The organism is Variovorax sp. Root434, from assembly GCF_001426595.1.
GTDB lineage: Bacteria > Pseudomonadota > Gammaproteobacteria > Burkholderiales > Burkholderiaceae_C > Variovorax.
In genome coordinates this window covers 1-56,212 of sequence record NZ_LMEK01000010.1, presented here as the reverse complement: position 1 = coordinate 56,212, position 56,212 = coordinate 1, and the positions used below count along the sequence as shown (strand labels likewise).

The 56,212-nt window shown below is 68.7% G+C and carries 50 protein-coding genes (1 of these 50 cut by a window edge); 33 read left to right on the top strand and 17 right to left on the bottom strand.

Annotation, left to right across the window (positions count from 1 at the left end; genetic code table 11):
• Window positions 1-753, bottom strand: the 5' portion of a protein-coding gene (locus ASD05_RS10180; RefSeq protein WP_007833310.1) for a type IV pilus twitching motility protein PilT. It extends 291 nt beyond the left edge of the window; only the first 753 of its 1,044 coding nucleotides appear in the window; the start codon lies at window positions 751-753; the stop codon falls past the left edge of the window.
• 51 nt (window positions 754-804) lie between these two features.
• Here ASD05_RS10180 and ASD05_RS10175 point away from each other — a divergent pair, with 51 nt between their 5' ends.
• A complete protein-coding gene (locus tag ASD05_RS10175) occupies window positions 805-1,509 on the top strand; it encodes a YggS family pyridoxal phosphate-dependent enzyme (protein WP_056591281.1) in 705 nt (234 codons plus the stop codon).
• Window positions 1,510-1,521: 12 nt separating this feature from the next.
• Here ASD05_RS10175 and ASD05_RS10170 read toward each other — a convergent pair whose 3' ends face one another.
• Both ASD05_RS10170 and ASD05_RS10165 read right to left on the bottom strand, forming a co-directional pair.
• The gene (locus tag ASD05_RS10170; protein ID WP_056514219.1) at window positions 1,522-1,989 is read right to left on the bottom strand and encodes an Lrp/AsnC ligand binding domain-containing protein; all 468 of its coding nucleotides are present in this window, start codon (window positions 1,987-1,989) and stop codon (window positions 1,522-1,524) included.
• 147 nt (window positions 1,990-2,136) lie between these two features.
• Window positions 2,137-2,469, bottom strand: a complete 333-nt coding sequence (locus tag ASD05_RS10165) for a hypothetical protein (protein WP_056591314.1) — start codon at window positions 2,467-2,469, stop codon at window positions 2,137-2,139.
• 243 nt (window positions 2,470-2,712) lie between these two features.
• On the opposite strand from ASD05_RS10165, the gene ASD05_RS10160 reads away from it, so the two are divergent.
• The 14 genes from ASD05_RS10160 (at window position 2,713) to ASD05_RS10095 (ending at window position 15,136) form a co-directional block, all read left to right on the top strand.
• Entirely contained in the window at window positions 2,713-3,987 is a 1,275-nt protein-coding gene (locus ASD05_RS10160; protein WP_056591278.1) for a Glu/Leu/Phe/Val family dehydrogenase, read from the top strand.
• A gap of 33 nt (window positions 3,988-4,020) precedes the next feature.
• Window positions 4,021-4,674 (top strand): nucleoside/nucleotide kinase family protein, encoded by a 654-nt coding sequence (locus ASD05_RS10155; RefSeq protein ID WP_056591273.1) that lies wholly within the window; start codon window positions 4,021-4,023, stop codon window positions 4,672-4,674.
• 82 nt (window positions 4,675-4,756) lie between these two features.
• The gene (locus ASD05_RS10150; RefSeq protein ID WP_056591270.1) at window positions 4,757-5,455 is read left to right on the top strand and encodes a DUF2242 domain-containing protein; all 699 of its coding nucleotides are present in this window, start codon (window positions 4,757-4,759) and stop codon (window positions 5,453-5,455) included.
• A gap of 43 nt (window positions 5,456-5,498) precedes the next feature.
• Entirely contained in the window at window positions 5,499-5,969 is a 471-nt protein-coding gene (locus ASD05_RS10145) for a MarR family winged helix-turn-helix transcriptional regulator (protein WP_056591267.1), read from the top strand.
• Window positions 5,966-6,985, top strand: coding sequence for an FUSC family protein (locus ASD05_RS10140; RefSeq protein WP_056591265.1), 1,020 nt, complete (start codon window positions 5,966-5,968; stop codon window positions 6,983-6,985). The genes ASD05_RS10145 and ASD05_RS10140 overlap by 4 nt, the downstream gene beginning before the upstream one ends.
• A gap of 54 nt (window positions 6,986-7,039) precedes the next feature.
• Entirely contained in the window at window positions 7,040-7,558 is a 519-nt protein-coding gene (locus ASD05_RS10135) for an RDD family protein (protein WP_056591262.1), read from the top strand.
• Window positions 7,559-7,574: 16 nt separating this feature from the next.
• Window positions 7,575-8,306, top strand: coding sequence for an RDD family protein (locus ASD05_RS10130; protein WP_056591259.1), 732 nt, complete (start codon window positions 7,575-7,577; stop codon window positions 8,304-8,306).
• On the top strand, window positions 8,303-9,298 hold the full coding sequence (locus ASD05_RS10125; protein WP_056591256.1) for a stage II sporulation protein M: 996 nt from the start codon (window positions 8,303-8,305) through the stop codon (window positions 9,296-9,298). Before ASD05_RS10130 ends, ASD05_RS10125 begins: the two co-directional genes overlap by 4 nt.
• Window positions 9,282-10,019, top strand: a complete 738-nt coding sequence (locus ASD05_RS10120; protein ID WP_235507923.1) for a hypothetical protein — start codon at window positions 9,282-9,284, stop codon at window positions 10,017-10,019. Before ASD05_RS10125 ends, ASD05_RS10120 begins: the two co-directional genes overlap by 17 nt.
• Window positions 10,006-10,800 carry a DUF4129 domain-containing protein gene (locus ASD05_RS10115; protein WP_235507922.1) on the top strand — a complete coding sequence of 265 codons (795 nt, stop codon included), beginning with the start codon at window positions 10,006-10,008 and terminating at the stop codon, window positions 10,798-10,800. The genes ASD05_RS10120 and ASD05_RS10115 overlap by 14 nt, the downstream gene beginning before the upstream one ends.
• Window positions 10,797-12,044 carry a DUF4350 domain-containing protein gene (locus ASD05_RS10110; protein WP_056591250.1) on the top strand — a complete coding sequence of 416 codons (1,248 nt, stop codon included), beginning with the start codon at window positions 10,797-10,799 and terminating at the stop codon, window positions 12,042-12,044. The genes ASD05_RS10115 and ASD05_RS10110 overlap by 4 nt, the downstream gene beginning before the upstream one ends.
• Before the next feature lie 14 nt (window positions 12,045-12,058).
• Window positions 12,059-13,054: an AAA family ATPase gene (locus tag ASD05_RS10105; RefSeq protein ID WP_056591247.1), complete on the top strand. Its 996-nt coding sequence runs from the start codon at window positions 12,059-12,061 to the stop codon at window positions 13,052-13,054.
• A gap of 118 nt (window positions 13,055-13,172) precedes the next feature.
• On the top strand, window positions 13,173-14,534 hold the full coding sequence (locus tag ASD05_RS10100; RefSeq protein WP_056591244.1) for a DUF58 domain-containing protein: 1,362 nt from the start codon (window positions 13,173-13,175) through the stop codon (window positions 14,532-14,534).
• 50 nt (window positions 14,535-14,584) lie between these two features.
• On the top strand, window positions 14,585-15,136 hold the full coding sequence (locus ASD05_RS10095; protein ID WP_056591241.1) for a DUF805 domain-containing protein: 552 nt from the start codon (window positions 14,585-14,587) through the stop codon (window positions 15,134-15,136).
• Here the strand turns inward: ASD05_RS10095 and rocF are convergent.
• Both rocF and ASD05_RS10085 read right to left on the bottom strand, forming a co-directional pair.
• On the bottom strand, window positions 15,133-16,053 hold the full coding sequence (gene rocF / locus ASD05_RS10090; RefSeq protein ID WP_056591238.1) for an arginase: 921 nt from the start codon (window positions 16,051-16,053) through the stop codon (window positions 15,133-15,135). The genes ASD05_RS10095 and rocF overlap by 4 nt on opposite strands.
• Before the next feature lies 1 nt (window position 16,054).
• Window positions 16,055-18,112: a prolyl oligopeptidase family serine peptidase gene (locus tag ASD05_RS10085; RefSeq protein ID WP_056591235.1), complete on the bottom strand. Its 2,058-nt coding sequence runs from the start codon at window positions 18,110-18,112 to the stop codon at window positions 16,055-16,057.
• 210 nt (window positions 18,113-18,322) lie between these two features.
• Between ASD05_RS10085 and ASD05_RS10080 the strand changes: the two genes are divergently transcribed.
• The 5 genes from ASD05_RS10080 (at window position 18,323) to ASD05_RS10060 (ending at window position 22,731) form a co-directional block, all read left to right on the top strand.
• On the top strand, window positions 18,323-20,002 hold the full coding sequence (locus ASD05_RS10080; RefSeq protein ID WP_056591232.1) for a WS/DGAT/MGAT family O-acyltransferase: 1,680 nt from the start codon (window positions 18,323-18,325) through the stop codon (window positions 20,000-20,002).
• 163 nt (window positions 20,003-20,165) lie between these two features.
• The gene (locus ASD05_RS10075) at window positions 20,166-20,720 is read left to right on the top strand and encodes a hypothetical protein (protein ID WP_007835996.1); all 555 of its coding nucleotides are present in this window, start codon (window positions 20,166-20,168) and stop codon (window positions 20,718-20,720) included.
• Window positions 20,721-20,775: 55 nt separating this feature from the next.
• Window positions 20,776-21,204 carry a phasin family protein gene (locus ASD05_RS10070; protein WP_056591229.1) on the top strand — a complete coding sequence of 143 codons (429 nt, stop codon included), beginning with the start codon at window positions 20,776-20,778 and terminating at the stop codon, window positions 21,202-21,204.
• A 22-nt stretch (window positions 21,205-21,226) separates the two neighbouring features.
• Window positions 21,227-21,862, top strand: coding sequence for a TetR/AcrR family transcriptional regulator (locus ASD05_RS10065; RefSeq protein WP_056591226.1), 636 nt, complete (start codon window positions 21,227-21,229; stop codon window positions 21,860-21,862).
• Window positions 21,863-21,951: 89 nt separating this feature from the next.
• Window positions 21,952-22,731, top strand: coding sequence for an esterase/lipase family protein (locus ASD05_RS10060; protein WP_056591222.1), 780 nt, complete (start codon window positions 21,952-21,954; stop codon window positions 22,729-22,731).
• 15 nt (window positions 22,732-22,746) lie between these two features.
• Here the strand turns inward: ASD05_RS10060 and ASD05_RS10055 are convergent, their stop codons facing one another.
• The 3 genes from ASD05_RS10055 to ASD05_RS10045 all read right to left on the bottom strand — a co-directional run bounded on the left by ASD05_RS10055 (window position 22,747) and on the right by ASD05_RS10045 (window position 28,316).
• Window positions 22,747-25,965, bottom strand: a complete 3,219-nt coding sequence (locus ASD05_RS10055) for a bifunctional cytochrome P450/NADPH--P450 reductase (RefSeq protein ID WP_056591220.1) — start codon at window positions 25,963-25,965, stop codon at window positions 22,747-22,749.
• Window positions 25,966-26,346: 381 nt separating this feature from the next.
• The gene (locus tag ASD05_RS10050) at window positions 26,347-27,600 is read right to left on the bottom strand and encodes a branched-chain amino acid ABC transporter substrate-binding protein (protein WP_056591218.1); all 1,254 of its coding nucleotides are present in this window, start codon (window positions 27,598-27,600) and stop codon (window positions 26,347-26,349) included.
• A 26-nt stretch (window positions 27,601-27,626) separates the two neighbouring features.
• Window positions 27,627-28,316: a TetR/AcrR family transcriptional regulator gene (locus ASD05_RS10045; protein WP_056591215.1), complete on the bottom strand. Its 690-nt coding sequence runs from the start codon at window positions 28,314-28,316 to the stop codon at window positions 27,627-27,629.
• Window positions 28,317-28,401: 85 nt separating this feature from the next.
• Between ASD05_RS10045 and ASD05_RS10040 the strand changes: the two genes are divergently transcribed.
• The 4 genes from ASD05_RS10040 (at window position 28,402) to ASD05_RS10025 (ending at window position 35,216) form a co-directional block, all read left to right on the top strand.
• Window positions 28,402-30,027, top strand: coding sequence for an AMP-binding protein (locus tag ASD05_RS10040; protein ID WP_056591212.1), 1,626 nt, complete (start codon window positions 28,402-28,404; stop codon window positions 30,025-30,027).
• Between the two features lie 10 nt (window positions 30,028-30,037).
• Window positions 30,038-33,331, top strand: a complete 3,294-nt coding sequence (locus ASD05_RS10035) for a carboxyl transferase domain-containing protein (protein ID WP_056591209.1) — start codon at window positions 30,038-30,040, stop codon at window positions 33,329-33,331.
• A gap of 64 nt (window positions 33,332-33,395) precedes the next feature.
• Complete coding sequence (locus tag ASD05_RS10030; RefSeq protein WP_200955414.1) at window positions 33,396-34,715, top strand: SGNH/GDSL hydrolase family protein; 1,320 nt, start codon at window positions 33,396-33,398, stop codon at window positions 34,713-34,715.
• Between the two features lie 129 nt (window positions 34,716-34,844).
• Entirely contained in the window at window positions 34,845-35,216 is a 372-nt protein-coding gene (locus tag ASD05_RS10025) for a YXWGXW repeat-containing protein (RefSeq protein WP_056591201.1), read from the top strand.
• Window positions 35,217-35,225: 9 nt separating this feature from the next.
• Here ASD05_RS10025 and purU read toward each other — a convergent pair whose 3' ends face one another.
• The gene (purU, locus tag ASD05_RS10020) at window positions 35,226-36,092 is read right to left on the bottom strand and encodes a formyltetrahydrofolate deformylase (RefSeq protein ID WP_056591194.1); all 867 of its coding nucleotides are present in this window, start codon (window positions 36,090-36,092) and stop codon (window positions 35,226-35,228) included.
• A gap of 70 nt (window positions 36,093-36,162) precedes the next feature.
• Between purU and ASD05_RS10015 the strand changes: the two genes are divergently transcribed.
• On the top strand, window positions 36,163-37,497 hold the full coding sequence (locus ASD05_RS10015) for an aminotransferase class III-fold pyridoxal phosphate-dependent enzyme (RefSeq protein ID WP_056591191.1): 1,335 nt from the start codon (window positions 36,163-36,165) through the stop codon (window positions 37,495-37,497).
• Between the two features lie 307 nt (window positions 37,498-37,804).
• Here ASD05_RS10015 and ASD05_RS10010 read toward each other — a convergent pair whose 3' ends face one another.
• The 3 genes from ASD05_RS10010 to ASD05_RS10000 form a co-directional block, all read right to left on the bottom strand.
• Complete coding sequence (locus tag ASD05_RS10010) at window positions 37,805-38,656, bottom strand: ChaN family lipoprotein (RefSeq protein ID WP_056591188.1); 852 nt, start codon at window positions 38,654-38,656, stop codon at window positions 37,805-37,807.
• Between the two features lie 169 nt (window positions 38,657-38,825).
• Complete coding sequence (locus ASD05_RS10005) at window positions 38,826-39,137, bottom strand: DUF3567 domain-containing protein (RefSeq protein WP_007835970.1); 312 nt, start codon at window positions 39,135-39,137, stop codon at window positions 38,826-38,828.
• A 103-nt stretch (window positions 39,138-39,240) separates the two neighbouring features.
• The gene (locus ASD05_RS10000) at window positions 39,241-40,437 is read right to left on the bottom strand and encodes a DUF3108 domain-containing protein (protein WP_056591183.1); all 1,197 of its coding nucleotides are present in this window, start codon (window positions 40,435-40,437) and stop codon (window positions 39,241-39,243) included.
• A 140-nt stretch (window positions 40,438-40,577) separates the two neighbouring features.
• Between ASD05_RS10000 and ASD05_RS09995 the strand changes: the two genes are divergently transcribed.
• Window positions 40,578-41,681 (top strand): fumarylacetoacetate hydrolase family protein, encoded by a 1,104-nt coding sequence (locus tag ASD05_RS09995; protein WP_056591180.1) that lies wholly within the window; start codon window positions 40,578-40,580, stop codon window positions 41,679-41,681.
• A 9-nt stretch (window positions 41,682-41,690) separates the two neighbouring features.
• On the opposite strand, the gene ASD05_RS09990 is transcribed toward ASD05_RS09995, so the two are convergent.
• On the bottom strand, window positions 41,691-42,473 hold the full coding sequence (locus ASD05_RS09990; RefSeq protein ID WP_056591174.1) for a helix-turn-helix transcriptional regulator: 783 nt from the start codon (window positions 42,471-42,473) through the stop codon (window positions 41,691-41,693).
• Window positions 42,474-42,571: 98 nt separating this feature from the next.
• Between ASD05_RS09990 and ASD05_RS09985 the strand changes: the two genes are divergently transcribed.
• From ASD05_RS09985 to ASD05_RS09975, 3 genes are read left to right on the top strand one after another with little or no spacing between them, the layout of a single operon-like run.
• Window positions 42,572-44,326, top strand: coding sequence for an FAD-dependent monooxygenase (locus ASD05_RS09985; protein WP_056591171.1), 1,755 nt, complete (start codon window positions 42,572-42,574; stop codon window positions 44,324-44,326).
• Window positions 44,323-44,559: a hypothetical protein gene (locus ASD05_RS09980; protein WP_007835963.1), complete on the top strand. Its 237-nt coding sequence runs from the start codon at window positions 44,323-44,325 to the stop codon at window positions 44,557-44,559. Before ASD05_RS09985 ends, ASD05_RS09980 begins: the two co-directional genes overlap by 4 nt.
• Before the next feature lie 3 nt (window positions 44,560-44,562).
• Entirely contained in the window at window positions 44,563-45,537 is a 975-nt protein-coding gene (locus ASD05_RS09975; protein WP_056591169.1) for a Bug family tripartite tricarboxylate transporter substrate binding protein, read from the top strand.
• 87 nt (window positions 45,538-45,624) lie between these two features.
• On the opposite strand, the gene ASD05_RS09970 is transcribed toward ASD05_RS09975, so the two are convergent.
• Window positions 45,625-46,788 (bottom strand): toxin-antitoxin system YwqK family antitoxin, encoded by a 1,164-nt coding sequence (locus ASD05_RS09970; RefSeq protein ID WP_056591166.1) that lies wholly within the window; start codon window positions 46,786-46,788, stop codon window positions 45,625-45,627.
• Between the two features lies 1 nt (window position 46,789).
• On the bottom strand, window positions 46,790-47,203 hold the full coding sequence (locus ASD05_RS09965) for a VOC family protein (protein WP_056591163.1): 414 nt from the start codon (window positions 47,201-47,203) through the stop codon (window positions 46,790-46,792).
• A 64-nt stretch (window positions 47,204-47,267) separates the two neighbouring features.
• On the opposite strand from ASD05_RS09965, the gene ASD05_RS09960 reads away from it, so the two are divergent.
• The 4 genes from ASD05_RS09960 to ASD05_RS09945 all read left to right on the top strand — a co-directional run bounded on the left by ASD05_RS09960 (window position 47,268) and on the right by ASD05_RS09945 (window position 52,143).
• The gene (locus tag ASD05_RS09960; protein WP_056591161.1) at window positions 47,268-48,419 is read left to right on the top strand and encodes a TraB/GumN family protein; all 1,152 of its coding nucleotides are present in this window, start codon (window positions 47,268-47,270) and stop codon (window positions 48,417-48,419) included.
• An 11-nt stretch (window positions 48,420-48,430) separates the two neighbouring features.
• The gene (locus tag ASD05_RS09955; RefSeq protein ID WP_056591155.1) at window positions 48,431-48,802 is read left to right on the top strand and encodes a DUF2946 family protein; all 372 of its coding nucleotides are present in this window, start codon (window positions 48,431-48,433) and stop codon (window positions 48,800-48,802) included.
• A 115-nt stretch (window positions 48,803-48,917) separates the two neighbouring features.
• Window positions 48,918-51,203 carry a TonB-dependent receptor gene (locus tag ASD05_RS09950; protein WP_056591311.1) on the top strand — a complete coding sequence of 762 codons (2,286 nt, stop codon included), beginning with the start codon at window positions 48,918-48,920 and terminating at the stop codon, window positions 51,201-51,203.
• Window positions 51,204-51,231: 28 nt separating this feature from the next.
• Window positions 51,232-52,143, top strand: a complete 912-nt coding sequence (locus tag ASD05_RS09945) for a copper chaperone PCu(A)C (protein WP_056591152.1) — start codon at window positions 51,232-51,234, stop codon at window positions 52,141-52,143.
• A gap of 6 nt (window positions 52,144-52,149) precedes the next feature.
• Here ASD05_RS09945 and ASD05_RS09940 read toward each other — a convergent pair whose 3' ends face one another.
• Both ASD05_RS09940 and ASD05_RS09935 read right to left on the bottom strand, forming a co-directional pair.
• A complete protein-coding gene (locus ASD05_RS09940; RefSeq protein WP_056591148.1) occupies window positions 52,150-53,916 on the bottom strand; it encodes a phospholipase D family protein in 1,767 nt (588 codons plus the stop codon).
• An 88-nt stretch (window positions 53,917-54,004) separates the two neighbouring features.
• Complete coding sequence (locus ASD05_RS09935; protein ID WP_007835946.1) at window positions 54,005-55,903, bottom strand: ATP-binding cassette domain-containing protein; 1,899 nt, start codon at window positions 55,901-55,903, stop codon at window positions 54,005-54,007.
• Window positions 55,904-56,212: the final 309 nt, after the last annotated feature.

Here is a 56,212-nt window from a genome sequence, read left to right as displayed (position 1 = left end):
CATTTCCTTTTCCTCGCCCGGGAACACGTCGATGATCCGGTCGATGGTCTTGGCGGCGGAAGAGGTGTGCAGCGTGCCGAACACCAGGTGGCCCGTCTCGGCCGCCGTCATCGCGAGGCGGATGGTCTCCAGGTCGCGCAGCTCGCCCACCAGGATGGCGTCGGGGTCTTCGCGCAGTGCGGAGCGCAGCGCGTTCGAGAACGACAGCGTCATCGGCCCCACTTCGCGCTGGTTGATCAGGCACTTCTTCGATTCGTGCACGAATTCGATCGGGTCTTCCACCGTGAGGATGTGGCCGTACTCGTTTTCGTTGAGGTAGTTGACCATGGCGGCGAGCGTGGTCGATTTGCCAGAGCCCGTGGGGCCCGTCACCAGCACCAGCCCGCGCGGCTTGAGTGCGAGTTCGCCGAAAATCTTCGGGGCGTTGAGCTGCTCGAGCGTCAGGATCTTCGAGGGAATGGTCCGGAACACCGCGGCCGCGCCGCGCGCCTGGTTGAATGCATTCACGCGGAAGCGCGCGAGGCCGTCGATCTCGAACGAGAAGTCGACTTCCAGGAACTCTTCGTAGTGCTTGCGGTGCGTGTCGCTCATGATGTCGTACACCATGGCGTGAACGCCCTTGTGATCGAGCGCATCGACGTTGATGCGGCGCACGTCGCCGTTGACGCGGATCATGGGCGGCAGTCCTGCGGAAAGGTGCAGGTCGGAGGCTTTGTTCTTGACGCTGAACGCCAGCAATTGGGTGATGTCCACGGGGCTCCTCGGCTCGGTTTTGGTGACGTTTTGATACGATTTTGGACGATTATGACGATGATTGGCGACGACCTCCAGCAAGTAAACAACCGGATCGCAAAGGCATGTGTAACGGCCGGCCGCGCGCCCGGCGAGGTGAGGCTGCTGGCGGTGTCCAAGACCTTCGGGCCGCAGGCCGTGCGCGAGGCGCATGCGGCGGGCCAGTCGGCCTTCGGCGAGAACTACGTGCAGGAAGGCCTCGACAAGATCGAAGCCCTCGCCGACCTGCGCGCTTCCCTCGAGTGGCACTGCATCGGCCCCCTGCAAAGCAACAAGACGCGGCCCGTGGCCGAGCACTTCGACTGGGTCCACAGCATCGACCGGCTGAAGATCGCCGAGCGACTTTCTGCCCAGCGGCCGGCGCACCTGCCGCCGCTCGATGTATGCCTTCAGGTTAATGTGGACGGCGGCGCGAACAAGTCCGGCGTGCCGCCCGAAGAGGCGCTCGCGCTCGCGCGCGCTGTGGCGGCCTTGCCACATCTGCGGCTGCGCGGGCTCATGGCGATCCCCGAACCGGCGGCCGATTTCGAATCGCAGCGCGCGTTGTGCCTGCGCGCGCATGCGGTGTACCAGTCGATCCGCGAGGCGGGCATCGCGCTCGACACGCTGTCGCTTGGCATGAGCGCCGATCTTGAGGCAGCGATCAGCGCTGGCAGCACGATGGTGCGCGTGGGCACCGCCATCTTCGGTGGCCGCGCATACGGCAAGCCGGCCTGACCGGCCCGTGCTTCAGATCCCCAGCGGCAGGCGCGCGCTGCTTTTCACTTCTTCCATCACCGCATAGGTCCGCGTCTCGCGCACGCCGGGCAGCTGCCACAGCACGGTGCCGGCGAACTCGCGGTAGGCGGCCATGTCGGCCATGCGGGTCTTGAGCAGGTAGTCGAAGCCGCCCGCGACCATGTGGCATTCCATGATCTCGTCGCGCACCTGCACGGCCGCCTTGAACTGGTCGAACACGTTGGGCGTGGTGCGGTCGAGGAGCACCTCGACGAAGACGGTGAAGCCGCGGCCCAGCTTGTGCGGATCGAGCCGCGCCTCGTAGCCCTGGATGAAGCCGTCGCGCGTGAGCCGCTGCACCCGCGCCAGCACCGCGGTGGGCGAGAGCGCCACCGCCTCGGCCAACTTGAGGTTGGTGATGCGGCCATCCTCCTGAAGGATCTTCAGCAGCCGGAGATCGATGCGGTCCAGGTCGAGCATTGGAGGATTATCCGGCTCGAATGTCGATTTCTTGCAGAAGATGCGGCCTATGGCCGCTGGCCATAGGAAATAGAACCAGGAAGTTGCCGGCGGCCTACCCTTGCCTACCCAACGCGCCGCATCTGCGGGGTCGATGAGCCGCGGTGCCTACCGCTCGCCCGACGGAATCGTTCCCTCCCGCATGGCCTTGATGGCCTCGGCCTCAACGGCTTCGCGCGTGGCGGGCTGGCCAGTGCGCGCCGCGGGCCAGGGTGCGCCGCGGCTCACGGCGCTCCACGCGGGCTGGTTGCGCGCCGTCTCCAGTTCGGCGACGACGCGATCACGCGACGGATCCAGCCTGGCGTGGTCGGGGTGGCGCGTCACGCCGGCCTCGGTCGGCGCGAAGTGGTATTCGCTCGCGGCCGAAGCGGCCAGGGGCGCCAGCGCGGCAGCCGAAGCGGCCACGGCGAGAAGAGGGGAAAGAAGTGTGCGGTGCAGCATGGTGATGGATGTCCCTTGGTTGTTCGCCTCGCCGACATGGCGCCAGCCATGCCGGGCCTGGGCCGGCATGCCGGTCGAATCTAGGGAGGCTGGCCGTCAGGCGCCGCACGCCGCGATTACATCGGCGCAATGCGTGGTCCAAACGTCTCTTGCATAACCGTCAGCGCGGCGCGCATAAGCCATGGCGCGACGCGCGGTAGAGGTCTATCGTTGCGCCCACCCGAACAAACCAAGGGATATCCCATGAGCGAAAAACTCTCCTTCGTCAGCCCGACCGCGAACAGCCCGTGGGGCACGTATCTTTCGCAGGTCGACCGCGTCGTGCCGTACCTCGGCCCGCTGGCCCGCTGGGTCGAGACACTCAAGCGCCCCAAGCGCGCGCTGATCGTCGACGTGCCGATCGAGATGGACGACGGCACCATCGCCCACTTCGAGGGCTACCGCGTTCAGCACAACATGAGCCGCGGCCCGGGCAAGGGCGGCGTGCGCTTCCACCCCGACGTCACGCTGGAAGAGGTGATGGCGCTGTCGGCCTGGATGACCATCAAGACCGCGGCCGTCAACCTGCCGTACGGCGGTGCCAAGGGCGGCATCCGCGTCGACCCGAAGAAGCTCTCGCTGCAGGAACTGGAGAAGGTCACGCGCCGCTACACCAGCGAGATCGGCATCATCATCGGCCCGCACACCGACATTCCCGCGCCCGACGTGAACACCAACGCGCAGATCATGGCGTGGATGATGGACACCTACTCGATGAACGTCGGCGGCACCGCCACCGGCGTGGTCACCGGCAAGCCGCTGCACCTGGGCGGTTCGCTGGGCCGCGTGAAGGCCACCGGCCGCGGCGTGTTCGTCACCGGCCGTGAAGCCGCTCGCCGACTGGGCATGGACCTGCGCGGCGCGCGCATCGCGGTGCAGGGCTTCGGCAACGTGGGCTCGGTCGCGGCGGAACTCTTCGCCGAAGCGGGCGCCAAGATCGTCGCGGTGCAGGACCACACCGGCACCATCGTCAACAGCAACGGCCTCGACCTGGCCAAGCTGGTGCCCATCTCGCGCACCGACGGCGTGGTCGGCTTCAAGGCCGGCGGCGACATCGTGCCGAACGAGGACTTCTGGGACACGCCCTGCGACATCCTCATTCCGGCCGCGCTCGAAGGCCAGCTGACAGCCGAACGCGCACAGAAGACCACCGCCAAGCTGGTGCTCGAAGGCGCCAACGGCCCCACGGTGCCGATCGCCGACGACATCCTCGCCGAGCGCGGCGTGCTGGTGGTGCCCGACGTGATCTGCAATGCCGGCGGCGTGACGGTGAGCTACTTCGAATGGGTGCAGGACTTCTCGTCCTTCTTCTGGGACGAGGACGAGATCAACGTGCGCCTCGACCGCATCATGATGAACGCGCTCAACCACATCTGGGACACGGCGGACAAGCACAAGATCACGCTGCGCACGGCGACCTACGCGGTGGCCTGCGAACGGATCTTGATGGCTCGCCAGGAGCGCGGCCTGTATCCGTGATTTCCTGACGCGCGAGGACGCTACGCTCGGGGGATGACCACCATCCCCGCGCAGCAAATCCCCTCTCTCCCAGCGGAGAGCCTCGCCCGCCTGCAGGCCCTGATGGCCGGCGGGCAGCGCAGGCTGCTGGGGCTGGTTGGCGCACCCGGCGCGGGCAAGTCCACGCTCGCGGCAGCGCTGCTCCGCTCGGTGGGTGCCGACCGCGCCCAGGTCGTTCCGATGGACGGCTTCCACCTGGCCAACGTCGAGCTGCAGCGGCTCGGCCGCGCTGCCCGCAAGGGCGCCCCCGACACTTTCGACAGCGCCGGCTATGTCGCGCTGCTGCAGCGCCTGCGCGAGCAGCGGCCCGACGGCGGCATCGTCTACGCGCCCGAGTTCCGCCGCGAGATCGAGGAGCCGATCGCCGGCGCCATCGCCGTGCTGCCGTCGACGCAGCTGGTCATCACCGAAGGCAACTACCTGCTGTACGACGACGGCCCCTGGGCCGGCGCGGCGGCGATGCTCGACGAGGTCTGGTACGTGGACATCGACGATGCCGTGCGCGAAGAGCGCCTGGTGCGGCGCCACCGGCAGTTCGGCCGCAGCGCCGAGGAAGCGCGCGCCTGGGTGGCGAGCACCGACGCACCGAATGCGCGCCTGATCGCGGCGACGCGGATGCGCGCGCACCACGTGCTGCCCTGGTCCTGAAAATCCTGCGCGGCAGGGAACGCCGGCGCGGCGGCGCGCTCGAAGCCATGCCGGCGAGCCGCCGGTTAGCATTCGCCGCTCCATGCTGTCCACGCACCCCACCTGCTTCTCTCTTGCCCGCGCCCCGGTTCTCGTGCTGGGCCTGCTGTCCGCCTTCGTGCTCGCCGGCTGCGGCAGCGCTTCGCACCGCGTGTCGTACGAACCCGAAGCGTTCGGCTCGACCACCACCCACACCCGCGACTACGAGGCCACCGAGGCACAGACCTGCGAAGCCGCGCGCCGCGCGCTGCTGAGCCAGGGCTACATGATCACGGCCGCCAACACCGACCTCGTGACCGGGCGCAAGAGCTTTCAGCCTGCGGCCGAGGTGCACGTGGAGGTCGAGTTCCGCGTGGTCTGCGCGCGCGAGAACACGAGGGGCGGCAAGGCCAGCAAGAGCACCGTGGCCTTCGCGACCGCGCTGCAGGACCGCTACGGCATCAAGAAGGTGAACAACTCCGCCAGCCTCGGCGTGGGCGCGATCGGCTCGCTCTCGCTGCCGTTCTCGAGCAGTGACGACGCGATGGTGAAGGTCGCGAGCGAGACGCTGACCGACGAGCGCTTCTACGACCGCTTCTTCGCGCTGCTCGACCGTTTCCTCGACGGCCCGGTGGGAGAGGACGAAGCCGCGGCACCCGCGGAAACGCCGGTCGCTTCACCGCCTGCCGCAGCGCCCACCGTCACGCCTGCCGCCGCGCCTGCCGTCACGTATCCCGTGAGCTCGTCACCCAACCGGGGCTGACGCCCGGACGCCAAAGTACCAAGATGAGTCTTACAATCTGGGCATGGCTTCCCCCATCCCGGATCCGGCGCAATGCGCCTCGCGCCTGCGCACCTCGGTGTCACTGCTGTCGCGCCAGCTGCGCAGCGGCAGCGCCGCGCCCGATGGCCCGAGCGTGGCCAAGCTCAGCGTGCTCGGCCAGCTGCATCGGCATGGGCCGTGCACGCCCACCGCGCTGGCGGGGCTCGAACGCGTCAAGCTCCAATCGCTGACCCGGCTGCTGGCCGAGCTGGAGGCCGAAGGCTGGATCGGCCGCACATCCCACCCGAGCGACGGGCGCCAATGGCTGCTGTCGCTCACGGCCGAGGGCGTGCGCCGTCTCAAGGCGCTCATGCGCAGGCGCGAGGCGGCGCTGGCCGAGGCGATCGGCGCCACGCTGGATGCCGGCCAGCGCACGTTGCTGCTGCAGGCTTGCGGGCTCATCGATGGCATCGCCGCCGCGCTGGACAGCGATTTACTGGCTGCCAGGTCATGATCGGCGCCCCGGCTCTCCAGCGCCTGACGGATCCCTGGCGCCACGGCCGCTGGCGTCCCGGCGTGCAACTGGCGGCGGCAGTGGCCATCGCCTGGGGCGTGGCGACTGTCTTGCACCTGCCCGAAAGTTTCTGGGCGGTGATGAGCGTGCTGATCGTCATGCGCCCGAGCGCCGGGTCCACGCTCGATGCCGGATGGAACCGGGTGCGCGGCACGGCAGCCGGCGCGCTGTGCGGCCTGGCCGGCGTCTGGATGCAGCACCACGGCACACCGGCGCTCGCGAGCACGCTGGCCGTCGTCATGCTGCTGTCCTTTGCCAGCGCGGCCGCGCCGGGCCTGCGGAGCGCGCCGGTGGCTGCGTTGATCATCCTGTCGGCCGGCGGCATCCCCGGCCATTCGGCGCTGCAGGTGGCGCTGCTGCGCATGGCGCAGATCGGCATCGGGGTGGGGGTGGCGTTGGCGGTCTCCACGGTCGTGTCCGAATACCACGCGGGTGCGCGTTTCGACGAGAGCTGCGCCGCGCTGCTGCACGGCATCGCGCAGCGCATGGCGGCCGCGCGGCAGCCCGCCGACGCCGAGGCCGAGCGCATCCACGCAGGCACGCGCGCCGCGCTGGGCCGGCTGGCCGTGCTGGCCGACGGCGCGGACCTGGAGGCGCGGTGGTGGCGCCGCGGTGGCGCCACCGCGCGCGGCCCCTACCGCGACAAGGCCCGGCTGGCGGCGCGCATCCTCCAGGACGCCGTGGTGCTCGACCGCGTGTTCCGGCAAGCGCAGGACACGGCGGCCGACGCCACGTGGCGAGAAGCCGCTCGGGCTGCCGGCGCCGCCATCGCCGGCATGGCCGATGCGCTCGCGGGCCGCGGTGCGCCGCCCGACCTCGACGGGCTCGACCGCTGTGCGCAGGCGTCGCGCGGCGTGCCGTCGAATGCGCTCCTGGCCGCGCCGCTGAGCCTGCTCTTCGACGACTTGCGCCGCCTGCAGCACGTGCTCGGAGCCCGCTCGCCGTCATCCGCCTGACGGACCCAAGCCCTAGAATCTTCCGAAAATCAATCGTTTCGGAGAGGGACGGGCATGGAAGACCAGTCGCAGGACACGCGCTACGCGCCTCCGCAAGCCCATGTGGAAGACGTGGTGCAGCCGGGCGGGGCGCAGTCGGGGGAACTCGCATCGCGCGGCAGGCGCTTCCTGGCCGCGATGCTCGATGGCGGCATCTCCATCGCCGCGATATGGCTGCTCGCGAAGTTCACGCCGATCAATCTCTGGGAAGACGACGGCCTCGGCCTCTGGGTGCCCCGGCCCGCCGACGCGGCCGCCGGCATCGTTCTCTACCTCGTGCTGCACGGCTACCTGCTGGTCACCCGCGGCCAGACCATCGGCAAGGCGCTGTTCAGGATCCGCATTGCCCGGCCCGACGGAACGCAGGCGCAGATCGGCCGCATCCTCGGCCTGCGCGACAGCCCGATGTTCGTGATGAGCATCTGGCCGCTGCTCGGGCCGATCTACATGCTCGTCGACTGCCTCTTCATCTTCCGTGCATCGCGCCGCTGCCTGCACGACCAGATCGCCGACACAGTCGTGCTGCAGGCCTGAGCCGGGCGCCACGCCAGTGCGCCTCGACACGCTCTACACCGCCGAGACCCCGGAAGGCATCGCGCTCTCGCTGCGCCCGGCCGGCCTCGTCGCGCGCGGGCTGGCGTACCTCATCGACTTCGCGATCCGGCTCGGCATCTTCTTCGCGATCTCGATCACCGCCGGCATGCTGGGCAAGATGGGTGTCGGCATCCTGCTGATCAGCTACTTCTGCCTCGAGTGGCTCTACCCGGTGGTCTTCGAGCTCACGCGCGCCGCGGCCACGCCGGGCAAGCGCGCGATGGGGCTGCGCGTGGTGATGGACTCGGGCCTGCCGGTGACGCCCGCCGCCGCGCTGACCCGCAACCTGCTGCGCGCGGCCGACTTCGTGCCGTCCTTCTATGGCGCGGGCATCGTGTCGATGCTGTGGCGGCGCGACAGCAAGCGGCTGGGCGATCTCGCCGCCGGCACGCTGGTGGTGTTCAGCGACCAGGTGAGCCTGCATGGCAGCGTGCCCGCGGCCGAACCGCAGGCGCCCGCGCGGCCGTTGACGGCGCGCGAGCAGGTGGCCATCGTGTCGTGGGCCGGGCGCGCAACGCGCCTGACCCCGGAGCGTTTCGACGAACTCGCACGCGTCGCCGAACCGGTGCTGGGCCCCGACACCTCCGGCGCTTCCGCGTCGCAGCGCCTGCTCGGCGTGGCGCAGTGGGTGCTGGGCCGCCGCGCCGGCGCCGATGCGCGAGGAGCAGCAGAGGGAAGACGGCCATGACGCCGATCGATTTCGAAGCCGCCTATGCGCCGCTGTGGGCCGAACTCGAAGCCGTTGTCCACGTCGCCGAGACCCGACGCAAATTCGACGGCGCGCGGCTCGCCACGCTGTACCGCCGCGTGTGCGAACACCTGGCGCTGGCGCAGGCGCGCGCCTACCCGATCCACCTCACGCAGCGGCTCGAGGGCTTGACGCAGAGCGCGCACCGGCTGATCTACCGGCAGCACGACTACGGCCTGGCACGCTTCGCCCGGCTGGCGCTGGTCGACTTTCCCGAGGCGGTGCGGGCGCATCGCGGCTACCTGCTGGTGTCGGCGCTGATGTTCGTGCTGCCCCTGCTGGCCGCCGGATGGGCGGCCTACCGCGACCCCGGCTTCATCCTGCACCTGCTCGACGCCAGCGCCGTGCGGCAGTTCGATTCCATGTACGGCGATGGCGCCGAGTCGCTGGGCCGCACGCGCAATGCAAGCGACGACTGGCAGATGTTCGGCTTCTACGTGATGCACAACATCGGCATCGGCTTTCGCTGCTTCGCGGCCGGCATCTTCGCCGGCGTGGGTAGCGCCGCGGTGGTGGTGTTCAACGGCGTCCAGATCGGAGCGGTCGGCGGCTACCTGATCGCCTCGGGGCATGCCGGCAACTTCTGCTCCTTCGTGGTCACGCACTCGGCCTTCGAGCTCACGGCGATCGTGCTGGCCGGCGCGGCCGGCCTGCGGCTCGGCTATTCGTGGGTTGCGCCCGGAAGGCACACGCGGCTCGAGGCCCTGCGGCTGGCCGCGCGCCACGCCGTGGTGATCGTCTACGGCGTCATCGGGCTGCTGCTGGTCGCTGCCGCGGTCGAGGCTTTCTGGTCGTCGGCGCGCTGGATCGCGCCGGCCGTGAAGTACGGCGTGGGCGGCGCCTGCTGGGCGCTGGTGCTGGCGTACCTGGGCTGGCAGGGCCGGCCGCGCGCCGCTGCTGCTGTCGCAAAGGCCGATGAACATGCAGGTTGACGGCCTCGCCATTGCGCTGCGGCCGCGCCCCATGGCCGAGGCCGCCGACCTGGGCGTCCAGCTGGTGCGCAACCATGCGCGTTCGGTATGGCGCACCTTCCTGCCGGTGTATGTGGTGACCGTGCTGCTGGTCTTGTGCACGTTCGAGATCGCCGGCTGGCTGCCCAGCCTGCTGATCTTCTGGCTCAAGCCCTGGTTCGACCGCAGCCTGCTGTTCGTTCATTCGCGCGCCGTGTTCGGGCAGGAGACGCGCTGGGCCGACCTGTGGCACAACCGCCGCGCCGTGTGGGGCGGGCAGCTGCTGCGCACGCTGGTGTGGCGGCGCTTCTCGCCCTGGCGCTCGTTCACCCAGGCGATCGAGCAGCTCGAAGGCCAGCGCGGCAGCGCCCGGCGCAAGCGGCGCACGCAGCTGCTGCGCGGTCGGCGCGGCGCGGCCACGGGAATGCAGCTGGTGTTCGCGAACGTGGAAATGTCGCTCGACATCTGCCTGCTGTCGCTGCTGTTCTGGTTTGCGCCGGAAGGCAGCGTGAGGGACCTGTTCGGCTGGCTCACGCAATCGGACAGTTCGCTGCAGAGCCTGCTGACCGCGGGGGCCTATGCGCTGGTCGTCGGCGTGCTGGAGCCGTTCTACGTGGCGGCGGGTTTCGCGATGTACCTCAACCGCCGGGTGGAACTCGAAGCCTGGGACATAGAACAGGAGTTCCGCCGTGGGTTCCTGTGACTCCCGGAGCCGGCCCCCCGGCGTTGCACCGTGGATGCGCGCGGCGCTGCTGGCTGCGTGGTGCGTGCTCGGCGCAGTCGTGCCGATGGCGGCCGCCGCCGAGGCGCCGACGCGCGAGCAGGTGAAGGCTGCGGTCGACAAGGTGCGCGCCGACCCGAACATGCCCGGCACCAAAACCGAGAAGAAGCTCCGCTTCAAGGAACGGGATGACGAGGAAGACGAACCCGAGAAGAAGTCCGGCAGCCTCGACTGGCTGCGCGATTTCGTGAAGGCGGTGGCCGAAGGGGCGCGCTGGCTCGTCTGGGGGCTGGGCGCGCTGGCGCTGGCCTGGCTGGCGATTCGCCTGCACCGCTGGATGCAGGTGCGTGCCGGCGGCGCGCGGCCGGGCAGGGCGTTGCTGCCCAGTCATGTCGGCAGCCTCGACATCCGGCCCGAAAGCCTGCCCGACGACATCGGCAATGCCGCGGCCGCGCTCTGGCAGCGTGGCCAGCACAGGCCGGCGCTGTCGCTGCTGTACCGCGGTGCGCTGTCGCGCCTCGTGCACGCGCACGAAGTGCCGGTGCGGGCCGCGAGCACCGAGGGCGAATGCATGCAGCTCTCCGCGACCCGGCTGCCGCCGGACTCGCAGGCCTTCTTCGTGCGGCTGGTCGGGGCCTGGCAACTCGGGGCGTACGGCGGGCGGCTGCCTTCCACCGCGCAGGTGCTGGCGGTCTGCGGCGAGTTCGACCTGCACCTGCCCGCGGCCACGCCGGCCGGCAGTCCGAAAGGCGTGGCCGCATGAGCGCCTGGCTGGTCCGCATCGGCTCGGTGCTCGTGCTGGCGCTGATCGGCTTCTGGCTGGTCAGCGCCACCGAATGGGCCGACACCGAGGTGCCGACACCCGCGAGCGGCGAGGCCAAGACGAATTCCTTCTATGCGGCGCAGGCGATGCTGCGAGAACTCGGCATGCAGGTGGTGAAGCGCGACGACCTGGATGCCATGCCTCCCGCGCAGGCACGGCTGGTGCTCGCCTCCGGCCACTGGGACATGTTCCCCGAGCGCCAGCGGCGCCTGCGCGAGTGGGTGGAGCGGGGCGGGCACCTGGTGATGCCCAGCCATCTCGTCGACAGCGACCTGCTGGAAAGCTGGATTCCGCTGGTCAAGGAAAAGCCGGCAGCGACGGACGAGAAGAAAGAGAAAGAGTCACCCGTACCGAGGAAGAGACTGCCCAGGTCGCAATTCGCCGAACCCGCCAGGGACGCGGATTGTCGCGCGGTGACCGAACCCGAGACCGTGCCCGCGAGCTTCGCCGGCGGCCGCGGCTTCCGGATCTGCACCTGGGCGTCCGCGGCGCGCTACCGGCCCGCCGACAAGCAGCCGCCGCCGCTGTGGGCGGTGGCGGGCAAGCGCGGCACCGAGGCGATCCGCGTTCAGGTCGGACGCGGCACGGTCACCGTGATGCCCCTGGGCCTGTGGCACAACGAGGGCCTGACACGCGCCGACAACGCGCTGTTCATGGTCGCCGCGGTGCAGGCGCGCAGCGGCGCCGAAGTCTGGTTCGTCGCAGAGGAAACGCGCGAACCCTTCCTGCGCTGGCTCTGGCACAAGGGCTGGGCGGCACTGATCGTGGGTCTGCTTGCGCTGGCCGCCGCGCTCTGGCGCGCGGCCGTGCGCTTCGGGCCGCTGATGCCCTCGGCCGGCACGCACCGGCGCTCCATGGCCGAACAGGTGCGCGGCACGGCCGGCTTCCTGCACATGCATGGCGCGGACGCGCTGCATGCGGCGCAGCTGCGCGCGCTGCACGAGTCCGCCAGCCGCCAGTTGCGCGGCTACGCGCGCCGAGATGCGTCGGCACGCGCCGCGGCCGTCGCCCAGGCCACCGGCCTGGAGCCCGCGATGCTCGTGCGGGCGATGGCCGCGCGGGCGCGCCATGCGGGCGCCATGTCGGTCGACCTGGAGGTGCTGGAAACCGCGCGCCGCCGGCTCGATGCCCGCGGGCCGTTCATGCCTTCATCCGATTCTTCCTCTTCTTCCTCCACATCCTGAACCGAGAGACGTCCATGCAAGCCATCCAACCCGAAGAACTCACGCGCGCGGCCCAGTGGCTGCAGACGCTGCGCGCCGAGGTCGGCCAGGCCGTGGTCGGCCAGATCGAGGCGGTCGACCAGACGCTGGTGGCGCTGGTCGCCTCGGGCCACGTGCTGATCGAAGGCGTGCCGGGGCTCGGCAAGACCCTGCTCGCGCGGGCGCTGGCGCAGGCCATGACGCTGCGCTATGCGCGCGTGCAGTTCACGCCCGACCTGATGCCCTCGGACATCACGGGCCACGCGGTGCTCGACCTTGCCGCGCGCGGTGACGGCAGCCTCGGCACGCTGCGCGTGCACCAGGGGCCGGTGTTCACCAACCTCCTGCTGGCCGACGAAATCAACCGCGCCCCGGCCAAGACGCAGAGCGCGCTGCTCGAAGTCATGCAGGAGTACCAGGTCACGCTCGAAGGCACGGCCATGCCGCTGCCGAAGCCCTTCATGGTGATGGCCACGCAGAACCCGATCGACACCGAGGGCACCTACCCGCTGCCCGAGGCGCAGCTCGACCGTTTCCTGCTGAAGATCGACATCGGATTTCCGAGCCACAGCGAAGAGAACGCCATCGTGCAGCTGACCACGCGGCACCGCGCCGGCAACCAGTTTCCGCTCGAGGCCGTGCGCCCCTGCCTCGACGAGGCGCAGGTGCTCGAGCTGCAGCGGCTGGCCTGCCTGGTGCAAGCCGACGAGCGTGTGATCGACTACGCAGTGCGCATCGCACGCGCCACGCGCGACTGGCCGGGCCTTTCTTCCGGCGCCGGGCCGCGCGGCGCCATGGCCCTGGTGCGCGCCGCCCGCGCCGCCGCGCTGATGGCCGGGCGCGACTTCATCACCCCCGACGACGTGGCGCGCCAGGCGCTGCCGGCGCTGCGGCACCGCGTGATGATCTCGCCCGACGCGCAGCTCGAAGGCCTGGGCGTCGACACCCTGCTGCGCGCCGCGCGCGACAGCGTCGAGGCTCCAAGGTTATGACACTCGCCCCCAGGCTTCGCGCACTTCGTGTCGCTTCGCCAACCCCTTGCCGGGGGCAACACCTGCGGCCCGGCGAAGCCGGTTCCGCGGTGTTTCCCGAAGGGGCGGTGCTCCGTTGATGCGCCTGCTGCCAATCCCCGCGCGCGCGGCCGTGCTGGCGCTGGCCGGCCTCGCCGCGGCCGCCTCCGCGGCGCTGCTGCTGGGCGCGCCGGTGGGGTACGTCGCCGCCGTGGCGGGCGCGCTGCTGGCGGCGGGGCTCGTGCTTGCGGGCGTCGACCTCTGGCACAGCCTGCGCCTTTGGCGCGCCGCGCCGCTGCGCATCGAGCGCAAGCTGCCCGGCGCCTTCGCGCTCGGCGTGCCCACGGTGCTCACGCTCACGCTGGTGAACGAAGGCGCACGGGCCTGGCAGGTGTCGGTGTTCGACGAGCTCGACACGCACTTCGCCTTCGAGGGCCTGCCCCAGACGGTCACCGTGCCGGCGCTCTCGCACGTCGCACTGCGCTACACCGCCACCGCGACGCAGCGCGGCGTTGCACAGTTCGGCGCCACCCAGCTGTGCTGGCGCACGCGCTTCGGCTGCTTCGACATGCGCCAGACGCTGGGCGAGCCGCGCCGGCTGCGCGTGTACCCCAACTTCGCCGCACTGGCGCGCTACGCCTGGCTGTCGGGCGACCGGCGGCTGGCGCAGATCGGCATCAAGACCTACGCGCAGCGCGGGCTCGGCACCGACTTCCGCCAGCTCGCCGACTACAAGACCGGCGACTCGCTGCGCCACATCGACTGGAAGGCCACGCAGCGCCAGCGCCGCCCGATCGTGCGCGAGTTCCAGGACGACCGCGACCAGTGCGTGCTGTTCCTGCTCGACTGCGGCCGCCGCATGCGTGCCGACGAGGGCGCGCTGGCGCAGCAGGCCGGCAGCCATTTCGACGAGGCGCTCAATGCGCTGATGCTGCTGAGCTACGTGGCGCTGAAGGAGGGCGACGAGGTCGGCGCCATGACCTTCGGCTGCCCTGCCGAGGAGCGGCGCGACTTCGCCCCGCGCAAGGGCACCGCCACCCTCAACGCGCTGATGAACCGGCTGCACGACATCCAGCCCGGTGCCACCCATTCGGACTACCTGCTGGCCGCGCAGGAACTGCTGCGCGTGCAGAGAAGGCGCGCGCTGGTCATCGTGCTGACCAATTTCCGCGACGAAGATTCCGCCGAGCTGCGCCCTGCGATCAAGCTGCTGCGCCGCAAGCACCTCGTGCTGGTCGCGAGCCTGCGCGAGCGGGTGCTGGGGCGCATCGCCAATCAGCCGCTGGTGCATGCGCGCGACGCGGTCGACGTGGCGGCGGCGCATCTGTTCGAGCAGTCCAGGCGCGACGCCTTCGCGCGCGTGGTCGGCAACGATCCGCTCTCGGTCGACGTGGAGCCGGCCGACCTTGCGGTGGCGTTGGTGAATCGCTATCACGCAGTCAAAAGGGCTGGCCTTTTGTAAAGGTCCTTGCCCACAATGTGCGCTTCACAAATCAGAGGAGAGAGAAGCGCATGACCGAGATGACCAATCCCTATGCCGCGCCCCGCGCCGCGGTGGCCGATGTGTACGACGGCGGTTCGGACTTCCAGCCCGTGAAGCTTTGGTCCGCCAAGGGCCGCATCGGCCGCGCACGCTTCATGGCATACACGATCTTTTCGTACTTCGTTTTCTTCATCGCAGCCTCGGTGTTGGGCCTGATCGCCGGCATCACCGGCCTTGCGCGCTCCGAGGGCGCGATCATGGCGGTCACCTTGGTGCTCGCGATCCCGTACCTGGTCTTCTACGTGCTCACGGGCATCCAGCGCTCGCACGACATGGACTGGTCGGGCTGGATGCTGTTCCTCGCGCTGATCCCGCTGGTCGCGCTGATCTGGGTCTTCAAGTCGGGCACCAAGGGCCGCAACCGCTTCGGCGCGCCGCCGCCGCCCAACGGCCTCGGCGTGCTGATCGGCGCCTGGCTGCTGCCCGTCATCGGGGCGCTCGGCATCCTCGCGGCCGTCGCGCTGCCGGCCTACCAGCAGTACACGGTCAAGGCCAAGGCCGCACAGGCCGTCAAGCCCTAACGCACCAGCGTCGACTTGCCGAACAGGCTCTCGATCAGTTCGACCGCCACCTCGGCCGTCTGGTTGCGCACGTCGAGCGCGGGGTTCAGCTCCACCACATCGAGCGAGCCCAGCCGTCCGGTGTCGGCGATCATTTCCATGCACAGCTGCATCTCGCGGTAGGTCGGCCCGCCGCGCACGCCGGTGCCCACGCCGGGCGCGTCGGCCGGATCGAGGCAGTCGAGGTCGAAGCTCACGTGCAGGTGCGTGTCGTCGTCCACGTCCTGCAGCGCCTCGGTCATGGTCGTGCGCATGCCGTGCTCGTCGATGTGGCGCATGTCGAACACGCTCAGGCCCAGCGTGCGGATGGCCTCCTTCTCGTCGCTGTCGACGCTGCGGATGCCGATGAAGCGGATGGCGTCGTGGTGCAGTGCCGCGCGCTCGCCGCTCCAGCCCGTGAGCACCGAAGGCCCGTGGCCCAGCAGGCACGACACCGGCATGCCGTGCAGGTTGCCGCTGGGGCTCGTGGTCTCGGTGTTGACGTCGGAGTGCGCGTCGAGCCACAGCACGCGCAGCTTCTTGCCGCGCCTGCGCGCATGCCACGCCACTGCGCTGATGGAGCCGATGGCCAGGCAGTGGTCGCCGCCCATCATCAGCGGCACATGGCTGGCACCCAGCGCGGTGTCGATGGCCGCGTACACCGAGCGGTTCCAGGCGATCACCTCGTCGAGATGGCGCAGCCCGTTGGCCGGCGGCGCCCACGGCGTGGCCGGGCCCGCGAGGTTGCCGCGGTCGACGACGACGTAGCCCTGCCGCGCCAGCGCTTCCGGCAGGCCCGCCACGCGCAGGGCGTCGGGTCCCATGCCGGCGCCGCGCACGCTGGCGCCGACGTCGGTCGGCGCGCCGATCAGTTCGAGGGTGACGTTGGCGTTGCTCATTTCAACTCCTCAGGTGGTGCCACAGGTACGCATAGCCCAGCGCGTCCATGAAGGCGGACTCCTTGTTGTCCGCGGCCGCGCTATGGCCGCCTTCCATGTTCTCGTAGAAGCTGCTGGCGTACCCCAGCGCGGACAGCTTCGCGTGCATCTTGCGCGCATGCACCGGGCCCACGCGGTCGTCGCGCGTGGAGGTGGTGAACAGCGCGGGCGGATAGGCCTGGCCCGGCTTCGCGTTCTCGTAGGGCGAGAAGGTCTTGATCCATTCCCATTCCTCGGGCTGGTCGGGGTCGCCGTATTCCGCGATCCACGAGGCGCCCGCCGACAGGTGCGTGTAGCGCCGCATGTCGAGCAGCGCCACCTCGCTCACGATGGCGCCGTAGAGCTGCGGGTACAGCGTGAGCATGTTGCCCATCAGCAGGCCGCCGTTGCTGCCGCCCATCGCGCCCAGGTGCGCGGGCGAGGTGATCCCGCGCGCGAACAGGTCTTGCGACACGGCCGCGAAGTCTTCGCAGGTGCGCAGCCGGTTTTCCTGGAGCGCGGCCTGGTGCCAGCGCGGGCCGTACTCGCCGCCGCCGCGGACGTTGGCGATGACGTACACGCCGCCCTTGTCGAGCCACGCGCGGCCGATGCTGCCGCTGTAGCTCGGCTGCAATGAAATCTCGAAGCCACCGTAGGCGTACTGCAGCGTGGGGTTGCGGCCGTTGGCCTGCAGGTCTTTCGCGGCGATCTCGAAGTAGGGCACGCGCGTGCCGTCCTTCGAGGTCGCGAAATGCTGGCTCACGCGATGGCGCGAGGCGTCGAAGAAGGCCGGGCTGTCCTTCAGCACCTGGGGCTCGCCCTGGCCGACGGTGCCGATGTAGAGCGTGGTCGGCTGCAGGAAGCCGCTCACGGTGAGGAAGTAGTCGTCGTTCTCGTCCTCGTCGATGCCGCCCGCCGCGATGGTGGAGAGCGCGGGCGCGCCGCCGAGGCTCTCGCGCTTCCAGGCGCCGGTGCCGTTCGAAGGGGGCGTGAGCACCTCGAGGCGGTTCACCACGTCGTGCATCACGTTGACGATCAGGTGATGGCGCGTCCACGAGTGGCTGTCGAGCGCGGTGGTGTCGTCGGGCTCGAACAGCACCGTGAGTTCGCGGCGGCCGGCCATGTAGTCGTCGAACTTCGCAGCCAGCAGCGACCCCGACTTGTAGGTGGTGCCGCCCACGGTCCAGTCGGTGCGCGGCTCGATCAGCATCCACTCGCGCGTGATTTCGGCCAGCGAGTCGTCGGGCACGTCGATCTTGGCGAGGGTGCCGTCGGCGCCGCGCAGCCAGGTCTCGCTCTCGTAGAAGTCGATCTGGCGCGAGACGAAGTCGCGCTCGAAACCCGGCGTGTTGTCGCGGTAGGCGCTGATGGACATGTCCTCGTGCAGGCCTTCGTACACCGTGGCTGCGCTCGCGAGCGGCGTGCCGCGCCGCCACTCCTTCACGATGCGCGGATAGCTGGAGCTGGTCATCGAGCCGGGGCCGAAGTCGGTGGCCACGTAGAGCTGGTCGATGCCTTTCCAGCCCACGTGGTTCTTGGCCTCGGGCAGCGAGAAGCCGCCTTCGACGAACTGCTTCGATTCGAGGTCGAACTCGCGCACCACGTCGGCATCGGCGCCGCCGCGCGACAGCGAGACCAGGCAGCGCTTGTAGTCGGGCTCCAGGCAGTCGGCGCCGTGCCAGACCCAGTTCTCCTTGTCGGCCGCGGCCAGCGCGTCGAGGTCGAGCACGCTCTCCCACGCAGGCTGCGGCTTGCGGTACTCGTCCAGCGTGGTGCGGCGCCACAGGCCCTTGGGGTGCTCCTTGTCGCGCCAGAAGTTGTAGAAGAAGGGACCGATCTTGCGCACCATCGGAATGCGGTCGTCCGAGTCAAGCACCTCGAGGATGCCCTGCTGGAGCGCCTCGAACGCGGGCGACTGCGCATAGGCCTGCACGGTGAGCGCGTTCTGCTCGCGGGCCCAGGCGAGCTGCTTCTCGCCGTCGATGTCTTCGAGCCAGAGCTGCTCGTCTTGCGGATGCTGCGGGGGGAGGCTGGATGTCATGGCCTCAGTGTACGGAGCCCGTGTGAAAGAGGGCCTTGAGCAGTTGCCGCATGCCCGCCGGACGTCCGACACTTTTTCGCTACTCCGGGCAAACCCCTGTCGCGCCGGTGCCTTCCCCCCGGTGGAAACACTGAAGAAGCCGGGGCCCACGAATGCAATGCCCGCGCTATCCTGCCGGATGGCGCATGCCCCACCAAGGAGAGACAACACATGAAACACCTGAGCGGTCTTGATGCCACCTTCCTGCACATGGAAACGCCGGAAATGCCGATGCACGTGGGCTCCCTGAACGTGCTCGACCTGCCCAAGGGCTACAAAGGCGACTTCTACGAAGACGCCAAGAGCTTCATGGCCAGCCGCATCCACCTGGCCGACGTGTTCACGCGCAAGCTCGCGCTGATGCCCTTCGACATGAGCAACCCGGTGTGGGTCGAGGACGACGACATCGACCTCGACTACCACGTGCGCCACATCACGCTGCCCAAGCCCGGCACCAACCGCCAGCTGCAGCAGTACGTGGCGCGGCTGCATTCCTCGCTCATCGACCGCAGCCGGCCGATGTGGGAGTTCTACATCATCGACGGCCTCAAGAGCGGGCAGGTGGCGCTCTACACCAAGGTGCACCATGCAGGCATCGACGGGCAGGCCGGCGTGGAAGTGGGCAAGGCCATCTTCGACCTCGAGGCCACCGGCCGCGTGGTGAAGCCGCCGCGTTCGCGCCCGCGCGGCAGCGGCTACCAGCTGGGCATGGCGGAGCTTGCGACCGCGGCGCTGCGCAACACCGCGCAGCAGTACGTGAAGCTCTTCAAGATGGCGCCGGCCATCGCTCGCGCCATCGGCGGGCTGGCCAAGCCCGACGAGAAGGCGGCCGAGAAGGACACGGCCGCCGCGCCGAAGAAGTTCAACCTCTTCGCGCCGCGCACCTCGCTCAACGTGTCGATCACCAACCAGCGCACCTTCGCCGGGCGCACCATCTCGCTGGCCGAGACCAAGTACATCGCCAAGCACTTCGGCGTGTCGCTCAACGACGTGGTCATGGCCACCGTGTCCGGCGCCCTGCGCCACTACCTGGCCGACAACAACGAACTGCCGGCCAAGCCACTGGTGGCCGGCGTGCCGGTCAGCCTGCGCGAGGCCGGCGACCAGACGGCCAACAACCAGGCCAGCATGATCCTCGTGAGCCTGGCCACCGACATCACCGACCCGGTGCAGCGGCTGAAGGCGATCAACGCGTCGTCGACCTCGTCGAAGTCGACCATGAACCGCTTCAAGGCGGTGATCCTCGACGATTTCCCGACCTTCGCCGCGCCCTGGCTGATGTCGGGCATCGCCTCGATGGTGGGGCGCTCCGGCATCGTCAACCTGCTGCCGCCGGCGGCCAACGTGGCCATCTCGAACGTGGCCGGCGCGCCGTTCCCGATGTACTTCGCGGGCGCGCTGGTCACCTGCTACTACCCGGTGTCGATCGCCAGCCACGGCACGGCGCTCAACGTGACGGTGCAGAGCTACAACGGCCGCATGGACTACGGCCTGATCGCCTGCCGCCGCGCCGTGCCCGACATCACCGAGATCGGCGACTACATGCTGGCCGAGCACAAGCTGCTGATGGAGCTGACGCAGAAGCACCCGGCGGCCGCCGGTGCGGCGCCCGCGCCGGTACCGGCGAAGATGGCTGAAGACCCGTCGGACGAGGCCGAGCCCGCGCCCGCGCCCGTTGCCGCGAAGAAGAAGCCTGCCGCGCGCAAGAAGGCGCCGGTCAAGGCCGTGGCGAGGAAGGCTCCCGTGAAGGCTGCCGTGAAGAAGGCGCCCATCAAGGTCGCGCCCAAGCCACCGGCCCGCAAGGCCGCTCCGGCCAAACGTTCCGGCACCCCCCGGGCCGCTGCGGCATGATCGGCGCACGGGCCCCGGCGGCCTGCTGAAAATTGGGGCAGTTGGACTAGTTTTCCGACCGTTCTAGTTTTTCAGGCCTAGGCCCCGCGGAAGAAGATAGGCCCATCGCGACAGACACACCCGTTTCCTTCGCGAGCCCATCAACTTCAAGGAAATCACTCTCATGTCCACGCAAACCACCATCGCTTCCGCAGCCGTTCACGTCGTCGGCCAGTACAACGACGCCGGCAAGACCCTGGTCGGCGCCTACCGCACCGGCGTGCATCGCCTCCTGGGCGGTGCCGCTTCGCGCTACAGCGAGTTCCTCGGCAGCCGCCAGATTCCGCTGGTGAGCGAGCAGGTCAAGGCCAACCTGATCGGCGCGCAGGAAAAGATCAATGGTTTCCTGGCCAACCGCCTGGACATCGACACCAGCCGCATCGTGTCCGTGATGGACCGCGTTGCAGCCGGCACCACCAGCGGCATCGAAGCCGTTGCTGGCCGCGTGGCCCGCGTCGAGTCGCCGGTCGCCACCTCGGTGATCAATGCACTGGGCGCGCTGAACCAGCCGATCGCCGCCGTCTCGGTGCAGATCGCCGACAAGATCGCCGCCGGCACGAAGCAGATCGAAGCCCGCGTGAGCGGCGCCGAAGAAGCCAGGCCGGTTCGCACGGTGAAGGCCAAGGCCGCCGCCGCCAAGAAGCCGGTTCGCCGCGCTGCTGCCCGCAAGGCGGCCTGACCCCGGGGCGCGTGAAAGCGCCCTTTTTCCTTTTTTCCGGCATCTGGAGCACTGCATGGCGACCCGTCCTGACGAAACTGCAAAGTTGAAGAAGAGGGCGGCGCCTGCGAAGAAGATGCCGGCTGCCAGGAAGGCGCCCGCGGCAACCAGGAAGCCCGCGGAGCCCGGCAAGGCTGAAGTCTTGCTGCGCGCCGGCCTGAAGGCGCTGGACAATGTGCGCAACGACGTCGCCAAGCGCCAGGCCAACGTGATCGAAGGCCTGCTCGGCATCGGGCAGGGCAAGGTCCCCGGGCTCGACAGCTTCGGCATCCGCAAGTTCGAGGACGTGTTCGACCAGCGCGTCGCCACCGCCATGCAGCGCCTGGGCATGCCCGGCGCAGAAGAAGTGCAGGCCCTGCGCGACGAGGTCGCGCAACTGCGCGCACGCGTCGCGCAACTCGAAGGCACCGGCGCCGCCGCCCCCCGTGGCCGCGCCAAACGCTGAGCGACAACCCGACAAGCCGGTTGTGGCCAGTTCCAACACCACACGCGACCGCATCCTGCAGGCCAGCCTCGCGCTGTTCAACGCGCAAGGCCTCGCGGCCGTGTCGACCCACAAGATCGCGGCCGAGCTCGGCATCAGCCCGGGCAACCTGCACTACCACTTCAAGGCCAAGCAGCTGATCGTCGAATGGCTGTTCCGGCGCTTCGAGCAGCGGCTCGAGGCCCTGAACGGTTCGTCGGCATCGATCGCCGCCATCGACGACCTCTGGCTCGCGCTGCACCTGCGCTTCGAGGCCATCGACGAATACCGCTTCATCTACCGAGACATGGCCTTCCTGGCCAGCGAGTACCCCGCGCTCGGCCAGCGCGCGCAGGCCATGACAGCGCAGAACCTGCTGGCCGCGCAAACGCTGTGCGAAGGGCTGGTGGCCTCCGGCGTGATCGAGACCAGTGCCGAGCAGGCCCGCATCCTGGCGTTGCAGATGGTCTTCACCACCACCTGCTGGCTGTCGTTCGAGCGGCTCGTGCCGGGGCGCGACGCGCTGGCGCAGGCCGACCCCGGTTTAGCGGCTTTCTACACGCTCACGCTGGTTTCTCCGTATGTTTCCAGCGAATCGAGGGCTTACCTTGATTACCTGAGGCGCAAATACCTCGGTTAAATGTCGCTGTCGTCCGACGGGGCATTGGTTCCGTCGGCCTCATGTTCGTCTTGAAGCAGATAAAAACCACAAAGGAGCCATCCATCATCATGACCACTGCCACCTACGCCAAGGAACCTGTCGCGCCGCCGTCGCGCCTGCTGCTGCTGGCCGAAGCCCGCGCGCTCTGGGAAACCGGCGCAGGCATCGCCATGTGGCCGCTGCTGCAGCTCACGCCGCGCGGCGATGGCCACCCGGTGCTCGTGCTGCCGGGCCTGGTGGCGGGCGACGGTTCCACGCTGCTGCTGCGCCGCTATCTGTGCAGCCGCGGCTATGACGCGCACGGCTGGGGCCAGGGGCGCAACTTCGGTCCGCGCGAAGGCGTGGAAGACGCCATGGTCGAGCTGCTGAAGACCTTGCACGACAACAGCGGCCAGAAGGTCAGCGTGATCGGCTGGAGTCTGGGCGGCGTGTATGCGCGGCTGCTGGCGTCTTCCTATGCGCCCATGATCCGCAACGTCATCACGCTGGGCAGCCCCTTCTCAGGCAGCCCGCGCGCCACCAACGCATGGCGCGTGTACGAAGGCGTGAGCGGCCAGAGTTCGCACGACCCGCGCCGCATGAAGTTCGTGCAGCCCACGCCGCCGGTGCCGACCACCTCGATCTTCAGTCGCACCGACGGTGTCGTTGCCTGGCGCTGCAGCATCGAGAAGACCGGGCCGCAGTCCGAGAACATCGAAGTCGTCGCCAGCCACCTGGGACTGGGCGCGCACCCTGCGGTGCTCTATGCGGTAGCCGACCGGCTGGCGCAGCCCGAGGGCGAGTGGAAGCCCTTCAATCGCGGGCTGCTGGGGCCGCTGGTCTATCCGGATCCCGATCGCGATATCTGAGCCCCAGCGGGCTTCTCAGCTTCCGGCCCACACGTCCAGCACGTAGCGCTGGTCGGCGATCATTTTGTCCATCCACGCCTTGCTGTCGTGCCCGTGCTCGCGCGCGAGGTCGCTCAGCGTGCGCCGCACGTCGGGCTCCATGCGCGAGCCGTCGCCGCACACGTAGACCACCGCGCCCGCTTCCAGCAGCTTCCACACATCGGCGGCCCGCTCGCGGATCAGGTCCTGCACGTAGACCTTGCGCTCGCCCGCGCGCGAGAACGCGGTGTGCAGCTTCATCACGCCGCGGTGCGCCCAGGCCTGGAGTTCGTCGGCATAGATGAAGTCCTGCTCGGGATGGCGGCAGCCGAAGAACAGCAGCGCCTCGCCGAGCGGGTTGCCTCCTTCGATCTGCGCCGCGCGCTCCTGCAGGAAGCCGCGGAACGGCGCGAGGCCGGTGCCTGGTCCGACCATGATGAGCGGCCGGGCCGCATCATCGGGCAGCCGGAAGCCCTCGGCCGTGGTCTCTCGCACCACGCCGTGCACCGTGTCGCCGGCTTCGGCGCGCGCCAGGAAGTTGGAGCACACGCCCTCGAAGGTGCCGCTGCCCGACCTGGCGGGGCCGCTCACCACGCCCACCGTCACGCTGCATTTTCCCGGCGTCATCGTCGGGGAGGAAGAGATCGAGTAGTAGCGCGGCGACAGCGGCGACAGCATTTCGAGGAACACCGCGAACGGCACCTGGCAGGCACGGTGCTCTTCCAGCAGGTCGAGCAGCGACTTGCGCTTGTGCAGCACCTCGGTCTTGTACGCCGCCTGCGAAGCCTCGTCGCTGCCCGACAGCGCCACGAGCTTGGGTTTGGTGAACGGGCACTCGGTGTACGCCGCGAGCGTGGCGATCTGCTTGCGCGTGGCCACGTCCTGCAGCTCGACGTAGTCGCCCAGCAATCGGTCGACCGCGATCACCTGCTCCACCGGCAGCGCCGCCTTGCGGCCCGCGCCGGCATGCAGGCGCACATGTGCGTCGCGGTCGAAACCGAATCGCGCCATCGCGCGCTCGACCTGGGCCGGACTGTTGCGCGGCACCACGCTCAGGTGATCGCCGGCGCGGTAGACCAGGCCCTCGGGCAGCATCAGCTCGACGTGGCGCGTGGAGCGGCCTGCTTCGCCGTTGCCGTTGTTCTGCAGCTCGCGGTTCTCGATCACCCGCAGCGCCACCGCGCCCAGCGCATCGACGATCGCGTTCTTCTGCGGCGGCGGCAGCTCCTCGAGCGTGTAGAGCGGCTCGCTCTGCGCGGGCGTGTCGGCGCCGGTCTTGATGTCGAAGGCCTTCACCAGCTCGGGCCACAGCGCGTCGCTCCAGTCCTGGAAGGCGCCGTCCATGTCCTCACGCGCATCGCCTTCGCCGCGCGGATGCACGCGCGTGGCGCCGAGCGCTTCGAGCCGTTCGTCGATGCGGCGCGGCACCGCCTGGTAGGTGGCGGCCCAGTCGGTGTTGCCGCAGCCGAACACGCTGAAGCGCACGCCGTTGAGCGAATCGTCGGCCTTGTCGAGCCAGCGGTGGAACTCGGCCGCGTTGTCGGGCGCCACGCCGTTGTACGAAGCGCAGACGATGGCGACCGCGCCGTTGGCCGGCAGCCGCTCGGCATAGTCGTCGAGCGAAGCCAGCTGCGTGGAGAAGCCGCGCATCTCGCCGGCCTCGGCCAGCTGCCGCGCGAGGTCTTCGGCCGTGCCGAGGTTGGAGCCCTGCAGCACCAGCAGCGAGGTGCCGTGGCGCGCCGCCTGCGGCTTGCGCTGTGCAGGCTGCGTGGGCTGCACGGGCGCGGCGGCCGCGTCGCTCATGTTGCCGCGCGGGCGCGTGGCGGGGTCGCGCAGCAGCGCCTTGATCTTGAAATTCTCCGGCTTGATCGTCAGCGCTTCCTTGATCTTCAGCTTGTAGCCCGTGTGGTCCACGAGGTTGAAGCGCTGCAGGATCATGCCCAGCGTGAGCACCGCCTCCTGCAGCGCGAACTGCCGTCCGATGCAGGCGCGCTGCCCGTTGCCGAAGGGCTTGAAAGCGTTCACCGGCCGCTCGCGCTCGGCTTCGCGGCTGAAGTGGTCGGGGTTGAACCGGTCGGCATCCTCGCCCCAGATGCCCTTGTCGCGATGCAGCGCGAGCGCATGCATGATGACCATGTTGTTCTTCTTGATCGTGTACAGCCCGCCGATCTTCGTGTCTTCCTTGGCGCGCATCGAGATCGCGGGCGCGGTCGGATACAGGCGCAGAGATTCCTTCAGCACCTGCATCACGTACTGCAGCCGGTTGACCTGCGCGTAGGTCGGCTTCTGCGTGGTGTCGGGGCCGAACACGTTGTCCACCTCGGCCTGCGCCTTGGCCATCGCCTCGGGGTTGTTCAGCAGGAAGTAGATGGCGAACGAGAGCAGGCCGCTGGTGGTCTCGTGCCCCGCGATGAGGAATTCGATGCACTCGTCGCGGATCATCTTGTCGGTGAGCTGTTCGCCGCTCTTCTTGTCCACGCCCGCGATCATGTAGCTCAGCAGGTCGGGCTTGGTGGCGATGTCGGCCCCGCTCGCGCGCCGCTCCTCGATGATGTCTTCCACCATCTTGTGCATGAAGCGGATGTCCTTGCGCTGCTGCGCGAGCTCCTTCTTCAGCATCAGCTCTTCCAGCGGCAGGCCGCGGCGGTTCTGCACCGTTTCCAGCGTGCGCACCATCGCGTCGACGAAAGGATGGAAGCCCTCGCGGTAGAACGAGTTGAAGCGATAGCCGAAGCCGCACAGGCCGATGGTGTCGAGCGTGAGCGCGGTCATGTCGCGCACCACGTCCACCTCCTCGTCGAAGTTCAGGCGCTCCCACTTGGTGACCAGCTGCCCCGCGATGTCCAGCATCATCGGGTGGTAGGCCTGCATCGCGCGCTGGCTGAAGTTGGCCAGCAGGATGTTGTGCGGCTTCGACCAGGTTTCCTCGTGCGTGTCCGAAGTGAAAAGTCCGTGCGACGCGGCACGCAGCCGGCGCAGCGCGCCGCGCGTGCTCTTGTCGAAGCGCGCTTCCTCGCAGAGTTCGTCCACCAGCGCGGGCGACGACACCACGATCACCGGCATGCCCGGCATGTCCAGCCAGTAGATGCCGCCGAGGTCCTGCGCGATCTTCCACATGTCGAGCACGGGGGAGTCGGAGCCGATCGACAGCAGGTTGCCGACGAAGGGCTTCTTCGCCGGATGCGGGATCGGGTGGAGCGAGTTTTTGCCTGCCATGGTCTTGTTGTGCCTTTGGAGTGGACCCGCTTCGGATACCGGGGTATGGAAGCCGGAGTATCCCGACGGCACGGGAGGTGGGCAGGACGGGGTTTCCCTTAGGACTTTCGGGCGGGGGGCTTCGGGGCGCGATCCCGCCGACGCGGTGACCTTTTTCGCGAATGTCCCCCGCCCTTCGGGCTCCTCCTTTATTTCGCGAAAAAGGCCCCCGCATCAGCGTGATCGTTCAGAGCACTGGTTGATCGGACACGCACCAGCGGCGTGTCCCCGTGCGCAGGACACCGGGTGCTCCCCGCAGCGAAATAAAGGAGGAGGCCGCAGGCCGGGGGACATTCGCGGAGGGGAGTACCCGGTGGCCTGTGCACGCGTCCCCGGAGAAAATCAGGGCCGAACCATCTTGCACTCAGTACCCTGCGCCAGCTCGTTCCCGGTATACACCGCGTCGGTGCGAAAACCGTAGTTAGTGCCTTCCCAGCCCGTCTTCACCGTCTTGCCATCCACCGGCACGATGGTGTTGACCACCTGCGGCAGCAGCAACTGGTGGTCTTCGGCACGCATGCGTACCGGACCAACCACCGACTCGAAGTTCAGGTCTTCGAGCGCACGAGCCACCTTGACGGTGTCTGTCGAATCGGCCTTGTCGATGGCGGCAGCCAGCAGGCGCGGCGTCATGTCGATGCGCGGCGCGAGGAAGTCCTTGCCGGTCTTGGCCTTGTAGGCCTTGGCCAGTGCGTCCACCTTCGGCGTGCCGGCCTCGCCCGGGTGCCATTCGGCCACCCAGGTCAGCTGCCCCAGCTTCGCCTGCGACACCGCCGTGACCGTGCCCGGCACCGAGCCCGCGCTGTGGTTGAAGTAGCGCAGGTTGTAGCCCGCGTCGCCCGCGGCCTTCAGCAGCAGCGTCATGTCCTGGCCCCAGTTGCCGGTGATGACCGAGTCGGCGCCGCTCTGCTTCACGTTGGCAATGTAGGGCGCGAAGTCCTTCACGCGGCCGATGGGGTGCAGCGCCTCGCCGACGAACTGGATGTCGGGCCGCGCCAGGCCCACCAGCTGCCGGCCGTAGCTGGCCCACTGCTTGCCGTGCGCGTAGTCCTGGTTGAGCAGGTAGACCTTCTTCACGTCGGGCGTCTTCTTGATGTAGTTGGCCAGCGCCTTCATCTTCATCGCCGTGTTGGCCTCGGTCTGGAAGTGCCAGAAGCTGCAGCCCTTGCCCGTCATCTCGGGGTCGATCGAGGAGTGGTTCAGCACGATCAGCTCCTTGCCCGGGTTGCGCTGGTTCCAGCGCGCCACCGACTGCACCAGCGCCGTGACCACCGACGAGCCCGAGCCGCCCGTGACGATCGCCTTCGCGCCCTGGTCGATGGCCGCCTGCAGTGCGCTCTGGCTTTCCTGCGCCGAGAGCTTGCTGTCGAACTGCAGCAGCTGCAGCTTGGTGCCGCCGAGCACGCCACCCCTGGCGTTGATGTCCTCGATGGCGTACTGCGTGTGCATCAGCATCAGCTCGCCGACGTTGGCAAAAGGACCCGAGAGCGGATCGATGTAGGCGACCTTGTAGGTCTGCTGCGCGTGAGCGGCGCCGGCGGTGGCCAGCAGGCAGGCAAGGGCGATCCGCGCCAATGGCGCACGGTTGAGCTTCATGGTTTGTCTCCGGGGATGGTTGTCGGTCAGTTCTTCGCTTGCAGCCCGATCACGCGGCTGGCCAGCTTCGTGAGTTCGGCCACCACCTCGTCGGGCGAGAGGCGCCCGTTCGGGCGGTACCAGCTGTAGAGAAAGCCCGGCAGGCTGCAGGCCGCGAGCGCGGTGAGCTTGGTCTCGGCGAAGTCGAGATCACCGTCGCGCCGCGCTTCTTCGAGCAGCGGGCACAGCAGGTCGTAGAAGTGGTGGGCGAGCTTCTTTTGCGCCGCGATGTATTCGGGCCGGTACACCTGCGGCTCGCGGTAGGGAAAGAAGGCGACGGGGTGGTGCGTGATGGTTGCGCGAATCAGCCGCTCGATGCCGTCGATCACCTTCTCGCTGGCGCGGCGCGGGTCGGTGGCCGCGAAGTCGAGCGCGGTGAAGCAATCGACAGCCGGGCGCCAGGATAGCGTCTCGAAAATCTCCTGCTTGTCGCGGAAGTAGTAGTACACGAAGGGCTTGGTCACGCCCAGCGCGCGCACGATCTGAGCCATCGTGGTGTTGGCATAGCCCTGCGCCGCGAACAGCTGCGCGGCCGCCTGCAGGATGCGCTCGCGCTGCAGGTCGGTGCCCTGCGTGGCCGCGCGCTGTCGGCCCGTGCCTTGCGGAAGGTGCGGCTGTGCAGCCGTTTCGCTCTGGCTTCCAGAGGGTTTGTGCCGTGTCGCGGAAGTTATACCCATGGGTAGGATTGTTCGTGCACCATGCACCATTGGCAAGCGCCAGCCCGGTGCGTGCGGCTATCGATAACCCTGAGGAAGTGACGCCATGGAGACATTGCCCGACCGCCCGCTGCAGCCCCTGCACGAGTACCTGCGCACCCACGCACGCGAGCGCGGCGGCAGCACTGCCTGCCTCTGGTACGGCCATGCAATGAGCTGGTCCGAGCTGGATCGCGCGAGCGACGCCTTCGCCGCGCGGCTCCAGGCGCTCGGCGTGAAGAAGGGAGAGCCCGTGGTGCTCTTCCTCAACAACTGCCCGCAGTACCTTGTCGCGCACTTCGGCATCCAGAAGATCGGCGCCATCGTCTGCCCGAGCGGGCCGCTCAACAAGGAGCACGAGCTGGCCTACCAGGTCAACGACCTGAAGGCGCGCGTGATCGTCGCGGCCGCGCCGCTGTTGCCGGTGGTGCGCAAGGTGCAGCCGCAGAGCGCGCTCGAACATGTGTTCGTGGTGCACTACGCCGACCTGCTGCCCACCGATCCCGCGCTCGACCTTCCGCTCGAACTCGCCGCGGAGCGCAAGTCCGAACGCACCGTGCCCGAAGGCTGCGAAGACTTCCTGGCCGTGATGAAGGCCGGCGCGAAGCCGCAGGCCGTCGCCATCGACATGGACGACGTTGCGCTCATGACATACACCTCGGGCACCACCGGTCTGCCGAAGGGCGCGATGCTGAGCTATGGCAACGCGCTCTTCAAGACGCGCGCCGCGGCCGACTGCAATGGCGTGGGGCCCGATGACGTGCTGCTGTCCATCGCGCCGCTGTATCACATCGCGGGCATGCTGATGGGCGTCAACGTGCCGGTGCTCAGCGGCGCAACCTCGGTGCTGATGCACCGCTTCGATCCGCGCGCCGCGCTGCAGGCCATTGCCGCGTACAAGGTGAGCTGGTGGTACAGCATCGCGCCGATGAACGTGGCCTGCATGCAGGTGCCCGACATCGCGAGCTTCGACCTGGGCAGCCTGAAGATGAACCCGGTGACGAGCTTCGGCATCACCTTCACCGAACCGCTGGCGCGGCAGTGGCGCTCGCACGCACCCAGCTGCACCTCGTTCGAGGCGGCCTACGGCCTGAGCGAAACGCACACCTGCGACACCTACACGCCGCACCATGCGCCACGCTGGGGCACGCAGGGCATCGCGGTGCCGGGCGTGACGATCCGCATCGTCAATCCCGACAAGGATGGTGACACGCAGGCCGACATGCCCACGGGCGAGGTCGGCGAGATCGTGCTGACCAGCCCCGGCGTCTTCAAGGGCTATTGGAACAAGCCCGAGGCCACCGCCGCCACGCTGCGCAACGGCTGGGTGCACACGGGCGACATGGGCAAGCTCGACGCCGATGGCTACCTCACCTTCATCGGCCGGTTCAAGGAAATGATCAAGGTCTCGGGCTACAGCGTGTTCCCCGAAGAGGTCGAGACCATCCTCATCAAGCACCCGGCGGTCGCGCAGGCGGCCGTCATCGCGCAGCCCGATGCCGAGAAGGGCGAGGTCGTGAAGGCCTTCATCGTGCGCAAGCCCGGCGCCGCGCTCGAGGCCGATGCGCTGATTGCCTGGGCGCGAGACAACATGGCGAGCTACAAGGCGCCGCGCGCCGTGAGCTTCATCGATGCATTGCCGACCACCGGCGCGGGCAAGGTGCTGCGCCGCCTGCTCAAAGACCAAAGCTGAGAGGTTCCGTTTGTTCTCCAAAGTCCTGATTGCCAACCGCGGCGAGATCGCCGTGCGGCTGGTGCGCGCCCTGCGCGACCTGGGCATCGCCAGCGTGGCGGTGCATGCGCGCGACGACGCCTCGGCGCTGCACGTGCAGCTGGCCGACACCGCCGTCGCACTCGATGCGACCGGGCCTTCGGCGTACCTCGACGTGGCCGCGCTGATTGCCGTTGCAAAGGCGCAAGGATGCGATGCGGTGCATCCCGGCTACGGCTTTCTCAGCGAGCGAGCCGATTTCGCGCAGGCCTGTGCCGAGGCAGGCCTTGTCTTCATCGGCCCGACGCCCGAGCAGCTGGGCCTGTTCGGCGACAAGGCACGCGCACGCGCCCTGGCCACGCAATGCGATGTGCCGGTGATGCCCGGCAGCGCCGGTGCGGTGACGCTCGCGCAGGCGCAGGCCTTCTTCGCCGAGCAGCATGCGCAGGGCGCGGGCGTGATGGTCAAGGCCATCGGCGGCGGCGGCGGGCGCGGCATGCGCGCGGTGCTGAATGCAGACGAACTGCCCGAGGCGCATGCACGCTGCATGTCCGAAGCCAGGGCGGCCTTCGGCATCGAGGGCGTGTACGTCGAACGGCTGATGCGCAATGCGCGGCACATCGAGGTGCAGGTGCTGGGCGACGGGCAGTCCGTGGCCAGTCTCGGCGAGCGCGAATGCACGCTGCAGCGGCGCTTCCAGAAGTTGGTGGAAATTGCGCCGAGCCCCTCGCTGCCCGATGTCCTGCGCGGGCGGGTCACGCGGGCCGCGCTGCGCATGGCGAAGGCGGTGGGTTATCGCGGGCTGGGCACGTTTGAATTTTTGGTCGATGCCGGATCGACGACGCTGCCCTTCGTCTTCATCGAGGCGAACCCGCGGCTGCAGGTCGAGCACACGGTGACGGAAGCGGTGACCGGTCTCGATCTGGTGCAACTGCAGATCGCTGTCGCAGCGGGCCAGCCCTTGGATGAACTGGGCGCGGACGCCGATCGCACCGCGCCGCAGCGCGGCTTCGCGGTGCAGTGGCGCATCAACGCCGAGACGCTCGATGCGCAAGGCAACGCGCGGCCCTCGGGCGGCACGCTCGCGCGCTTCGACCTGCCGGCCGGGCCGGGCGTGCGCGTCGACACGCACGGCTATGCGGGCCTTGCGCCTTCGCCGCACTACGACACGCTGCTCGCCAAGCTCATCGTGCATTCGCCGTCGCCGCGTTTCGCAGATGCATTGCGTCGTTCGCTGCGCGCGCTCGACGAATGCCACATCGAGGGCATCGCCACGAACCTGTCGCTGCTGCGCGCCATTGCAGCGCGGCCCGAGTTCGCGACGCAGGCGGTGCACACGCGCTTCGTGGAGTCGCATCTGGGCGATCTGCTGGCCGCCGCGGCCTCGTTTGAAAAGCATGCAAAGAAGACGGCGGCCGCGCCCGTTGCGCAACCCGCCGTCGAAGACGACGGTTCGGACGAACTGACCGTCAAGGCGCCGATGCCGGCCCGCCTCTTGCAGTTCGAAGTGGACATCGGCGACGTGCTGCCCGCCGGCGCGCAACTCGGCGTGCTCGAGGCCATGAAGATGGAGCACCTGCTGCACGCGCCCGTGGCCGGCCGCGTGGTCGCACTGCTGGCTGCGCCCGGCGACTACCTCGTCGAAGGCCAGTCGCTGGTGCAGCTCGAAGCCGTCGATGCGCAAGCCGTCGAGGCCGAGACGCACGCCGAGCACGACCTCGACGCGATCCGCCCCGACCTGCAAAAGGTCATCGACCGCCACGCGCCCACGCTCGACGTCAACCGCAAGGCCGCTGTCGACAAGCGCCACGCGCAGGGTGGCCGCACCGCGCGCGAGAACATCGCCGACCTGTGCGACACCGCTGCCGACCCCGGCAACTTCATCGAGTACGGCGCGCTCGCCATCGCCGCGCAGACGCGCCGCCGCACGCTCGAAGACCTGATCGCCAACACGCCTGCCGACGGCATGGTCACGGGCCTGGGCAGCATCAATGCGAAGCAGTTCGGTCCCGAGGTGTCGCGCTGCGCCGTGCTGGCCTACGACTACACGGTGCTGGCCGGCACGCAGGGCATGCGCAACCACCACAAGACCGACCGGCTGCTGGCGGTCGCGCATCAGCTGAAGCTGCCGGTGGTGCTGTTCGCCGAGGGCGGCGGCGGCCGTCCCGGCGATACGGACATGCCAATCGTCGCGGGGCTCAACAATCACACCTTCAGCCAGTTCGCGGCGTTGTCGGGCAAGGTGCCCGTGGTGGGCATCGTGCACGGCCGCTGCTTCGCAGGCAATGCGGCGCTGCTGGGCTGTGCCGACGTGATCATCGCAACCAGGAGCAGCAACATCGGCATGAGCGGCCCCGCGATGATCGAAGGCGGCGGCCTCGGGACCTTCGCGCCCGAACAGATCGGCCCGAGCAGCGTGCAGTCGCGCAATGGCGTGATCGACATCCTCGTGGAAGACGAAGCCGCCGCAGTGGCCGCGGCGAAGCAGTACCTGTCGTACTTCCAGGGCGCGACCACCGACTGGCAATGCGCAGACCCGCGCACGCTGCGCCACGTGGTGCCCGAGAACCGGCTGCGCGTGTACGACGTGCGCGCGGCGATGCGCGGCGTGGCCGACACCGGCTCGCTGCTCGAACTGCGCGCGGGTTTCGGCGCGGGCATCGTCACGGCGCTCGCGCGCATCGAGGGCAGGCCGGTGGGCCTGATGGCCAACAACCCGCACCACCTCGGCGGCGCGATCGACGTGGAGGCGGCCGACAAGTCCGCGCGCTTCATGCAGCTGTGCAATGCGCACGGCCTTCCAATTGTTTCGTTGTGCGACACGCCCGGCTTCATGGTCGGGCCCGAAATCGAGGCGCAGGCGCAGGTGCGCCACGTGTGCCGCATGTTCATGGTGGCCTCGCACCTGCGCGTGCCATTCTTCGCCGTGGTGCTGCGCAAGGGCTATGGCTTGGGCGCGCAGGCGATGACGGCGGGCGGTTTCGACGCACCCGTTTTCACCGTGGCCTGGCCCACTGGCGAGTTCGGTGCGATGGGGCTCGAAGGTGCTGTGCGCCTGGGCTTTCGCAAGGAACTGGCGGCCGTCCCGGAGGGCGCCGAGCGCGATGCGCTGTTCAGGACGCTCGTGGCGCAGCAGTACGCGAACGGCGAGGCGATCCATATGGCGCAGACGCTGGAGATCGATGCGGTGATCGATCCGGCCGAAACACGCACCTGGCTGGTGCGTGGGCTGTCCTCCGCGACGAAGGCGCCTGGCGCGGCCGCTGCCTATGTAGACACTTGGTAACCGGTCTTTAGACCTCGTCACGCGCGGGAGATCATGGCTCCGTAAACTGCGTCGCTTTGCGCGAATGAAACTGGTTTCTCGTTGGGCAGCCCACCTCCGCGACGTGGCCACGGCGCACTGGGTGGCGGCCCTCTGCCTCGCAGTGCTGGCCGTGGGCGTGCAGGCCGTCACTCCCGGCAACCATCCCCGCCAGCCTGCCGAAGCACATTGGGTGGCGAGCTGGGCCGTGGCGCCGGTCGAGTTCGGCGAGCTGGCCGCAAGCCCCGGCGGCGCGGGCTATGCATCGCCCGCCGGCAATGACCTGCGCGGGCAGACGCTGCGCCAGCAGGTCGAGCTGTCGCTGGACGGCCAGCGCATCCGCATCCGCTTCTCGAACCGCTTCGGCAAGACGCCGCTGCGCATTGCCGCCGCGAGTGCGGCACGCGGCACCGGCGCCGATGCGTTCTCGCCGGCCACGCTGCGCGTGCTGCGGTTCGGCGGGCGCACCAGCCTCACGATCGCCCCCGGCGCGGACGCCTGGAGCGATGGCGTCGACCTGCCGGTGCAGGCGGGGCAGACCGTGGTCGTGAGTGCCTTCTTCGATCGCGCCGCGCCGTTCTCCACGGTCTCCATGCTCGAGCCGGGAACGACGTGGGTGACTGCCGGCAATGCCGTGATGGCGCCGAAGCTGAAGAGCCCCACGCCGCTGGTGCTGAACCAGATCGTGACCGGGCTCGACGTGCTCACCACGAAGTCCGTGCGCACCGTCGTGGCGTTCGGCGACTCCATCACGTCGGGCACCGCGGAGGCCAAGTTCGGGGCCTATCCCGACATGCTGGCCACGCGCCTGCGCGATACGCAGGGCGCCGGAAACGACATAGCGGTGCTCAATGCCGGCATCGGCGGCAACCGCCTGCTGGCCGACGGCATGGGGCCCAGCGGCCTCTCGCGTTTCGAGCGCGACGCCTTGCGGCAGAGCGGCGTGACGCACGCGATCGTCCTGCTCGGCACCAACGACATCGGCCGCACCCTGTTCGCCAACGTGCCCGGCGCCGAGATCAAGCCCCGCGACATGCCGACCGCCGAGCGCATCACCGACGGGCTGGAGCAGCTGGTCAAGCAGGCTCGCGCCAAGGGCGTGAAGGTGCTGCTCGGCACGGTGCCGCCATTCAGGAACACGCCTTACTGGAACGAGGCCAACGATGCCATGCGCGAAGCCGTCAACCGCTGGATTCGCGGCCGGCAGGACATCGACGGCGTGGTCGATTTCGATGCGGCGCTGCGCGACCCCGCAGACCCGCAGGCATTGAACCCGCTGTTCGATTCGGGCGACCACCTGCACCCCAACAAGGCCGGCCATGCCGCGATGGCCGCGGCCATCGACCTGCACGAATTGCAGGAGTGAGTGCTCGCAAGGGCTGTGGGAGCAGCGAAAAGCGGGTCACAGCTCTACACAAGATTTCGTGCACCGCTTACAGGCGCTTCACATGGGCCGGGCAGCATGAAGGCTCCTACAACTCATGAGGGGTACTTCATGAAAAAGATCGCATTGGCTCTTTCCATCGGTGCTGCTTCGCTTCTGTCGGTGGGCACGTTGGCTGTTCCCACGGCCGCACAGGCACAGCCCGTCACCATCCAGGTGGCGCCGCCTCCGCCGCGCTCCGAACGCGTGCCGCCTCCGCGCCGCGGCTATGTGTGGGCGCCGGGGCACTATGAATGGCGCGGTGGCCGCCACGTGTGGGTCCGCGGCTACTGGGTGCGCGCGCGTCCGGGCTATGCCTACCGTCCGCCGGAATGGCGCCAGGACGGCGACCGCTGGCAATACAACAGGGGCGGTTGGGACCGCGATGGCGACGGGGTGCCGAACCGCTACGACCGCCGGCCGGACAACCCGAATCGCAACTGACGGAGGGACTCAGCGGAACACGACGGTGCGGTGGCCGTTGAGCAGCACGCGGTGCTCGCTGTGCCACTTCACCGCCCGCGCCAGCACCTGGCTCTCCGTGTCGCGGCCGCGGGCCGTGAGGTCTTCGACCGTGTCGGTGTGGTCGGCGCGTTCCACGTCCTGCTCGATGATCGGGCCTTCGTCGAGGTCGGCCGTCACGTAGTGGGCGGTGGCGCCGATCAGCTTCACGCCGCGGTCGTGGGCCTGGTAATAGGGCTTGGCGCCCTTGAAGCTGGGCAGGAACGAGTGGTGGATGTTGATCGCGCGGCCAGCCAGGCTGCGACACAGGTCGTTGCTCAGGATCTGCATGTAGCGCGCGAGCACCACGAGCTCGGCGCCCTCGGCCTCGATGATTTCCAGCTGCTTCGCCTCGGCCTGCGCCTTGGTCGCGCCCGTCACCGGGATGTGGTGGAACGGCACGTTGTAGCTCGCGGCCAGCTGGTAGAAGTCGCGGTGGTTCGAGATGATGGCGCGCACGTCGATGGCCAGCAGGCCGCTCTTCCAACGGAACAGCAGGTCGTTGAGGCAATGGCCTTCCTTGCTGACCAGGATCACGGTCTTCATGGGCTCGGCGGCGGCATGCAGCTGCAGCTTCATGCCGAAGCCGGCGGCGAAGGTCTTCAGTTCCTCGCGCAGCGTGGCTTCGCTGTGCTCGCCGCAGGCGAAGCGCACCCGCATGAAGAACAGGCCCGTGTCGTGGTCGTTGTACTGGGCGGCCTCTTCGATGTTGGCGCCCCGTTCGAGCAGGAAGCCCGACACGGCGTGCACGATGCCCGTACGGTCGGGGCAGGAGAGGTTCAGGATGTAGGCGGGCGAGGTGGGCGTAGTGGTCGTCATCAGGGGCGTGATTGTCGCAGGGGTGCCAGAATCGCGATTTTCCTCGACCACATAACCGCAGGAGCGAGACATGGCCCAGCAGGACTTCAACATGGACAACCAATGGTTGCCCTTCACTCCCAACCGCCATTTCAGGAAAGACCCGCGCGTCTTCGTGGCGGCCGACGGCATGGAGTTCACCACGCACGACGGCAAGAAGGTGATCGACGGCATCTCCTCGCTGTGGTGCGTGGGCGCGGGCCACAACCGCAAGCCCATCAACGAGGCGATCAAGAAGCAGCTCGACACGCTTGACTACGCCACCGCCTTCCAGGTCAGCAACGACCGCGCCTTCAAGGCGGCCGAGATGATCGCCTCGCTCGCGCCCGGCGATCTCAACAAGGTGCTGTTCTGCAACTCGGGCTCGGAAGCCGCAGACACCTCCATGAAGGTCGCGCTTGCCTATCACCGCGCGCGCGGCGAAGGCCACCGCAACGTGTTCATCGGCCGCGAGAAGGGCTACCACGGCGTGGGCTTCGGTGGCATGTCCGTGGGCGGCATTCCCGGTAATCGCAAGGTGTTCGGCTCGGCCTTCCTGCCGCGCGTGGACCACATGCGCTTCATCCACGATCCGGTGAACCATGCCTACATCCGCAACGAGGAGCCGGTGTGGGCCGAAGACCCGCTGGTCGAGCTCGAAACGCGCATCCTGCCGCTGCACGATGCGAGCAACATCGCCGCGATCATCGTCGAGCCGGTGGCCGGGTCGGCCGGCTGGTACCTGCCGCCCAAGGGCTACCTGAAGCGCCTGCGCGAGATCTGCGACAAGCACGGCATCCTGCTGATCTTCGACGAGGTCATCACCGGCTTCGGCCGCATGGGCACCAACTTCGCGTCCGACTATTACGGCGTGGTGCCCGACATGCTGAACTTCGCCAAGTGCGTGACCAACGGCGTCATTCCGCTCGGCGGCGTGATCTGCCGCGACAAGCTCTACGACGCGATGATGAAGACCGACGCGCCCGAGCACGTGGTCGAGTTCTTCCACGGCTACACCTACTCGGGCCACCCGGTGGCCTGCGCCGCGGCCATCGCCACGCTCGATCTCTTCAAGCAGGAGAACCTGTTCGCGCGCGCCGGCGAGATGGGCAAGGTGCTGGGCGATGCCTTCCACAGTGCCTTCAAGGGCCTGCCGAACGTGATCGGCATCCGCAGCCTGGGCCTCGCCGCCGCGGTGGAGCTCGCGCCCATCGCGGGCACGCCGGGCAAGCGCGCCTACGACATCTTCCTGGACTGCTTCCACAAGGGCGCACTGGTGCGGCCCGCGGGCGACGTGCTGGTGATCGCGCCGCCGTACATCGTGGAAAAGTCGCACATCGACACGCTGGTGAACACGCTGGCGGATTCGATCAGAAAGCACGCCTGAGCGGGACGGCGGCACTTGCGCAAGCCGGCGACGCGAAGGCCATTCGGAGGATCGCGGCGCATGGAAACCCTGCGACTTTCGTTTTGAACTGACGGTCGACGAAGCATTTTTACCGCTTTGACAGGAGTCAGCGGGAGCCTCATTCTTCAGCCCGCATCACAAGGCTGGAGATGAGGACTTCAAAAAATATCGAATCCTGGACGAATCAACCGCTTCACGCGGGTCGCCAGATTCTTCTCGTCCTGATGACGCTCGGCTCTGTCAGCGCCTGGTTGTTGTTCTGGTTCGGTGACTAGGTTCGAAGCGCTCACGCCTTCGGCTGCGGCCTGGCCAGCCGCTTGAACTCGGCGCAATAGTCTTTCTCGGGCAATGGCGGCGTCTGCCATGTGCTGTCGTAGTCGCCCGCTGCCACGTCCGCCGGAGCGGGAGCGGCGCGCATCTGCACCGTGGCAACCTTGACGTCGTCGGGCAGATGCTGCGGCACGCCGAGCGTGCGCACGACGTGGCCCGCGCCGGCGATCAGCAGCACCGTCTGGCCCGGCCGCCTCGCCTTGACGATGGCCTGCGCCATTGCACGGTCGCGGCCCACCTGGATGCGCGTCATCGGGACGATCTGGGACTCGGGCAGCATCTGGCAGTGGCCCTCCCGCACGGCGTCCTGCTGCACGGCATAGGCCTCGCCGTTGAGCTGCACGTCGAGCGAGACGTCGGCCATGGCGTCCTTCATGCGCGTGCGCGGCAGGTTGGCGCCGACCACGGGCACGCCCGCGCGCACCGCCACCATCACGGTGGGGCCGTAGTTGGCCCAGGGCCAGGCCTTGTCGCTCCAGTCGAGGGCCGCCTGCACCTGCGCTTCGGTGGCGGTGGGGGTGATGCGCGCGGTGCTGCGGCCTTCCTCGGCCATTTCGAGCGCAAGCGCGGCGAGATGGCCGCGCGCGACCAACGCCTCGACGGCTTCGCGCTCGATGGCGTGGTGCTCGGGGGCGTCGTGTTGCTCGCCGAGCAGCAGGGCGTCGACCGGCTGGAGTGCTGCGATGCGGCGCGCGATGGGCGCATCGGCGCCGGGAGGCAGCGCCGAACAGCCCCCGAATGCGGTGGTGGCGAGCAGGGGAAGAAGCAGGCGCCAGGGAGTCCGCAGGGGCCGGTTTGGAGGGGGCATCACGCCATACTATGCCTCGGCACGCGCCCGCCGTGCCGTCCATTTCCGCTTTTCCTTGTCGTCTCTTTCGGTCTCTTCGCTGACCCGAGATTCAGGGGATCCGTTGCCCGGTGCTTCATGAAAAAAGCGCCCCGGGCAGGGCGCTTTGTCATTGGAGGCCGAATTTGCGTCAGTGCACCAGCACCGGCGTGTGGGCCAGCTCGGCGTAGCCTTCGAGCGTGTCTTCGACTTCTTCCTGGGTGGGGGTGTTGAGCTGCCAGGCGGCGATCTGCTGCTGGAACAGCTCGGCCCAGGAGCCGTCGAGGTAGACCTCCTTGCCCGAACGCTTGTCCACGATCTCGAAGCCGTGACGCTCCAGAACCGGCACGTTGGGTTGCGCGGGTTCGTCGCCTTCATTGGGCTGCACGTGGACGACGACGAAAGACTCCGAGTCATAAAGCATGTTCATGGCGGGCCCTGTGAGGATGTCGATGGCGTTCATGGAGGTTACATAGCAATCAACGCGCCAGTTTCAAGACAGGTTGTCATTCTTGTAAAACCAACGGGCTAATTTCTTGGCTTTTGCTCCGATGGAATGACTCTCCTCAGTTCGGGGCGGCCGCGGGTAGGGGTTTGCGCAATTGGGCGTCAGCGAAGTCCCCGTTGGGTTCCGTCTGCCGGATGCGCACGGGCAGGTAGCCGTACGCTGGCGCAAGCCAGAGCTCGAGTTTTCGGTCGAACTCCCGCCGAGGGGTGCGGGTGAGCTTGCGCGTGACGTATTCGCCGGCCGGAAGGCTCACGTTTTCTTCGTCACCGACCACGAAGACCCAGACGTCGGCATCGCGCGGCCCCACGGTCTGGACCGAAATCCGGGTACCTGCCGGATAGCGACCGGGGCTGGCCGCCAGCAGGCCGCCGAGCTGCATCATCACGCTCATGCGGTCCTGCGCGCCGGCCAGCAGGGGCACGGGTGGCGCGTTGTTGCTGAACACGATCTGCCCCTGGTCGCGCACGAAATGAGAAGCCACCTCGGACTTGCGGCTTTCGGAGTACCGCTCGGGCTCCAGCCCCGAGGGGCCGATGCGGCCGGTGCTGTGCCAGTTGAGCAAGGTGAAGAACACCGCCTTGAGCGTCAGTCGCCCGTCGTAGCGGCTGCCGTCCTGCAGCCAGACCAGTTCGCCGAACACGCCCCGCTGCGGCGAGGCGCCGGACTGGCCGGTGGCCTCGAAGTCCAGCGTGACCGAGCCGGGGATCTTCATCGCCTGGGTGCCGGCGATGGTGCCCGAGGCCTCGCCGCCGGCCGCCGCAGCTGTACCGGTTCCGGTGCCACCGGAGGGCGATGTCGCGCCGGCCGGGGCACTGGCCGCTGCTTCGGGCGGTGTTGCTCCTGAATTGGTAGCGGCCTGGGCTGTCGGGTCGGGCGTTTCGGGGGGCGGCAGCGTGGTGGCGTCCGGCTCCCGCGAAGACGCCGGCTCGACCGGGGCCGGCTTCGGTTTCGGCTTGGGCACCGACGCCTCGCGCGGGCGCTTCGGCTTGGGCGGAGGCGGCGGCCTGGCCTCGGCGGGCGCGGCCGCCGGAGCGGGCGCCTCGGACGCCGGTGGTGCGATCACGATGGTGCGCGTGCTGAACTTGCTTGCCAGCGGCGAAGGCTCCGGCCCGACCGCCACCGGCGCCAGCCCGAGCAGCAACAGATGGACCAGCCCCACCAGCAGCGTCAGCCCGATCAGAACCCGCCACGACGGACGCCCCGGCAGCCCGGGAGGCAGCGATGGCGAGGAAGAGGGGGCAACGAGCGTCGGCATCGGTATGTGGAGTGAGGCGCCGGCCCGGAGGTTCACGAAAGACCACCTCGGTAAACTGCCGCCCGTTCAACCAGTTTAAGTGGGAGCGGCGACCGGCCCGTGCCGGCGCCCCGTCCCTGTTCTCACGCACGCACCGCATCATGAAACTCGCCACCCTGAAGGACGGCTCGCGCGACGGTCAGCTCGTCGTTGTCTCGCGCGACCTCACGCTCGCCCACTACGCCACCGACATCGCGAGCCGGCTGCAGCAGGTGCTGGACGACTGGGGCTTCATGAGCCCGCAGCTGCAGGACCTGTACGACGCCGTCAATACCGGCCGTGCGCGCCATTCCTTTCCCTTCGATCCGGCCATGTGCATGGCCCCGCTGCCGCGCGCCTACCAGTGGGCCGATGGCTCGGCCTACCTGAACCACGTCGAGCTGGTTCGCAAGGCGCGCAACGCCGAGGTGCCCGAGAGCTTCTATACCGACCCGCTGATGTACCAGGGCGGCAGCGACGACTTTCTCGGCCCGACCGACGACGTGGTCGTGCCCAGCGAAGCCATGGGCATCGACTTCGAGGCCGAGATCGCGGTGATCACCGGCGACGTGCGCATGGGTGCCACGCCCGACCAGGCGCTCGACGGCATCCGCCTCGTGATGCTGGCCAACGACGTGAGCCTGCGCAACCTCATTCCGGCCGAACTGGCCAAGGGCTTCGGCTTCTTCCAGAGCAAGCCCGCCACCGCCTTCAGCCCCGTAGCTGTGACGCTCGACGAGATCGGCGAGGCGTGGCAGGACGGCCGCGTGCACCTGGCGCTGCAAAGCAGCTGGAACGGCCGCAAGGTCGGCCTGTGCGATGCGGGCCCGGAGATGACTTTCCACTTCGGTCAGCTCATCGCCCACATCGCCAAGACCCGCAACGTGCGCGCCGGCAGCATCGTCGGCAGCGGCACCGTGAGCAACAAGGGCGTCGAGAAGAAGGACGGCCAGATGGACTGGCCCAAGGGCTATTCGTGCATCGCCGAGAAGCGCTGCATCGAGACCATCCAGGTCGGCCAGCCCTACACCGAGTTCATGAAGTTCGGCGACACCATCCGCATCGAGATGAAGGGGCTGGACGGGCGCTCGCTGTTCGGCGCCATCGACCAGGAGATCGTGTCCACGGCGGGGCGGCCGAAGGAGGCGCCGGTGTCGCTGGTGAAGCCGCAGCAGGGCGATGCGCCGGACGGGGCGCAGCCGGAGCAAGAAGCTTCCGAAGACTGAGGGGCTGGCTCAGTGCGGCCCCGCGCCGCGCAGCAACTCCTTCTGCGACCGTATCCCCAGCCGCCGGAACGCCCGGTACTGGTGGGTGCGCACCGTCGTCAGCTCCACGCCGATCTGGCGCGCGGCTTCCTTGGCCGTCCGGCCCGCCATCAGGTGGCCGATAACCTCGCGCTCGCGCAGGCTCAGCTTCAGCAGCCGCGAGGCGAGGACGGGCTCCACCGGCTCCCGCGCGGCCACTGCGCTGCGGCCGTGCGCGGCGGTGGCATCGGCCAGGAGCGTGGCGTGCGCCTCGATGCGCTCGAAGTCGGCCGCGCCGAATTCCGGCTGCGCGAGGCTGCGGTAGAAGCTCACGGCCACGCGCTGGCCCGTGGGCTGCAGCAACAGCACCGAGGCGCGCTCGCGAATGCCCACGTCGCCATAGCAGGCGGCGCGATACACCGGGTCGGCCACCTCGTCGGCGCGCTGGTGGCCCATCCAGAGTTGCGCGCGCTTGGGCAGCTTGCGCGCCGCCAGCCAGGCCATGTTCGGGTCGAGCAAATCGAAGCGCTGCGCCACGTAGCGTTCGGACGTGCGCTCCGCCGTGCTGCCATAGCTGCTGGCGGCGGACACGAGCTCGATGCGCCCGGCGGCATCGACCACGAACACCGTGCAGAAGGTCACCGGCATCACGCGCTGCATGGCCTTGAGATAGCTGGTCGCCAGCAGCGGCGTGCCCACGCCGGAGAGCACGTCGCCGACCACGGCGGCGGCCAGCGTGGTGTCTTCGGCGGGGTGGATGCGCCAGCGTCTCATGCGTGGGGAAAGAAGAAGGAAAGGGCGCGCATACGGGTAACTACCTCGTACGAAGTTATGACATTGCCGCTCCTCGCGCATCGGGACAATCCCGCCGGATGACGAACTCCCCCGCTGCCACCCTCGGCGATGCCGCGAGCGGCCCCGTGCCGCCGAAGTCCGGCGCCGACGCCGGACTGCCGCCCTCGGTCGGCGCCTTCCACTACACGCGCTACGAATCCCGAACGCCCGCGCTCGGCCCCGGCGGCGCCGAACCCGGCCGCCACCCCGTGGTGATTGTCGGCGGCGGCCCGGTCGGCATGGCGCTCGCGCTGGGGCTCGCGAACCACGGTGTGCGCTGCGTGATCCTCGAGGCCGACGACACCGTGTGCGTGGGCAGCCGCGCGGCCTGCATCTCGCGCCGCAGTCTCGAGATCATGGAGCGCCTGGGCGTGCTGCCCGGCTTCATGGGCAAGGGCCTGCCCTGGACCGGCGGCCGCAGCTTCTACAAGACGGCCGAGGTGTTCTGCTTCGAGATGCCGCACGACGCGCAGCAGAAGCTGCCGCCGATGATCAACCTCGAGCAGTACTACGCCGAGCACTACCTGCTCGAAGAGATCTTCCGCCGCAACGAGGCGACGCCGGGGCTCATCGACATCCGCTGGGGCACCGAGCTCACCGGCCTCGCGCAGGACGACGACGGCGTGACGCTCGACGTTCGCAATGCCGAAGGCGCATACCGGCTGCACGGCCAGTGGCTCGCAGCCTGCGATGGCGGCCAGAGCTTCGTGCGCAAAACGATGGGGCTCGCGCTCGAAGGCACGGGCTACGAAGGCCGCTACGTGATCATCGACATCGAGCTCAAGAGCGGCCACCCGACCGAGCGCCGCGCGTGGTTCGACCCGCCGTGGAACCCGGGCTCGACCGTGCTGATGCACCGCCAGCCCGACGACATCTGGCGCATCGACTACCAGCTGCGCCCCGGCCAGAGCACCGAGGAGGCGCTGCAGCCGCCAGCCGTGGCCGAGTTCGTGCAGCGCCACCTCGACGCCATCGGCGAAGGCCATCTGCCGTGGAAGACGGTGTGGACTTCGGTCTATCGCGCCGGCGCGATGACGCTCGACAGCTACCGCCACGGCCGCGTCGTGTTCGCGGGCAACGCGGCGCATGCGATGCCGATCTTCGGCGTGCGCGGGCTCAACTCGGGCTTCGACGACGCGGACAACCTCGCGTGGAAGCTGGCGTTCGTCGCCAAGGGCCTGTCGGATGCGGCGCTGCTCGATTCGTACTCGCAGGAGCGCATCGCGGCTTTCCACGTGAATGCCGAGAACGCGATGCGCAGCACCGAGTTCATGTCGCCGCCGTCGCGCGGCTTCGACCTGCTGCGCGAGGCGGCGCTGTCGCTGTCGGAAAAACACCGCGGCATCGCGCAGCTGATCAACCCCCGCCAGACGCAGGCCGTGTGCTACGTCGATTCGCCGCTGTCGTCGGGCGAAGGAGATGCATTGACGGCTGGCCCGCTGCCGGGCGAGGTGATGCCGGAGCAGCAACTCGAACAAGGCCATCTCACCGACTGGATCGCGCCGACTTTCACGCTGCTGGTGCTGCGGCCCGAGGTGGCCGCGCCGCCCGCCGCCGACGTCGCGCAGGCACGGCAGGGCGCGCTGCCCTTCGTCGTTCGCAGCATTGCGAGCCTGGGCTCCGGCGGCGCCGATGCGCATGCATCCCCCGCCGTCTTCGAAGTGCTCGGCGCACAGGACGGCGCGGTCTACCTGCTGCGCCCCGACGGCCACGTGGCCGCGCGCTGGCATCGCCTGCCGCCCGGCGCCCTGCAACCCGCACTGGCCCGCGCGGCCCAGGAGCTCCCCGCATGAGCACGACACCGCTGAACCCCGACGCCCGCGACCGCCTCTACGCCGAGTGCGCGCGCGCCATCACCGAGGCGGGCGCCGAGCGCGAATCGCTGTTTCTCGCGCGGCTTGCGCTGCTGCTGTTCGAACAGGTCGGCGACGAGGCGCGCTGCCGCGCCGCGCTGGCCGACGCGTTGCACGCGCTGCCCGTACCATCGCTGTCCGCTTCCGAATCACAAACAACGACTGGAGACTGATCCATGGATCGCCGCACCCTTCTCGCCACGCTCGCTTCCGGCGCCGCCGTGGCCGCCACGCCTTTCGCCCATGCGCAGGAGTACCCCGCGCAACTCGTCAAATGGGTGGTGCCGTATCCGGCGGGCGGCGGCACCGACGTGATCGCGCGCGTGCTGGCCGAATCGATGCGCCAGACGCTGGGCCAGCAGATCGTGGTCGACAACCGCCCCGGTGCCTCGACCAACATCGGCGCCGACATCGTCGCCAAGAGCAAGCCCGACGGCTACACGATCATGTCGGCCGACAACGCCGTGCTGGCCTTCAACGAGCACCTGTTCAGCAAGCTGCCGTTCAACCCCGAGAAAGACTTCACCTACATCGGTGCGATCGGCAAGTTCCCGCTGGCACTGGTCGTGCATCCGGACTTCCCGGCGAAGAACTTCAAGGAGTTCCTCGCCTACGTGAAGGCCAACCCCGGCAAGGTCAACTACGCCTCGCCAGGCAACGGCTCGCCGCACCACCTCGCGATGGAGATGTTCAAGGTGCGCACCGGGACCTTCATCACCCACATTCCGTACCGCGGCGCGGCGCCGGCCATGGCCGACGTGATGGGCGGACAGGTGCCCTGCATGTTCCTCGACCTGGCTTCGGGCCTGTCGATCATGCAGGGCAACAAGGTGCGCGTGCTGGCCATCGGCTCGGGTGCGCGCAGCAAGCTGCTGCCCAACGTTCCGACGCTGGCCGAAGTGGGCGTGCCCAACACCGAGGTGTTCGCGTTCCAGGGCATCCTGGGCCCGGCGGGCCTGCCGCCGGCGGTGGTGAACAAGCTCAACGGTGACCTGAACAAGGCCTTCGGCACGCCGACCGTGCAGAAGCGCTTCGACGATTTCGGCATGGAAGCGATGCCCGGCACGCCGGCGCAGTTCGCGGCGCTGTCGCGCGCCGAGTCCAGGCGCTGGGGCCCGATCATCAAGCAGGCCGGTATCAAGCTGGACTGAAGCCGCAAAGGGGACTCTCCCCCCTCGTGAAACTCCGAGGAACCGGCGTTGCCGGGCCTCTGGTGTTGCCCCGGGAGGGGGGCGAGCCTATTTTTTCGAGCCGTCCTCGACGACCTCGTCGTCGCGCAGCAGATCGCCGTTCTCGTCCCAGGCACGCTCGCGCGTCACGCGGCCCTTGGCGTCGAATGTCGATTCGGCCAGCAGCGTTCCCTTTTCGCTGAAGCGCTGGTGGGTGCCCACCGGAATCTGCCGGCCGCGGCCCACCACCTGGTAGCGGCCCTGCGCGGCGCGCTGGCCGCTGTCGTAGAACTCGGTGATCTCCACCGTGCGCGTGTCGCCGCTGCCGCTGTAGGCGGATTTGCTGCTCGGCTGGCCGTTGAGGTGGTAGCTGTCGTCGACGATCGGCTCGCCCGCGCTGTTCCAGCGCTGGTCGCGCACCAGCGCGCCTTTTTCGGAGAAGGCCTGCTCGCGCAGGCGCACGCTTGCGCGCTCGATCAGCAGGTACACCGCCTCGCGGCGCTTGACGCCTTCGGACGAGTAGTTCTGCTCGGTGCGCTGGTTGCCGACGATTTCGTCGATCGCCGCGGTCTTGCCGTTGTCGTAGAAGCTCTGCGAGCGCACCCGCTTGCCCGACACGTACGACAGCCGCGAGCGCAGGGTGCCGCGCGAGTCGAACAGTTCGACCTGCGACGGGCCGGTGCCTGTAAAGCCGCAGAGCCTGGCGTCATCGACCACCGGGGCCAGCGTGGGCGCGTCGGCGCAGCGCAGCGCCGACAGCTGGCCGTGCTCGGTGAATTCGACCGACGCGCGTTCGCTGCCGCTGCCGGTGTCGGGATAGAAGATGGCGCGCCGCAGCCGGCCGTCGGGGTAGAAGCTGCGCACCAGCCCACGCTCCTGGCCGTCCTCGTAGGTGGCGTCGCGCAGCACGCGGCCCGTGGGCGAGAACTCGCGGGCGCGGCCCTGCAGGTTGCCCTTGGCATTGAGCGTGTGCTCCTTGGCGAGCCTGCCCTTCTCGTAGATGCGCACCAGACCCATCGACACGCCGTTCTGCACCTGTTCCTCGCGCTGCAGCTCGCCGGTTGCGCGGTCCTTGCAGCGCAGCAGGCCGGTCTTGCCCGCGGTGCTGCTGCCGTCGGCCGGGTTCACGCTGCGGCCGTTCAGCTCGCAGTCCGGCTGCGCGTGCGCCGTCGCGGCGCCGAGCAGCGCGAGCAATGCGGCGGCGCCGCGGAGGGCGGTCCGGCGCGGGGTCATGTCACTTGTCGTAAAGCGTGTCGAGCGAGCGGAAACCCTTGACCTCGATCGGATTGCCGAACGGGTCGAGGAAGAACATCGTCCACTGCTCGCCCGGCTGGCCCTCGAAACGCACCTGCGGCTTCAGCACGAACTCGGTGCCGGCGGCTTCGAGCCGTGCGGCCAGCGCCTGCCAGTCGGGCAGGGCCAGCGCGAGGCCGAAGTGCGGCATCGGCACCATCACGTCGCCGACGCGGCCGGTGCGGGCGGTGGCGAAGGGCTCGCCGAGGTGGAGCGAAACCTGGTGGCCGAAGAAGTCGAAATCGACCCAGGTGTCGGTGCTGCGGCCCTCGGCGCAGCCGAGCACGCCGCCATAGAAGCGGCGGGCGACGTCGAGGTCGCGAACATTGAAGGCAAGGTGGAAGATGCTCTGCATGGTTTCGGATTATGGGCAGCGGTGCTGTGAGAATGCCGGACTTTCTTTCATCGTGGAGCAAGCCTTGCGGATACTCCGGACCCTCGCCGCGCGGATGTGCGGCATCGCTCTTCTGCTCACCTTCGCGGCTGCGCACGCCGCCTGCCCGCCCTCGGCCATCGCCAGCCTCGAAAAGCCGGGCATGGGCGTGCGCAACGGCATCGACCGCGGGGTGCTCTGGCGCATCGAGCGCGACGGGCGCAGCTCGTGGCTCTACGGCACCATCCATGTCGGGCGCGGCGACTGGGTGCGGCCCGGCCCGGCTATCCAGAAGGCGCTCGCGGAGAGCGATGTGCTCGCGCTGGAGCTGGACCTGCACGACGAAGCCACCGCCCGGACCATGGGCCAGCCGGCCGATCCGGCATTGCTGGCGCGCATGCTCAGCGGCGAGCGTGCCCGCCGGCTGGAGCGCCAGAACGCCGAGGCCTGCGTGCCGCCTGGCACGTTGTCGAAGCTGCAGCCGATCCTGCAGGTCACGGCGCTGGCCGGCCTGGCGGGACGGGCCGACGGGCTGTACCCGGAATTCGGCGTGGACGAGACGCTGGCGGTTTCCGCCCGCAACGGCAACAAGCCGATCGTCGCGCTCGAAAGCGCGGCCGAGCAGCTGAAGGCGCTGACCGGCGAATCCGAAGCCGAGGAGGCAGAGCAGGTCGATGCGGCGCTGGACGAACTGGAATCGGGCAAGCTGCGCGGCCAGCTCAAGGAGCTGGCCGACGTCTGGGCGCGCAGCGACGCGGCCAAGCTCGCCCGCTACCCCGAGTGGTGCGACTGCCTCAAGACGACCGCCGAGCAGCGGCTGATGAAGCGCCTGCTCGACGACCGCAACCCGAACCTGGCCGACGGCATCGAGCGCCTGCACTTCGGTGGCAAGCGCGTGTTCGCGGCGGTTGGTGCGCTGCACATGATCGGCCCGCAGGGACTGCCCGCGCTGATGGCAGCGCGCGGCTTCACCGTGACGCCGGTGCTGACCGATGCACAGGCGCAAACGGCGGTGCCGATGCCGGCGCTTGCGGCGCCTTCGCCAGCGCCGAAGGCCGTGCGCGGCGGCAAGGCCGCCAAGGGTCAACGTGGTCAGAAGGGTGCGCCTGCTGCCGCAGCAAAGGGCGGTAGATCGGCAAAGGCTGCGCCTGCCGCCAAAGGGGGCAAGGCGCCTGCCAAGGGCAAAGTGCGCAGATAATCGCGACCGCCATGCACACGCTGCGCCACCCCACCCGCTTCCTCGGCCTCGTCGGCCGCTGGGTGCTGCTGTGGTTCGTGCTGTCGCTGGGCGTGGCGGTGGCGTCGCCGCTGGTGAACCCGCAGGCCATGGAGCTGGTGTGTTCCAGCGCCGGCTCGATCAAGGTGGTGGTCCACACCGAAGACGGCGCGCAGGAAATGGGCGCCTCGCAGATGGACTGCCCGCTGTGCGTGCTGACCGGCGCACCGCCGCCGGCCGTGGCCGCTCCCGTGTTCGATCTTCCCTTGCCGCTGGGCCGCGTGGTCCAGGCCATTCCCGCCGCGCGCCTGGCCGCGGCCACCGCGGCGCCGCTGCCGGCGCGCGGGCCCCCGGCTTTCTCCTGACGCTCTCAAAACCGTAGCTGCACGCGCGCGACCGAAGCGCATGTGCGGCCTGTCCGGCTTGAAGTTTCGTGGAGAATTCCTCTTGAAAAAGCATTCCCGCGCCCTGGCGATCGCCATGGCATTTCCCTTTGGCGCGCCTGTGCTGGCGCAGCAGTCCGCCGAGACGCCTGAAGGCGGCACCGGTGGCCGCGCGCTCGGCACCATCACCGTGACCGGCGGTCGCCCGACCTCGCTGCCGACGCAGATCCCGACCACCATCGAAGGCGTGACGCACGAGCAGGTCGTCGAAACCGTCAACGCCACCGACAGCGAAGACGCGCTCAAATACCTGCCGAGCCTGGTCGTGCGCAAGCGCTACATCGGCGATTTCAATCACGCCGTGCTCGCCACCCGCGCCTCGGGCACGGGCAACAGCGCGCGCTCGATGGTGTATGCCGACGGCATCATGCTGTCGAACCCGCTGGGCAACGGCGCCACCTACGCGCCGCGCTGGGGCATGGTGTCGCCAGAAGAAATCGAGCGGGTCGACGTGCTGTACGGGCCGTTCTCGGCCGCGTACCCGGGCAACTCGGTGGGCGCGGTGGTCGACTACGTGACGCGCATGCCCACGCAGCTGGAGGCGCACGTCAAGCTCAGCGGCTTCGCGTCGAACTTCGACCTGTACAACAGCCATTCGTCGCCGGCTGGCCAGCAGCTCGACCTGTCGCTGGGCAGCCGCAGCGGTGACTGGTCGTGGTGGCTCAGCGCGTCGCGCACCCACAGCAAGGGGCAGGCGCTGGTGTTCGGCAACCGGCTGGTGAGCGCGGGCACGGTCGGCAGTGCGGGCACGCCGGTGACCGGCGCGGTGCTCGGGCTGAATCCATCGAACCAGCCGTGGTGGCTGGTGGGCGGTTCGACTATCTACGACACCACGCAGGAGCAGGCCAAGCTCAAGGTGGCCTACGACTTCTCGCCCACGGTGCGCGCCACCTACACGCTGGGTGCATGGAACAACACCACGCACGGCAGTGTCGACACCTGGCTGCGCGACGCCCTCGGCCGGCCGGTGTACGGCGGGCGCGTGAACATCGGCGGGCGCACTTACAACCTCGATTCGCCGAGCGCCGCGCTCGCGCCGACCGAGACCGCGCTCACGCACTACATGCACGGCCTCTCGGTGAAGAGCCACACCGGCGGCGTGTTCGACTGGGAGGTGGCGGCGAGCCTGTTCGACTATTCGCGCGACACCTCGCGCACGCCCACCACACCGCTGCCCGGCGCCTTCAACGGCGGCCCGGGCCGCACCACCGACATGGGCGGTTCCGGCTGGAACACCTTCAAGGCGGCCGGCACCTGGCGGCCCACCGGCTCGGCCGAAGGCGTGGGCGCGCACGTGGTCGACTTCGGCTTCCAGCAGGACACCGCACGCCTGCGCACAAGCGTCGGCAACACGCTCGACTGGATCAATGGATCGCCCGTCTCGCCGTTCTCGGCCTTCAACGGCAACACCCGTCTGCAGTCGCTCTACGCGCAGGACACCTGGCGCTTCGCGAAGGACTGGAAGACCACGCTCGGCCTGCGCCACGAGCGCTGGCAGGCCTACGGCGGCCAGCTCGGCAACGCGAGCACGCTGCTGAACTTCACGCCGCGCAAGAACAGCTACGACTCGCCCAAGGCCGCCATCGCGTGGCAGGCCACGTCCGACTGGCTCTTCAAGGCCTCGACCGGCCGCGCGGTGCGCATGCCGACGGTGAGCGAGCTCTACCAGGGCTCGATCGACGGCAACCGCATCGTCAACACGAATCCGAACCTGCGCCCCGAACGCTCGTGGACCACCGAGCTCAGCGCCGAGCGCGACATGAAGGGTTGGGGGCTCGACGGCGTGCTGCGCACCACGCTGTTCTTCGAGAACACCAAGGACGCGCTCTACACCCAGGCACTCACCAACCTCGTAAGCACGGTGCAGAACGTCGACGCCATCCGCACGCGCGGGCTCGAAGTGGCGATGAACGCGGTCGACGTGGGCGTGCGGGGGCTCGACCTGAGCGGCAGCCTCACGCTGACCCGCTCGAAGATCACCGCCAACAGCGGCTTTGCGGCCAGCGTCGGCCGCGACCAGCCGCGCGTGCCGAAGGTGCGTGCCACGCTGCTCGCCACCTACCGGCCGGACGCCCGCTGGAGCTACACCGTCGGCGCGCGCTACAGCGGCAGGCAGTACGGCACGCTCGACAACAGCGACCCCAACGGCGCCGCATACATGGGCTTCTCGAAGTTCTTCGTGGTCGACGCGCGCGTACGCTACCGGATCGACCGGCAGTGGAGCGCGTCCTTCGGCATCGACAACCTGAACAACAACAGGTACTGGGCCTTCCACCCATACCCGCAGCGCACCTATGTGGCCGAACTCAAGTTCGACCTTTGACCCTCTTCCACTTCAAGGATCTTTCGCCATGAATGCCTCGACCACTCTCAAGACTCTCGCTGCCTGCGCCATGCTGACGGGCGTTGCTGCCGCCTCCGCGCATGTCTCGCTGCCGCCGGGCGGCGCCACTGTGGGCAGCGACTACAACGCGGCCTTCCGCGTCGGCCACGCCTGCGAAGGCGCCAAGACCACCACCGGTCTCGCCGTGCGCCTGCCAAAGGGCTTCGTGCTGAGCGACGCACAGGCGCGCAAGGGCTGGAAGCTCGACGTGCAGAAGGGCGGAGCGGGCGGCGATGGCGAAGTGCGCTGGACCGCCGAGAAGCCCGAGAACGCGCTGCCCGGCAGCGAGCGCGCCGAGTTCGTGCTGCGCGGCAAGGTGCCCGCGGCACCGGGCACGCTGTGGTTCAAGGTGCTGCAGACCTGCGACGTCGGCGTGGCCGACTGGGCCGAGGTGCCGGCCTCGGGCAATTCGACCAAGGGGCTGAAGAGCCCCGCCGCGAAGCTCGAAGTGGTGGCGCAGGGCGTGGCCACCGTCGACGTACGCGATGGCTGGGTGCGCCAGTCGGTGCCGGGCCAGAGCGGCACTGGCGCCTTCATGAAGCTCACCGCACCCACCGGCACGAAGCTGGTCGGCATCTCGACCCCGGCAGCCGGCATTGCCGAAGTGCACGAGATGAAGATGGAAGGCGACACCATGAAGATGCGCGAACTCACCGGCGGCCTCGACCTGCCCGCGGGCCAGACCGTCGAGCTCAAGCCCGGCGGCTATCACGTGATGATGATGGACCTGAAGGGCCCGCTGGCCAAGGGCGCGAGCGTGCCGATGACGCTGAAGTTCGAGGACGCCAAGGGCGTGAAGACCGCGCTGGACCTGGCGCTGCCGGTGGGCGCGCCCGAAGGTGCCGATGCCGCCGGCCCAGCGCATCAGCACAAGCACTGAGCCTCTTCAAAGCAGCTGGTCGGGCGCCAGCGGCCCGAAGAGCTTGAGCATCAGCCGCAGCATGGGGCTGGCGTCGGGCTCGGTGCGGGTGTCCTTCAGGTCGCTGCCTTCGGGCGCGTGCCACTGCAGCGATCCATCCACCAGGTCGACGTGCCAGGAGCGCTCGCGCATGCCGCGCTCGATCTGCTCCAACGCCGCGCGCGAGAGTTCGTTGCTGCGGATCAGCAGCGCGAGCTCGGTGTTCTGCAGCTGCGAGCGCAGGTCGAGGTTCATCGAGCCGACCACCAGCAGCCGGCCATCCATCACCAGCACCTTGGAGTGCAGCATCGCGCGCGATTGACCGGGGGTGCTATCGCCCTCCGAGGAGCCGAAGACGTTGCCGAGGCTCGCCTGCTCGCTGCGCAGTTCGTAGAGCTCGACGCCCATCCTGAGCAGTTCCTCGCGGTGGCGCGCGTAGCCCACGTGCGCCACCGGTGCGTCGTTCGAGGCCAGCGAGTTGGTCAGCACGCGGATGCGCACGCCCCGCCCGCGGGCTTCGGAAAAAGCCCGCAGCATGTCCTTGCCGGGCACGAAGTAGGGCGAGATGATGACCAGGTCGGTGCGCGCCTGGCCGATCAGCTGCAGGAGGCCCTCGACCACCGTGTCGCCGTTGGCCGCCCGATCGGAGGCGGCTTCCAGCGATGCCGCACCGCGCGAGGTGCCAGCCTTGTCGTCGGGCCGGCTGACCAAGAGGCCCGGTGCCTTCGCATTGCTGGGATCCGAGTCGGCGGGGATCTTGCCGGGCTTGTCGGCCAGCATCACGGCCGGGGCCCAGACGAAGGTGGCGGTGCGCAGGTCCAGCGGCTTCTCGTCCCAGGCGCGGGCGCGCTGGGCGGCGGTGGGAGGCGCGTTGGGGAGCGGCTCGCCGTTCGGTGGTTTCGGGTTGCCGTTCGCGTCCTGGGCGCGGGCCGATTCCTCGGCCAGTTCCTGGTCGGCCTTGCGCGCGCGGTCGCGCATGGCCTGCAGCTTCTCGCGCGTGATCAGCGATTGCACGGGGTAGGCGCGCTCGTTGTTCCAGTAGCTGTCGAAGCTGCGCGAGAGATCCTGCACGATGGGACCGGCCGCCAGCACGTCGACGTCGATGAAGTTGCCGTTGATCGCGTTGCCGAAATACGCATCGCCGAGGTTGCGCCCGCCCGTGACGGCGAGCACGTTGTCGGCAATGAACAGCTTGTTGTGCATGCGCTGCTGGATGCGCGAGGCGTCGTCGATCGAATTGAGGAAGCGGCTGATGCGGGAGTCGCGCGAGCCCGCGAGCGGATTGAACAGCCGCATCTCGATGTTCGGAATGAAGGCCAGCCCCAGCACCGCCGCGTCGCGGCCGGTGGTGTGGAAGTCGTCGAGCAGCACGCGCACCCGCACGCCGCGCTCGGCAGCTCCCCGCAGGCCGCGCATAAGGCGGCCGGTGCTGGCATCGGCGTGGATGGCGTAGTACTGCAGGTCCAGCGTCTTCTGGGCACCCTCGATCAGTGCCAGCCGGCTGCCGTACGCCGCTTGCGGGCCCCCCATGAGCATGAAGCCGGATTCATAGCGGGCCTTGTCGGCCTGCCGGCGCTGCTGCACCAGGTCGGCCAGCGCGGTGCCGCTGGCTGGCGAGGCGATCGCGGTCGAGACGGGGCGCTCGACGTTCTGCGGCAATTGCGCGCAGCCGCAGAGGAACAGGAGCGCCAGGAACGCGCCGAGCGCGGGAAGCGCGGCGGATCGGCGGCAGAACGCCTGGAAGGAGGAAGGCATGCGGCTTCTCCCGGTGATGAGATAAGCAGCATGTATAGCCTAGTCGGCGCCTGCCGCGCGTCGGACAGGCGGACGACCGGCATGGGCGTCAGCGCCCGGCGACCAGCTCTTCCTGGCGCTCGAGGGCGGCGAGCAGTTCGTCGTCGATGTTGGCGTGGCGCTCGGCCAGCTCGGCGGCGCGAGAGGCATCGGTGGCGTAGATGGCGCCGCCGTCGAGTTCGAGCATCTCGGTAATGCGCTTCTGCTCGGCTTCGAGGGCTTCGATTTGCGCGGGGAGGGCGTCCAGTTCGCGCTGCTCCTTATAAGAGAGCTTCTTGCGGGCGACGGCTGTCCGGGGGGCTGCCGCGGGTTCCGCGGCCGGGGCGGGCGCAGGTGCTGGGGCGGGTGCCGCGGCGAGGCGCTGCTCGGCGATCTCGCGGGCGCGCCTGGACTGGATCAGCCAGTCCTGCACGCTGCCTTCGTATTCGCGCCAGCTGCCGTCGCCTTCGTAGGCAATGGTGCTGGTCACCACGTTGTCGAGGAAGGTCCGGTCGTGGCTCACCAGGAACACCGTGCCGTCGTAATCCTGCAGCAGGGTTTCGAGCAGTTCGAGGGTGTCGATGTCGAGGTCGTTGGTGGGTTCGTCCAGCACCAGTACGTTGGCCGGGCGGGCGAACAGGCGGGCCAGCAGCAGGCGGTTGCGCTCGCCGCCGCTGAGGGAGCGGACAGGGGAGTTGGCGCGTGCCGGCGAGAAGAGGAAGTCCGAGAGGTAGCTCTTGACGTGCTTCTTCTGGCTGCCGATCTCGATCCACTCGCTGCCGGGGCTGATGAAGTCTTCCAGCGTGGCGTCGAGGTCGAGCTTGTCGCGCATCTGGTCGAAGTACGCCACCTGCAGGTTGGTGCCGCGGCGGATCTTGCCGGTGTCGGGCTCGAGCTCGCCCAGGATCAGCTTCAGCAGCGTGGTCTTGCCCGCGCCGTTCGGCCCGAGCAGGCCGACCTTGTCGCCGCGCAGGATGGTGCTGCTGAACTTGCGGATGACGGTCTTCTCGCCGAAGGACTTGGTGGCATCGGTGAGCTCGGCCACGATCTTGCCGCTGGACTGGCCCGAGGCCACGTCCATATTGACGCTGCCTTGCACGTTCCGTCGGGCGGCGTGCGTGGCGCGCAGTTCCTGCAGGCGGTTGATGCGGCTCTGGCTGCGGGTGCGGCGTGCTTCGACGCCCTTGCGGATCCAGATCTCTTCCTGCGCCAGGAGTTTGTCGGCCTTGGCGCTGATCACGGCTTCCTGGGCGAGCTGCTCTTCCTTCTGCAGGAGGTATTGCTCGAAGTTGCCGGGGTAGGAGCCCAGCTTGCCCCGGTCCAGCTCGACGATGCGGGTGGCGACGCGGTTCAGGAAGCTGCGGTCGTGGGTGACGGTGACGACGCTGCCCTTGAAGTCGATCAGCAGCTGCTCGAGCCATTCGATGGAGTCGAGGTCCAGGTGGTTGGTGGGTTCGTCCAATAGAAGCACGTCGGGTGCGGCCACCAGCGCCTGGGCCAGTGCGACGCGCTTGCGGGTGCCGCCGGAGAGCGACCCGACGCGGGCGTCGCGGTCCAGGTGGAGGCGGTGCAGCGTTTCTTCCACGCGCTGCTCCCAGTTCCAGGCGTCGAAGGCTTCGATCTGGGATTGCAGGGCGTCCAGATCGAGGCCGTCCGCACCGGAGAGATAGAGATCGCGAATGGCAATGACGGGGCCCAGGCCCTGGCTGGCTGCGGTGAATACATCCGCGTCCATGTCCAGCAAGGGTTCCTGGGCGACATAAGCCACCCGGAGGTTCTGCTGCAACTGGAGAGTGCCGTCGTCGGTCTTCTCCAGGCCACCCAGTATCTTGAGCAGGGAAGACTTGCCAGCACCGTTGCGGCCGATCAGGCCGATACGCTCCGATTCGAGAAGAGAGAAGTCCGCATGATCCAGCAGCGGGACGTGACCGAACGCGAGCTGGGCGTCGAGGAGTGTGATGAGTGCCATGTGGCGCGGATTATCGGAGGAGCCGATGTCAGGGCCTGGTGGCGGAGGAGGAGGCCGCCCCGTGCGAGGGGCTTGAGGGGCCTTCTTCAAGTTTCTTGCGGACAGTCTTGCAAGGTCCGAAAACTGTCATATACTCGTGGGCTTCGCTGATGAATACCGCAAGGTGTTCGAAGCAAGCAGTTCTCCCCGGAGCCCTGCTTGCGAGTCGGCAAAGAAAGTCTTCAAAAAGTTTGACTGGTGTTAAAAAACCGGTGCATAATCGAAGGCTTCGCTGAAACGGCTTCAGCGGCTTGCAGTGAAAGTTGTGGG

Coding starts and splice junctions, on each gene's coding strand:
- ASD05_RS09955 (WP_056591155.1), top strand. CDS start 48,431: ATGCACACGCTGCGCCACCCCACCCGCTTCCTCGGCCTCGTCGGCCGC.
- ASD05_RS10120 (WP_235507923.1), top strand. CDS start 9,282: ATGAACATGCAGGTTGACGGCCTCGCCATTGCGCTGCGGCCGCGCCCC.
- ASD05_RS09950 (WP_056591311.1), top strand. CDS start 48,918: ATGGCATTTCCCTTTGGCGCGCCTGTGCTGGCGCAGCAGTCCGCCGAG.
- ASD05_RS10170 (WP_056514219.1), bottom strand. CDS start 1,989: ATGCTCGACCTGGACCGCATCGATCTCCGGCTGCTGAAGATCCTTCAG.
- ASD05_RS09980 (WP_007835963.1), top strand. CDS start 44,323: ATGAGCACGACACCGCTGAACCCCGACGCCCGCGACCGCCTCTACGCC.
- ASD05_RS09990 (WP_056591174.1), bottom strand. CDS start 42,473: ATGAGACGCTGGCGCATCCACCCCGCCGAAGACACCACGCTGGCCGCC.
- ASD05_RS09935 (WP_007835946.1), bottom strand. CDS start 55,903: ATGGCACTCATCACACTCCTCGACGCCCAGCTCGCGTTCGGTCACGTC.
- ASD05_RS09945 (WP_056591152.1), top strand. CDS start 51,232: ATGAATGCCTCGACCACTCTCAAGACTCTCGCTGCCTGCGCCATGCTG.
- ASD05_RS10165 (WP_056591314.1), bottom strand. CDS start 2,469: ATGCTGCACCGCACACTTCTTTCCCCTCTTCTCGCCGTGGCCGCTTCG.
- ASD05_RS10160 (WP_056591278.1), top strand. CDS start 2,713: ATGAGCGAAAAACTCTCCTTCGTCAGCCCGACCGCGAACAGCCCGTGG.
- ASD05_RS10125 (WP_056591256.1), top strand. CDS start 8,303: ATGACGCCGATCGATTTCGAAGCCGCCTATGCGCCGCTGTGGGCCGAA.
- ASD05_RS09985 (WP_056591171.1), top strand. CDS start 42,572: ATGACGAACTCCCCCGCTGCCACCCTCGGCGATGCCGCGAGCGGCCCC.
- ASD05_RS10110 (WP_056591250.1), top strand. CDS start 10,797: ATGAGCGCCTGGCTGGTCCGCATCGGCTCGGTGCTCGTGCTGGCGCTG.
- ASD05_RS10095 (WP_056591241.1), top strand. CDS start 14,585: ATGACCGAGATGACCAATCCCTATGCCGCGCCCCGCGCCGCGGTGGCC.
- ASD05_RS10000 (WP_056591183.1), bottom strand. CDS start 40,437: ATGCCGACGCTCGTTGCCCCCTCTTCCTCGCCATCGCTGCCTCCCGGG.
- ASD05_RS10055 (WP_056591220.1), bottom strand. CDS start 25,965: ATGGCAGGCAAAAACTCGCTCCACCCGATCCCGCATCCGGCGAAGAAG.
- ASD05_RS09995 (WP_056591180.1), top strand. CDS start 40,578: ATGAAACTCGCCACCCTGAAGGACGGCTCGCGCGACGGTCAGCTCGTC.
- ASD05_RS10060 (WP_056591222.1), top strand. CDS start 21,952: ATGACCACTGCCACCTACGCCAAGGAACCTGTCGCGCCGCCGTCGCGC.
- ASD05_RS10010 (WP_056591188.1), bottom strand. CDS start 38,656: ATGCCCCCTCCAAACCGGCCCCTGCGGACTCCCTGGCGCCTGCTTCTT.
- ASD05_RS09940 (WP_056591148.1), bottom strand. CDS start 53,916: ATGCCTTCCTCCTTCCAGGCGTTCTGCCGCCGATCCGCCGCGCTTCCC.
- ASD05_RS10140 (WP_056591265.1), top strand. CDS start 5,966: ATGATCGGCGCCCCGGCTCTCCAGCGCCTGACGGATCCCTGGCGCCAC.
- ASD05_RS10005 (WP_007835970.1), bottom strand. CDS start 39,137: ATGAACGCCATCGACATCCTCACAGGGCCCGCCATGAACATGCTTTAT.
- ASD05_RS09970 (WP_056591166.1), bottom strand. CDS start 46,788: ATGACCCCGCGCCGGACCGCCCTCCGCGGCGCCGCCGCATTGCTCGCG.
- purU (WP_056591194.1), bottom strand. CDS start 36,092: ATGACGACCACTACGCCCACCTCGCCCGCCTACATCCTGAACCTCTCC.
- ASD05_RS10155 (WP_056591273.1), top strand. CDS start 4,021: ATGACCACCATCCCCGCGCAGCAAATCCCCTCTCTCCCAGCGGAGAGC.
- ASD05_RS10105 (WP_056591247.1), top strand. CDS start 12,059: ATGCAAGCCATCCAACCCGAAGAACTCACGCGCGCGGCCCAGTGGCTG.
- ASD05_RS09975 (WP_056591169.1), top strand. CDS start 44,563: ATGGATCGCCGCACCCTTCTCGCCACGCTCGCTTCCGGCGCCGCCGTG.
- ASD05_RS10015 (WP_056591191.1), top strand. CDS start 36,163: ATGGCCCAGCAGGACTTCAACATGGACAACCAATGGTTGCCCTTCACT.
- ASD05_RS10175 (WP_056591281.1), top strand. CDS start 805: ATGACGATGATTGGCGACGACCTCCAGCAAGTAAACAACCGGATCGCA.
- ASD05_RS10075 (WP_007835996.1), top strand. CDS start 20,166: ATGTCCACGCAAACCACCATCGCTTCCGCAGCCGTTCACGTCGTCGGC.
- ASD05_RS10145 (WP_056591267.1), top strand. CDS start 5,499: ATGGCTTCCCCCATCCCGGATCCGGCGCAATGCGCCTCGCGCCTGCGC.
- ASD05_RS10080 (WP_056591232.1), top strand. CDS start 18,323: ATGAAACACCTGAGCGGTCTTGATGCCACCTTCCTGCACATGGAAACG.
- rocF (WP_056591238.1), bottom strand. CDS start 16,053: ATGAGCAACGCCAACGTCACCCTCGAACTGATCGGCGCGCCGACCGAC.
- ASD05_RS10050 (WP_056591218.1), bottom strand. CDS start 27,600: ATGAAGCTCAACCGTGCGCCATTGGCGCGGATCGCCCTTGCCTGCCTG.
- ASD05_RS10135 (WP_056591262.1), top strand. CDS start 7,040: ATGGAAGACCAGTCGCAGGACACGCGCTACGCGCCTCCGCAAGCCCAT.
- ASD05_RS10025 (WP_056591201.1), top strand. CDS start 34,845: ATGAAAAAGATCGCATTGGCTCTTTCCATCGGTGCTGCTTCGCTTCTG.
- ASD05_RS10100 (WP_056591244.1), top strand. CDS start 13,173: ATGCGCCTGCTGCCAATCCCCGCGCGCGCGGCCGTGCTGGCGCTGGCC.
- ASD05_RS10150 (WP_056591270.1), top strand. CDS start 4,757: ATGCTGTCCACGCACCCCACCTGCTTCTCTCTTGCCCGCGCCCCGGTT.
- ASD05_RS10045 (WP_056591215.1), bottom strand. CDS start 28,316: ATGGGTATAACTTCCGCGACACGGCACAAACCCTCTGGAAGCCAGAGC.
- ASD05_RS10085 (WP_056591235.1), bottom strand. CDS start 18,112: ATGACATCCAGCCTCCCCCCGCAGCATCCGCAAGACGAGCAGCTCTGG.
- ASD05_RS09965 (WP_056591163.1), bottom strand. CDS start 47,203: ATGCAGAGCATCTTCCACCTTGCCTTCAATGTTCGCGACCTCGACGTC.
- ASD05_RS10030 (WP_200955414.1), top strand. CDS start 33,396: ATGAAACTGGTTTCTCGTTGGGCAGCCCACCTCCGCGACGTGGCCACG.
- ASD05_RS10070 (WP_056591229.1), top strand. CDS start 20,776: ATGGCGACCCGTCCTGACGAAACTGCAAAGTTGAAGAAGAGGGCGGCG.
- ASD05_RS10040 (WP_056591212.1), top strand. CDS start 28,402: ATGGAGACATTGCCCGACCGCCCGCTGCAGCCCCTGCACGAGTACCTG.